Here is a 46,336-nt window from a genome sequence, read left to right on the forward strand (position 1 = left end):
GTGCCGCCCCGCCCAGATAACCATGCACCAGCACCAGCGGCGCACCGCGACCCTTGCGCCGGTAGCTGAGACCGCTGCGCGCGGTCAGCGCATCTGTTCGGGCAGCCACAGGGCGGTCTCCGGGAAGAGGATCAGGATGACGATCAACAGCACCAGCGCGCCGATGAAGGGCAGGCAGCCCATGATCACGTCGCCGATGGTCACCTGCCCGCGCCCGATGCCCTGAATGACATAGAGGTTGAGGCCCACGGGCGGCGTCAGCACCGCGATTTCCATGGTGATCGTGTAGACCACGCCGAACCATATGAGGTCGAACCCGGCGGCGGACATCAGCGGAAAGATCGTCGGCAGGGTGATGAAGGTCATCGAGACCGGCTCAAGAAACATCCCGAGCGCGATGTAGAAGATCAGCACGATGGTCAGCACCACATAAGGTGACAGATCAAAGCTGAGGAACAGCTGGGTGAATTCGTGCGGCACGCGGTAGTAAGTGAGGACAAACCCGAAGAGCACGCCCGCCGAGAGCAGCAGCCCGAGATAGCCCATGGTGCGCATGGTGGCGAAAAGCGCGTCTGTGAAGCCCTGCCATTTGAGGCCGCCGACGCCGAAGGCGAGGATCACGGTGAGCAGGGCCGCGACCGCCGCCGCCTCGGTTGGCGTGGCGATACCGGCATAGATCGCCACGGTGATGACGAGGCCGATGAGGCCGATGGGGGCGATGGTGGCGGCGATCTGGAGGAGGCCCATTTTCACCGACGCCTCGCTGTCGGGGATGTCGCCGGGCTTCAGGATGCCCCAGACCAGCACGACGATGGCGAAGGAGGTGACAAGGATCAGGCCGGGGATGACGCCTGCGATGAACAGATCGCCGATGCTCTGATCGGTGACGATGCCGTAGAACAAGAGGATCAGCGAGGGCGGTAGCAGCACGCTCAATGTGCCGCCTGCCGCCAGAACGCCCGACGAGAGGCGCTTGCCATAGCCAAGGCGCAGCATTTCCGGCAGGGCCACGCCGCCGATGGTGAGCGCGCCGACCATGGACGAGCCGCAGACCGCGCCGAACCCTGCGCAGGCCCCGATCGAGCCATAGGCGGCGGAGCCGCGCACGCGCACGCCTTGGTGCAGAAACTGATAGAGATTGGGGCCGATATTGGATTTGCCGATGAGTTCGCCCAAGAAGACGAAAAGCGGCACCGCCAGCAGGATATAGTCGATCCACACCCCCCAGAGTTTGAGTTCCGCCGAGACGATGGAGGTGTCGAAGGACTGGATCTGCCACAGGAAGGGCAGGGATGCGGCGGCCAATGCAAAGGGGATCGGCAGGCCGATGGCGATGAGGAACATCAGGAGGCCGAGGAGGCCGAGGCCGACTTCATACCATTCCATCGCTCAGACCTCCTGTGCCGGGGTACGGATGAGTTTCACCAGCCGCAGCCCCGCGTAAATCGAGAACAGCACCAGCGCGAGCGCGCCCGGCGCCCAGAAGGCATAGCGCGGCCAGAGCAGGATTTCCGACGAGGCGCCCGAGTTGAACGAGCGGATCGTGGCGCTGACGCCTGCGAGTGAAAAGAAGAGGCCCACGCCCAGCATCACGCACAGGTTGACCAATGCGGCGATCTTGCGCCCCATCGGGGGCAGCGTGTCGGTCAGCATGGTGACCTTGGGATAGGCGTCTTCCTTCATCGCGTAGGCAAGGCCCGCGAAGGCCACCGGAAAGAGCAGGAGCGCGGTCGCCTCTGTCACCATGCGGTCGGGGGCGTTGAGTGCGTAGCGGGTGAAGACGCCGTAGGTGATCCACACCATCTGCACGAGGACCACGATGGCCCCCGCCGCGGCGAGCCAGACGACGGCGCGCTCCACATGGCCGATCAAACGGTCGAGACCGGGTTGCATGGCAAGCCTCCTTTGGCGGAAATCGGGCGGGTGCCGCCGCGCGGGCAGCGGCACCTGTAGGATCAGGGAGCGTGCTGCGCGAAGAGATCGCGGATCTGACCGGCCAGTTCCGGACCGCAGGCCTCGTCCACGGTCTCGTTCCAGGTGCCCTGAACGCTGTTGATCAGTTCCATGCGCTTGTCCTGAGAGATCGAGACGGCCGCGCCGCCGCCCTTCATCACCGCATTGCCGACGCGCTGATCGACCCAGTCCTCGTAGCGGGGTTTCAGCCACTCCTCGGTCTCGTGCGCGGCCTCCATCACGGCGGCCTGTTCATCGGCGGACATGCTGTCGAACTTTTCCTTGTTCATCATGTACTGGATGTTGCCGTAAAAGAGGTTGGCGTTGACCATGTAGGGCATGACGTCCCACAGCTTCCAGCTGGAATAGGTGGCCACACCCATGTTGATGCCGTCCACGACACCACGCTCGGCGGATTGGAACACCTCCTTGGGGGCGACAAAGACCGGCGCGCCGCCCCAGGTCTCGATCATCAGGCTGACCAGCGGGCCGATGGAGCGGACCTGCTTGCCCTGCAGATCGCCGAGATCGTCGATTCCCCCCTCGAACCACCATTCCTGATCGTAGGAGTAGTTGGAGTTGAAGACCGGCACGAGATTGACGCTGGCGGCCTCGTCGCGCACCAGATCGGCATAGGCGGCGTCCATCTCGATCTGGCCTTCCAGATCGACGGCGGTGGGGTAGAGCGAGGTCACCCGGTAGCAGGGCAACCGGTCATCGGCGGGAATCCAGCTCATGTCCGAGACACCGCCCTGCACCGCATCGACGCCTTCCGACCAGCCATGCAGCGTGGCCGAGGGGAAGATCTGCACCTCGACGCTGCCGCCGGTCTTGTCCTCGACCAGCTTGGCGAAATGCACGAAGCCGTCATAGCGGATATCGGCCTCGTTCACGTAGGTCGAGAGGCGGATGGTGGTCTCGGCCAGCGCGGGCGCTGCAATGGTGGTGCTGAGGGCCGTGGCGGCGATCAGTCCTTTGAGGGCAAGTGTCATGTTTCTCTCCGTGTTGGGGTGGGCGAGACCGTTCCTGCGGCCTTCGTCATTCATTGTGGTCCGGGGCGCGGTGCCCGCGTAAGCCAGGACCAATGGAAAAAGGCTAGGCCAGCGATGCGCGAGTCGGCCAATTCAAACATCTCATCAAACTATTCCGATCTTGCATGACGTGGGTTGCTGGCGCAATCTGATCCGACGGAGGGCGGGAATGGACATCAACTGGCTGCGCGATTTCGTCTGTCTCGGGCGGACGCTCAATTTCACCCGCGCGGCGGAAGAGCGCAACATCACCCAATCGGCGTTCAGCCGTCGCATCCGCTCGCTGGAAAACTGGATCGGCGTGCCGCTCATTGACCGGGCCAGTTACCCGGTGCAACTGTCGGAGGCGGGGCGGCAATTCCTGCCGGTGGCGCAGCAGACGGTGGCCGATCTCACCGACACGCGGCAGGCGATCCGCGAACGCGCACGCGGCAATGCCAGCTTTCAGAGGTTCGCGGCGCTGCACGCGATCTCGGTCAATTTCCTGCAACCGCGCATGGCGGAACTGGAGCGGCAGTACCCGGACATGCGCACGCGGGTGATCTCGGACAGCCTGACCGCCTGTTGCCAGTTGTTGAGCGAGGGTGGCTGCGAATTCCTGCTTTATTACCGGCATCAGGACGTCGCCCCGATCCTCGACGAGACCCGGTTCAAGCGCAAGGATATCTGTGAGGAACGGCTGATCCCCGTGGCGCAGCACGAGGCGGCGGCGCGGCATGGCTGGACGCTGCCCGCGCGCATGGGGCGCGAGGTGCCGTATCTGAGCTATGATCCCAACACGTTTCTGGGCACGGTGGTCGATCAGACCATCGGCAACCGCCGCCCGGCGCTCGACCTGCGCTATATGGATGCGCTCGCGGAGGCGCTGAAGCGGCGCACGCTGGCGGGGGCAGGCATGGCCTGGCTGCCGGAATTCTCGATCCGGGAGGAGTTGGAGGACGGCACGCTGGTGCGGCTTGGCGGGAGCGACTGGACGGCGACGATGACGATCTCGCTGTTTTGCTCGCCCGAACGGCTCGACACGCTGGGTCAGACGATCTGGGCACAGTTCTGACGGGGCGGGCGCGCGTGTCGCATGCGAAAAGGTTCCGCGAGCCACGCAAACCGCTGGCCCGTCGGAGGGCGAGCAGCTATGTGACGAGGCATGACGCAGCAGTTTACACCAGACGACCGGGGACGGCCCCAGGCGCAGGGACCGGGGGCCCCGGCCTTCCTGTGGGGTCTCGTCGGCATCATGGCCGCCATCGAATTTGCGCTCAGCCTTTCAGAGGCCGGATATTTGGGGTCGTTCAACTGGCGATGGCCGGCATTCGCGGCGGGCGCGTTCTGGCAGCCGATCTTCACGGGCACCATGACGCCGCTCTATCCGGGCCAGAGGCTGGTCATGCTGGTCACCTATGCGTTCCTGCACGGCGGCATCCTGCACCTTGCGATCAACAGCGTCATCCTGCTGGCATTGGGCAAGTTTGCGGCCAGTCACATCGGGGCCGCGAGAACGCTGTTGCTGTTGTTCCTGTCGGCGGTCGGCGGCGGGCTTGCCTATGGGCTTCTGTCGCAGAGCGCCGGGCCGATGATCGGCGCGTCGGGCGCGGTGTTCGGGCTGATCGGGCTCTGGCAGGGGTGGGATTACCGCATGCGGAAAAATGCAGGGCTTCCGCTTCGCCCGGTGATCACCGGCATTCTGGGCCTGGCCGCGGCGAATCTTGTCCTCTTCGTGATCTTCAGTGGCGGGCTGGCCTGGGAGGCACATCTCGGCGGTTGGTTGGTCGGATGGGTCATGGCGCTGCGTCAGACGGTGCGGAATGCGAAGATCTGAACAGGGCCGTCAATGCGTGTGAGATCGGATCGCCTGCGGGTTCGACGGCCTTCGGACCGCTGTCCTTGAAACAACAAAGGCCCCGTGAGGGGCCTTGTCTCATTGGTCGGAGTGAGAGGATTCGAACCTCCGGCCCCTGCCTCCCGAAGACAGTGCTCTACCAGGCTGAGCTACACTCCGACCGTGAGACAGGCGATTATACGTCGTGGCGGGGCTTTGCAAGGGGGATTTCCGGGGTGTTGAAAACTTGCGGCGCGGACGATGGCCCGCGCCGGTTTTCAGGTGGATCAGAGGCTCGCGTCGAGCGCGGCGACCACGGCGTCGCCCATCTCGCTGGTGGAGACGGGGGTGACCCCCTCCTCGCCGAGAAGGTCGGCAGTGCGCAGGCCGTCGGCCAGAACCTGCTCGACCGCCTTTTCGACGCGCGTCGCGTCCTCGCCCATGTCGAACGAATAGCGCAGCGCCATGGCAAAGCTTAGGATGCAGGCGATCGGGTTGGCCTTGCCCTGGCCCGCGATGTCGGGGGCGGAGCCGTGGACCGGCTCGTAAAGTGCCTTGGGCCGGCCATTGGCCATCGGCGCGCCGAGCGAGGCCGAGGGCAGCATGCCGAGGCTGCCGGTCAGCATCGCGGCGGCGTCCGACAAGAGATCGCCGAAGAGATTGTCGGTCACGATCACGTCGAACTGCTTGGGCCAGCGGCAGAGCTGCATGGCACCAGCATCGGCATACATGTGGCTGAGCTCGACATCCGGGTAATCGGTGTCATGCACGCGCTGCACCACCTCGCGCCAGAGCACGCCGGATTCCATCACATTGGCCTTTTCCATCGAGCAGACCTTGTTGCCGCGCTTGCGCGCCAGCTCGAACGCCGAACGCGCGACGCGGTCGATCTCGCTTTCGGTATAGCGCTGGGTGTTGATGCCGACGCGCTCGTTGCCCTCTTGGATGATGCCGCGCGGTTCTCCGAAATAGATGCCGGAGGTCAACTCGCGCACGATCATGATGTCGAGGCCTGCGACCACGTCCTTTTTCAGCGAGGAGAAATCCGCCAGCGCGTCAAAGCATTGCGCCGGGCGCAGGTTGGCGAAGAGGTCCATTTCCTTGCGCAGGCGCAGCAGGCCGCGCTCGGGTTTCACGCTGAAATCGAGGTCGTCGTATTTGGGCCCGCCGACGGCCCCGAGCAGGACGGCATCGACCTCTTGCGCCTTTGCCATGGTGTCATCGTGCAGCGGCGTGCCATGCGCGTCATAGGCGCAGCCGCCGACGAGGTCCTCGCTCACATCGAAGGTGACCCCGCGTTTGTCGCCGAACCAGCCGATGATCTTGGTGACCTCGGCCATGACTTCGGGGCCGATCCCGTCACCGGGCAGGATGAGAAGCGAAGGGTTGCTCATGGGCGTTGGTCCTTGGTTATGGCTATATGTTGTCAACCGCCTATCGCGAAGCCCCGGGATGGTCAAGAAAGGTAGGGTTTCAGCCCCGCGACCAGAGCCTGCCACACGATCGAGATGCGCGGCGTATGGCGCAGGGCCTGATGCGTCGCGATCCAGATCGGCAGGGTGGGCAGATCAACGTTCAGATCAAGCTGTTCGACCTCGGGGTCGTCGCGGCCAATGCAGATTGGGCCAAAGCCAAGCCCCGCCCCGGCGCGCAAAAGCGCCCAGTTGACCGGGTGGTTATCGCAGCGCACCGCAAACCAGTCGCGGGTGGCAGGCCAGCCGCGCTCTTGCATCTTGCGAATGATCTCTTCGCTGCGGTCATAGCCGATCAGGGGGTGTTCAAACAGCTCTTTGGCCGATTGCGGGCGTCCGGCGCGGTCAAGGTACCCGCGCGCGCCATAAACTCCGATGTGTATATCGCCAAGGTGGCGCGCGACCAGTTCAAGCTGTTCGGGCCGGTACATGCGCAGGGCGATGTCGGCCTCGCGGAAAAGCAGGTTCTCGGAGCTGTCCGTCGAGACCAGATCAATACTGATCCCCGGTTCGGTGGCGCGGAGTTGGGCGATGATCGGGGGCAGCACATAAAGCGAGACCATGTCGCTGGCGGTGATTCTGACGCTGCCTTCGACGCGGCTTTGCTGGCCTGCCGCGGTAAGTTCGATCTCGGCCAGGGCGGCCTGCATGCGGCGGGCGGGTGAAATCAGAAGGCGGCCCTGATCGGTCAGGGCCAGGCCCTTGGGTTGACGTTGAAAGAGCACCTGCTGCAGGTCGGATTCCAACTGCCTGATCTGGCGGCCAAGGGTGGGCTGGCTGGCCCCCAGATGGCGCGCGGCAGCGGACAAAGAGCCGGTTTCTGCCACTGCCAAAAAGGCCCGGATCAGCGACCAGTCGAGAGATGATATGGCGATATCCATTCACATATGAATACCAAATAGCCGAAATTAGGCAACTCTCATTCGTGACGGAATGTGCAAAATGAGCCACAGGTTGATTTTACGCAAGGGCATGATCATGCAAAAGACAGTTCTGATATTGGGCGCTAATGGACGGTTCGGGCGCAATGCCGCCGAGGCGTTCTGGAACGGGGGATGGGCGGTGCGTCTGTTTGACCGGGCGCATGACGATCTGGAGCAGGCGGCACGCGGCGCGGATGTGATCGTGGCGGCCTGGAACCCTTCCTATCGCGATTGGGCCGACAAGTTGCCGGGCCTGCACAACCGGATTCAGGCGGCGGCCAAGGCCAGCGGCGCCACGGTGATCGTGCCGGGCAATGTATACATCTTCGGGGGCCAGACGCCGCTGCCCTGGGGGCCGCAAAGCAGCCATGCCGCAAGCAACCCGCTGGGGCGTTTGCGCATCGAGATGGAACAAAGCTATCGCCGAAGCGGGGTGCGCACGATCATACTTCGCGCCGGGGATTTCATTGACACCGAGGCGTCGGGCAATTGGCTGGACAAGATGATCTTGCCGAAGCTGGGCAAGGGGCGGCTGACCTACCCGGGTGACCTGGATGCGATACATGCCTGGGCCTATCTGCCTGATCTGGCAAGCGCGGCGGTGGCATTGGCCGAAAGGCGCAACGATCTGGCGCCGTTCGAGGATGTGGGTTTTGCAGGTTACACGCTGACGGCGCGGCAGATGGCCGGGATACTGTCGGATGTGGCGGGCTTTGATGTCAGCGCGTGCAAAATGTCGTGGTGGCCGCTGCACCTGGCGCGGCCTTTCTGGCCAATGGCGCGCTGCCTGATCGAGATGCGGTACTTGTGGGACCTGCCGCACAGGTTGGATGGCACCCGGCTGAATGAGCTATGCCCGGGCCTGCCGCAAACACCTGTCGAAGAGGCGCTGAGGGCGGCCGCAGCGCCGTGGCTGCCGGGGGGCAACGCGGCGAAGGTTCAATCCATTACCAGATCGACCCAGACCAGCCGGTGACGGCTGGCGGTGGCGCTGTCCTTGGGCCAGTGGATGCCTGCGCCACTGATGTGCAGATCGCGGGATGGCAGGATGTAGGAGACGCGCAAGGTGCCGGGGCCGGGATCTGGCCAGTCGACCGTGTGCAGGCGCGGATCGCCGGATTTTCCGGGTGTGGGTGCGACCGGGCCGGGGCGCATCGGGCGCGGGTCTTGCAGGCGTGGATCGGCGAGCAGGGCGCGGATCGCGCCGCGCCGCCCGTCGCTGTCATCCGGGTCGAGATTGGCGTCGCCTATCAGCACGAAACGCGCCTGCGGGGGCGGGCCGAAGGCCCCGTCGAGGAACACCTGCCAGAAGCGGAGTTCATCGTGGTTGCGTCGCCCGTTCGCGTCCTCCGGCCCGTCGAAGACCGGCGGTGTGGCGTGAAAGGCGAGGATATGAAGTGGCCCCGAGGGCAGCATCACCGGCACCGCCCAATGCCCGGTATAAGAGAGCCGCTGCACCGCCTGCGTCTTAGGCGAGGGGAAGGGCGTGCCGTCGTCCTGCGTTGGCAGCAGCGCGCCGGGCAGATCCCGCCACAAAAGATCGCTGAAATCGCGCACGCCGTCGCGGTCGATGGGCAGGCGCGACAGGAGCGCCATGCCGCCCTGACCGGTAAATGCGCCATAGCCCTGCGCGTCGCGCGCGTCGCAGCAGCGCCCGTCGCCATCCATGTCGAGCCCGGTATAGAGCCCGCTATTGGGGCGCAGCGCGAGGATGTGCGGATAGTGCGGCCCGTCCTGCGCCAGCCGGTCGCGCAGCGAGCGCAGCGCGTGCAGGTCGCGGTCATGGTCGACGTCCTGCAGGAGCAGGATGTCAGGGGAGATAGCCGCGATCACGGCGGCGATGGCGGTGATCTGCGGGTCGTCGTCGCGCAGGATATCGCGGAGCAGAAGGCCAGGCCCGCGGCGTTCCAGTTCGACATTCCAGGTGGCGAGGCGCAGGCTGTCGGCGATGGCGGGGCAGCCAAGGCACACGAGCGCGAGGCAGAGCGTGATCAGGCGCGCTGTAGTATGTCGCCCCCAAGATCGTCGGCGGCATAGGCGCGGCGGCGCTTGTCCTCGATCATGTCGGCGATGCGGCTCATCGCGATGCCGCGGATCAACATGCTGGCAGGAAGAAAGGCCCATGCTGTCATCGTCCAGATCAGGGTTTGCGGATGGGCGATCGAGATCGGATCGACCAGGCTCGAGGCCGCGCTCATGGCTGCCGGGATCAAGAATGGCAGCAAAGATCCTAACACGACGTTAAGACCGGCATCCCGGCGCAGCCGGTGCAGCACATCGCCGCCGCCCGTGGGATCGAAGAGCGGCAGGTTGATCCAGACGTTGAAGGCCCCCGACCGGGCGGGCCAGCCCAGCAGGCGCACCAGCGTGAGAAAGACCAGGATCATCCCCAGCGACACGGTATAGGACACGCCCGCCGCCATGCGCACCATTTCGATCAGGTCCGCATCGGCATCGGCGGGCATCATCAGTACGACAAGGCGCACCGGGGAGTAGGGGAAATCCACCGCTTGGCCCAATCCTTGAGCGAAATGCGTGATCAGAATGGTCCAGACCGTCGCGTCGTTCTGGCCGCGCAGGATCAGCGACAGGGTGATGAGGATCAGCGCGAGAGAGAAGAACTTGATGCGGTTGAACGGCGGCGCAAAGCGGAACTCGATGATGCTGGGATATTCGCCGTAATATTCGATGAAGGTCATGAAGCCGGCGATGAACGACAGCACGATCACGATCTGCGCCGTGTCCGGTGGCGTGGACGGCATCAGAAGTGCCGGTGTCGCCACCAGCAATGCAATCAATATGGCCCGCGCGAGCGCGCCAGGGATTTGTGAGAACACTGCCCGTTCCCTTTCAACTGGATCGGTCGCGATACGTCGCCGCGTCCTTGGTCCAACTTGATCCCGCACATTATGGCGGGTTGCCTCATTTCCGCCCAATTTTTGCCTACTTTCGCAATTGATCACAAGACTTTGGTGAATCAGACGAAAGATATTGGGCAAATTGAGGGAAGGACTGGTGCAGGATTACATCATAGTTACGTCAACTTTGCGGCATAACCCCATGTAACCACTGCATCTTGTGGCATGGATAGATATAGGCACAAGTGCGGTGACCATGAAAAACGCCGCGAGCGATGCCGCGGCGTTTTTCATGTTTGCGATATCCGGGCTCAGACCCAGGGGCGTTCCTGTGCGGCGCGCGCCTCGAAGCTGTCTATGGCGTCGGCCTTGGCCAGTGTCAGGCCTATATCGTCGAGCCCTTCGAGCAGGCAGTGCTTCTTGAATGCGTCCACCTCGAAGGAGAAGACCTGACCCTCGGAGGTCGAGACGGTCTGCGCCTCGAGATCTACCTCGATGCGGGCATTGGCCCCCTTCTCGGCCTCTTTCATCAGCACGTCGACCTGGTCCTGCGGCAGGGCAATCGGCAGGATGCCGTTCTTGAAGCAGTTGTTGTAGAAGATGTCGGCATAAGACGGCGCGATGACGCAGCGGATGCCGAAATCCTTGATCGCCCAGGGGGCATGCTCGCGGCTTGACCCGCAGCCGAAATTATCGCCCGCGACAAGGATCTGCGCGTCGCGGTATTGCGGCTTGTTGAGCACGAAATCTGGGATTTCGCGGCCGTCATCGTCATAGCGCATCTCATCAAACAGATTGACGCCCAGCCCCGAGCGCTTGATCGTCTTGAGGAATTGCTTGGGGATGATCATGTCGGTATCGACATTGATCAGCGGCAGAGGCGCGGCGATGCCGCTGAGTTTTTCGAACTTTTCCATTACATCATCTCCCGGATATCGGTCAGCCGACCGGTCACGGCCGCCGCCGCCGCCATGGCGGGGCTCATCAGGTGGGTGCGGCCACCGCGGCCCTGGCGGCCTTCGAAGTTGCGGTTGGACGTCGCCGCGCAACGCTCTCCGGGGCTGAGCTGATCGGGGTTCATGGCGAGGCACATGGAACAGCCCGCAAGCCGCCATTCAAAGCCCGCCTCCTTGAAGATATCGGCAAGGCCCTCTTCCTCGGCCTGTGCCCGCACGAGGCCGGAACCCGGCACGATCATCGCACGCTTCACGGCGATCTTCTTGCCTTTCAGGATCTCGGCGGCAGCGCGCAGATCCTCGATGCGGCCATTGGTGCAGGAGCCGATGAAGACGGTGTCGATCTCGACCTCGCTCAGTTTCTGACCCGGCTTGAGACCCATGTAATCGAGCGCGCGACGGACGGCATCGACCTTGCCTCCCGCGAAACTGGACGGATCCGGCACCTCGGCATTGATCGGCAGCACGTCCTCGGGGCTGGTGCCCCAGGTGACGACGGGGGCGATTTCCTCGCCCTTGAGGGTCACCACCTTGTCCCAATGCGCGTCATCGTCGGAATAGAGGGTTTTCCACCAGTTGAGCGCGGCCTCCCATTGCGCGCCCTTGGGGGCGTGGGGGCGGCCCTTAATATACTCATAGGTCACCTCGTCCGGTGCGATGAGGCCGGCGCGCGCGCCGCCTTCGATGGCCATGTTGCAGACCGTCATGCGGCCCTCCATCGACAGTGCGCGAATGGCCTCGCCGCAATACTCGATCACATGGCCAGTGCCGCCCGCGGTGCCGGTGGCGCCGATCACCGAGAGCGTGATATCCTTGGCCGTGACGCCGGGCGCGAGCGTGCCGGTGATCTCGACCTTCATGTTCTTGCCCTTGCGCTGGATCAGCGTCTGGGTGGCGAGCACGTGCTCCACCTCGGAAGTGCCGATGCCATGCGCGAGCGCACCGAAGGCGCCATGCGTGGCGGTATGGCTATCGCCGCAGACCACGGTCATGCCCGGCAGGGTCCAGCCCTGTTCGGGGCCGACGATATGCACGATGCCCTGACGGACATCATTCACCGGATAATAGTGAATGCCGAAATCCTCAGCGTTCTTGTCGAGCGCCTCGACCTGAATGCGGCTTTCGGGGTTCTCGATCCCCTTCACGCGGTCAGGCGTGGTGGGCACGTTGTGATCGGGCACGGCGATGGTCTTGTCGGGCGCGCGCACGGTGCGGTTTGCCATGCGCAGCCCCTCGAAGGCCTGCGGGCTGGTGACCTCGTGCACGAGGTGGCGGTCGATATAAAGAAGGCAGGTGCCGTCCTCGGCCTCGTGGGCGAGATGGGCATCCCAGATCTTGTCATAGAGTGTCTTGGGGGACATGCGTCCTCTCCCGTTTTGCTGGTGGCTACTTCAGATATGACGGTTGCGCGCGCGGCTCACGCCCGCGCGGTTATGCTGCGCATCGCCCCGAAAAACCGCCAGGGCAGGCGGGCGCGATCGTCCATGTCGAAAATCCGTGTCATGCATCGCAGATACAGCGCCGTGGCGGCTCTATCAAGAGGGGGCACCATGCAAAACGGAGGCACAGCGGTGCCCCCGTTTCATCTTGCCCGAAATATTCCGGGGGAGTCGCCCATCGGGCGACGGGGGCAGCGCCCCCATGCCCGGCCCGATCTCAGGGTGCGTCGGCAATCTCGCCGGTCAGGGTGAAGAGCCGCTTTGGCCCGCCCGCCGGTTCGATCTTGAGATGCCCGACACCGCGCAGGCCTGCAAATTGGCCGGTGCCGTTGACCAGTTCCCAGAACCCGTCATCATGCAGTACGGGTTTCTCCTCGCCCTTCATGAAGACGGCGCGGACGGTGAACTTGATAATTGCGACGTCGCCGTTTTCGGCAGTAAAGCGCAGATAGCCCTGCGGGTCACCGGCATGGGGCGGGTTGATGTCATGCCAGCCGAATTCGGTGACATTGGCCCCGGCAAGCACGCCGTCGCCTTCCGACACACCCTCACGGCGCACGGCGAGCACGAAATGTTTCGATCCGTCGCCCATCTCGAAGCGCATCTGTTCCTGCGGGTCCAGAACCGTGGTGACCGCGACCGGGGCGGCGAGGGCGGGGCCCGACATCATCAGGGCGGTGGCACATGTGGCAAGGTGTTTGGTGAAAGTCATTTTGCATCTCTCCTGCAACTCATCCAGTACCGGACCACAGCGGGTGGCCTCGGCTGGCGGGAAAGTCACATGCCGACCCTGTCCGCTCAACGAGTCTTTGGTTTCAGATGGTCAAATATACGTGCACATATCGTGATCTGCGCATGTGTGCGGATCAGGGTTTTGCGACCCTCAGCAATAGCAACTTGGGGTCGACGCCGGATACCGGGGTCAGGCCCGGGGCGTCAGCGCCCTGCGCCAGGGTCGTTGCAAAGGAAGTGGGAGGGCCATAACTGGCGTCCCGGCACAGAAGAAGGTAATCCGCGTCCGTGCGGGCGAGGGTTTCACGCAAGACGGCTTCACCGCGTTCAAATGCGCGCAGCCCATCAATGATGGCGTCCTCGCTTCGGTGATAGGGGCCGGTCAGCACCTCGTGGTCCGTTAGCAAGAGGATCGGAGCGCTGATGTTGGACGAGGCCAGCACAAGGCCGGGCGCGACATGTGTCAGGCTGCGCAATATCTCCGGGTCCCGGCATGTTTTTAAGGCGACGGCAGTCATCGCTCCACCGTTGGCGAGTGGGGTGGGGGCAAGATATCTCTTGGCCTGCGCGAAGACGGTCGGGGACAGGAGCGTGAGCGCGAAGGCTGCCAGAAAGGCAAGCGTCGGTACGGTGGCATTGCCCGATGCTTTGCGCGCGGCGAGCAAGCTGGCCAGAACATAGCCTGTCAAAAGCGGGATTGCGGCGGCCCCCATCAGGATAAGCCGTACCTGAAACAGACTTGCGATCACGCCGAGCCAGCCGAAGATCAAGAGCGTGCCGAGGGCGCGGTTCTGCGCGGAGGTCGCGGTGCCGCGCCAGACGGCCAGCCCCCACAGGCCCGAACCAAAAAGGACACTCGACAGTGCAGGCACCAGAATGTTCAAGACGGAGACTTCGCCAGCGAGCACTTGTGGAAGCGCCGGCCGGGCCTCGAGGATGCGGCGTGTTATCAGATCATTCACTTCGGGCGACAGGCTGCCATAGGGCCCGGAGAAGCACGGCGCGATCAGCGGGTAAAGCATGGCGAGACCGCCGACTGACATGGCGATCAAGAGTCCGGCGCGGCTGACCCACCCGGGCAGGCGTGGTGCAAGCCACACCAGCACAACGCAAATCAGCGCCCCGAGGGATGTAACGGCGATATAGGGTGCCGACAGTTCATCACAGCGCAGCAGCGCCCATTCATGTGCCGGGGTCTGACCGGCAAAGAGCAGCGGCGCGCCCAGGGCAAGCGCCAGTGCGAAGCTAGTAAGATGTTCATCGCTGTTGGACCGGCGCGTCACGACGCGCGCGGCTAGGATCATGCCGGCAATCGCAATGGTGAGTAGCATCTCAAGCCCGACCGCCAGCGACAAGGCTGCGGCGAACCCGCCGATTGCCCCCATAAGCCGCGGACGGGACGGGTGCAGCAGGGTGGCAATGATCAATGTCGTGAGCAGGATCTGCACGTTGTGGTGGTCAATGCGCGCGGGATGAAAGTAGTTCGCGCCGGTCGGCGGCCAGATCATCACGGCAACGATCGCGATCATCGCGGCAAGCGGCCCGAACGCCCGTCGCCCCCCCCAGCCGGTGACGGACAGCAGGCCGATCAGCAGCAGGCTTGGCCAGATGACGAGTGCGGCGGCCTCGGCTTGTGTTTGCGTGAAAATGAATGTCAGCGGCCAGATCAACGCGGCGATGCCGAGATCGACATAGCGTGACCAGTGCAGATCGAGCCCCTCGGGCGGCAACATGCGATATTGCGTCATGTCGTACCAGCCTTGCCCCGCAAGCCAGTCGCGCACCGCCATCAGTCGCATGATGTCATCGTTATCCGATACCGCAAGTCGGTCCAGCGGTGTGACACCGAGGGACAGCGCCTGGACAATCGTAAGCGCTATGGCAATCGCCAGCGTCGCCAGGAACAGGCGGTTGCGGCTTTGGCTCTGGTCACTGATTCTGCTCATCCGGCTTGTCCTCGTTTCGCATGACGGGGTGTGCGTTTGGTTTTAATAGTCCGAACCCGGCACCAGAAGGGCAGTCTGCGGGCCGAATTATGACTGTGCGCCGCGCACGGCAATACCCCGAAGACGCCTAATTTCTGCCCGGATTGGGCGCATGATGACAGCCATCAGAGTTTTGCGATGTCCGGCGACCCATGCGGCATCCAGGGACATCCGCGAGCAGGAGTGGAGCCATGTCAGTCATTTTCCCAAACGCCTTTGTTGCCGCCGGGGGCGAGCCACGTTTCGGGGGCCTGTCCATCGCCGTGCTGATCCCCTGCTACAATGAGGCCACTGCGATCGACAAGGTTGTTCGGGATTTTGCCAAGGCGCTGCCGCAGGCGGATATCTATGTCTATGACAACAACTCGACCGATGGCACTGCCGAGGTCGCCACTGCCGCCGGTGCGATCGTCCGGCGCGAGCCGCGACAGGGCAAGGGCCATGTGGTGCGCCGCATGTTCGCCGATGTCGAGGCGGATATCTATCTGATGGTCGATGGTGATGATACGTATGACGCCAGTGCCGCCCCAGAAATGGTGGCGCGCATGGTGGATGAAGGTCTGGATCTGGTGAACGGTGTGCGCATCGCGGGCACGCAGACCGCCTATCGTCCGGGCCACAAGCTGGGCAACCGGGTGCTGTCGGGGCTGGTGCAGTCGATTTTCGGCCGTGGCACCACCGATATGCTCTCGGGCTACCGGGTTTTTTCGCGTCGCTTCGTCAAGACCTTTCCGATGATGTCGCGCGGATTCGAGATCGAAACCGAACTGACCGTGCACTCGCTCGAGCTTGACATGCCGACCGGCGAGGTGCCGGGGGCGTTCAAGGATCGCGCGGAAGGCTCTGAAAGCAAGCTCAACAGCATTCGTGACGGGGTCCGCATCCTGTCGACCATCACCAAGCTGCTGAAGCAGGAGCGACCGCTGGCGGTCTTTGCGGGGCTGGCGGTCGTGTTCGCGGCGCTGTCCGTGACGCTGGCCTGGCCGCTGCTGACCGAATACCTTGCCACTGGCCTTGTGCCGCGCCTGCCGACGGCGGTTCTGTCGGCAAGCATCATGATCCTGTCATTCCTGATGGGCGCGGTCGGACTGATCCTCGACACGGTGACGCGCGGGCGGCAGGAAACCAAGCGTATGCGCTATCTGTCGGTGCCCGGTGTCCTGAGCGCAGCCGCGCCGCATGCGCATGCACCCGATGGTGCGATGGTGCGCGCATCGGGCAGTGCCTGATGGCGGTGAGCCGAGAGTTTTCACGCTATTTCGCCGTCGGCGCGCTTGGCTTTGCGGTCGATGCGGGTGTTATTTACGCCCTCGTGCTGGCCGGTGGTGATCCGTACCTGATGCGCCTCGGCAGCTTTGCCCTCGCAGTCAGCGTGACGTGGTGGTGCAACCGGAGATGGACGTTTCGTCGCGCTGACCAAACCGGCGCGGGGCATCAGTATCTGACGTATTTCGGGGTGCAGACGGTCGGAGCCGGGGTCAATTACGCAGTTTTCGCGGCTGTGCTTTCGGTCACCGGGTCCAGCGCGGGAGAGGCGGTTTTGGCATCGGCTTGCGGTTCGGCTGTGGCACTCGGGCTGAATTTTGCAGGTGCGCGGCTGGTGGTGTTCCGGAGCCATGCCGCGTGATCATCTGCTTCAATCCGGGGCGAGCATGTAGCCCTCGCCGCGCACGGTCTGCAGGTAGCGCGGCTGCTTCGGGTCGGCTTCGATCTTGCGGCGCAGGCGGGTGATCTGCACGTCGACGGCGCGTTCCTGCGCCTGACCGCCGCCGCGGCCCAGATCCTCGACCAGCCGCGCGCGGCTGACCGCCTGACGCAGGTTCTCGGCGAATATCCGCATCAGCTGCACCTCGGTCGCCGTCAGGCGGATGGGCGCGCCTGCGCGGCTGAGTTCGGCGCGCTCGATATCGTAGCGCACCGGCCCCATCTGCACGATCTTGGGCTGGGTCGGCTCGGGTTCCGGTTCGGGCATGCGGCGCAGGATGGCGTTGATCCGCAGCAGCAGTTCCTTGGGCTCGAACGGTTTCGGCAGGTAGTCGTCCGCCCCGGCCTCCAGCCCCTCGATGCGGTCGGGGGTTTCGCCGCGGGCGGTCAGCAGCAGGATCGGGGTATCGTGGGTCTCGCGGATCGCGCGGGTCAGTTCGACGCCGCTTTCGCCGGGCATCATCACGTCCATCACCAGCAGGTCGAAGTCGAGCCCGACGAGAAGGCGGCGCGCATGGGCCGCGTCGCGGGCGACCGACACGAGGAACCCGTTGCGGATGAGGAATTTGCGCAAGAGGTCGCGAATGCGCTCGTCATCATCGATGATCAGGAGGTGCGGCGCTGGTTCGCTCATGTGTCACTCTCCCGTATGGCGTGATATCGACGGCGCATGTCCGGGTCCATCATCGCCTCGAGGACGCGACGAAAGCCCGCAACCGATTGCGGACCGGCAGCGCGATAGGCGGCGCGCATGCGCGCGCGCTGCGCATCCGACAGCTTGCGTTCGAGCGCGGCCCCGTCCTCGGTCAGGTAGAGGTGACGCTCGCGCTTGTCGGTGGTGCCGACGCGGCTCTCGACCAGACCGTCCTCGATCAGGGTGCGCAGCACGCGATTGAGCGATTGCTTGGTGACGCCAAGGATGGCCAGCAGGTTGTTGACTGTGGTGCCGGGGCTGCGGGCGATGAAATGGACCGCGCGGTGATGCGCCCGGCCATAGGCCATGGTGGCGAGAATGCGATCCGGGTCGGCGGTAAAGCCCTGATAGGCAAAGAACATCGCCTCGATCCCCTGACGCAGTTGCTCGTCGGTCAGGAAAAGCAGGTTCTCGCCGCCCTGTAATTCGGCCATGCCACCGCTCCGTTCACAAATCACGCGCCTCGATTTCATATTAAGTCAGCTTTATTGACATTCCAAGGGCAAACTGGTAGCGAATCGCAGATTTCGCGCAATTTTATGTCCGAAGTGGACGTATTGGGCGCAACAAATGCAAAAGATGCGTAAAGGAGACGGAAGATGTCTGGCTATGGTGATCGCGATGGCAAGATCTGGATGGATGGCAAGCTGGTCGAGTGGCGCGATGCCAATGTGCATATCCTGACCCATGCGCTGCATTACGCAAGCTCGGTCTTCGAGGGCGAACGGTGCTATGACGGCAAGGTGTTCAAGAGCCGCGCCCATTCAGAGCGCCTGCTGAAGTCAGGCGAGCTGATGGATATGCCGATCCCCTACACCGTGGACGAGATCGAGGCGGCCAAGGCTGCCGTGCTGGAGGCCAACGGGCTGAGCAACGCCTATGTGCGGGTGCTGGCGTTTCGCGGCGCGGGCGAGGACATGGGCGTCGCGGCTGCGCGCAACCCGATCCGCATGGCGGTGACCGCCTGGGAATGGGGGAATTACTACGGCGATGCCAAGATGAAGGGCGCGAAGCTCGATATCGCCAAGTGGAAGCGCCCGAGCCCCGAGACGATCCCGGTCGCGGCCAAGGCGGCGGGGCTCTACATGATCTGCACCATGTCCAAGCACGCCGCCGAGGCCAAGGGCTGTTCGGACGCGATGTTCCTCGATTATCGCGGATATGTGGCCGAGGCGACGGGGGCCAACATCTTTTTCGTCAAGGATGGCGAGGTGCACACGCCGCTGGCCGACGCGATCCTGAACGGGCTGACCCGGCAAACAGTGATCGGCATGCTGAAAGACCGTCAGGTCAAGGTGCATGAGCGGCATATCATGCCCGAGGAATTGGAAGGGTTCGAGCAGTGCTGGCTGACCGGCTCTGCCGCCGAGGTCACGCCGGTGGGACAGATCGGCGATTACAGTTTCGAGGTGGGCGCGATGACGCGCGACATCTCGGAAGCGTACGAGGCGCTGGTGCGCGCCTGATCTATTGCAATGAGACCAGAGCAGGGCCGTCCGGCGATTTGCCGGGCGGTTTTCGCGTTTCTTGCGGCCGCGATTCGGGGGTGTCCGGGGCGTTCCGGGCCGTGAGGGGCAAAGTGACCCTCTGGTGGCGCTTTACTTAAACGTGTCGGAATTGTGGCGCATTGCGGGTCAGTGCGTCTGGCGTTTGCGCGGAGCGTTTGCGGCGCGACCGGTTCGACACGGGTGTTCTCGGATGCGCAACAATCGGCGTATGCGGTACGGTCGTTCCAAGGGCGGTCGATCACTTTTCCAACTTTAGCCCACGTCAATCACACGGTTTCGTGAAATTTGTTTCCAGCGGGGAAACGATGCGGCGCATTTTCTGTGCGGGTCCATGACAAGCGCGCAGAGATGCGAGCGGCGGTTGCGGCGAGAATACGGCGAAACTTTGATCCGATGTCGCGAGAACCACGGCTCGAAATATGGTGATTTCCGGGCGCGGCGCGCTTGGGTAAAAGGCCGGATTAATCTGGATCTGGAGGGGCGATGCAACCACAGGGTGCAAATTCTTCCTCTCCTTGACTTGGCTCACAGCAGGCGTCATTCTGGCTAAGTATCTTCGGAGCCTTAAAAAAGTGTATTTGTCGGGATGTGGGGGCATCAATGCGGCAAGGGCATTTGGCGAAGGAGTGACGTTACGTCATGTGCGCTCGGATGCGGAATACGTGTGTTCATGCATCGCCCGAATGTAGCGCGGTTATTGCCACAATTCGGGCTTGATTGAGACGGGTGCGCCGGGATCTCCGGCGTATCGGGAGACGGGGGGCTAAGCCTTCCAGATCCGGTGAGTAACGGTTCGGGGACGTGACGAGTGCGTAAATCGAGTGTTTCTGGGGAGTGCTGCCATGCCTTTCGATATTTTATGGGCGACTACGCGCCCTGATGCCGGAAATTTCAGTGATCGTATCCCGGTCCCGCCCAAGGGCCGCTTGCTCTACGCGGATCGCCTGAAGCGGATTCTGGACATCGCCATCGTGCTTCTTGCGGCACCGCCGGTCTTGCTGACAGTGGGTGTGCTGTGCTTGCTTATCATGCGCGACGGCAAGTCGCCGTTTTTCCTACAGCAGCGCGTCGGGCGGCATGGCCGCATCTTTCGCATGATCAAGCTGCGCAGCATGGTGGTGGATGCCGAGGCACGTTTGCAGGCATATCTCGATGCCAACCCCGCGCGGCGGTTGGAATGGGAAGTGAACCAAAAACTGCGCCATGATCCGCGGATCACCCGGATCGGGCGGATCATCCGCAAGACCTCTCTTGATGAGTTGCCGCAGCTTTGGAATGTGCTGGTCGGGGATATGTCGATTGTCGGCCCGCGGCCGATGATGCCCTCGCAGAAAGCGCTCTATCCCGGTGTGGCCTATTACGCCATGCGCCCGGGGATCACAGGGTTCTGGCAGATTTCCGTGCGCAACGAGAGCAGCTTTGCCGAGCGTGCGCAGTTCGACGCGCGCTACTTCCGTGACCTGTCATTCATGACGGACCTGCGGGTCATGATGCGGACCTTTGGCGTGGTGCTGCGCGGCACCGGCAACTGAGGCGCGCGCCGCGAGAAGCTGCGCGCGCACCGTTTCCCCCCAGGATGCCCAGTTGAGGCGGGTGGCGTATTCACGTCGGCTGCTCTGGCGCAGTCTCGCGTAGCTGTCCGGGTCATCGACATAGCGCGCGATGCGGGCGGCGAACTCTGCCGCCGTGGCCCCCAGGGACAGGGCGTGACCGTTGATGCCATCGCGCACCGGAACCCCGCCCACGCGCAGGCAGAGCGATGGCAGCCCATGGGCCGAAGCCTCGCAGAAGGCGAAACCGTAGGATTCGTAGGACGCCATGACCATGAAATGCGCCGTGTTGAGATGGTGCAGGAGGGTCCGGCGCTCGTCCGGCTTGCCCTTGTCGAGATGCGCATGCACCGTGACATGGGCGTTGCGGTGGTGATCGGGCGGGGTGCATCCGATGACCGTCAGGCGCGCATCGAGACCGCGTTCGCGCAGGGCCTGCATGGTGTCAAACGCAATCGGGCCGCCCTTGGCCTGCCAGTCGCGCCCGAGCAACAACAGGCGCAGTGGCGCGCCCGCGTCAATCCGCACCGGGGCGGCTGTGCCCGGATCGTCGATATTGGCACCCCATGGCACCAGATGCGAGGCCGTTGGAGAGAGGCCATAGAGCGCGTCCGCCTCTGATTTCAGCCATGCGCTGGGCCAGAACAAAAGATCGCAGCGGCGAAACACCCGCCGTTCGGCGCGCAGGATCAACGGGTCGAGCACGCGCGCGAGACGCAGGTAAGAGCCGAATTCCTGCCCCACCTCGGAGCGTTTGTAGGCCGTCGGAGTGGCGTCGGAACTGAAGACGCGGAGCATCGGGTAAGGCAGGGTCAGCCCCATGAGCGACTGAAAGCTGTAGGCGCAGAACAGCACGTCATACCGGTCCTTGGCCAATTCGCGCCGCACCCCGCGTGCGATGATCCGCGCGAGCGCCAGATGCGCCCGCCAATCGGCCCGCATGGTGATCCGGTCGGGCATTGCCTCGATAATGGCCCGAACCGGCTGTGCCGCGTGCCAGCCGGAACTGAGCACCGTGACCTCGCCGACGTGATCGCGCAATGCCCCACAGATCCGTTGATTGCCGCCGGAATAGCTGAACCGATCCTCGGGGGGCTGGTCGCAGAGATAGGCGATTTTCAGGGGGCGGTCCTGGCCCATATGTCGAGCGATCCTCTTGCTGTGGGAACAATCGTTGCTGTGGGGCGGCATTGATGCATCGCACCTGCGAAATCGGTCTTTAGAGTGTTGAATTTGTTGATATCAGGCGTCTTCGGAGCATAGACTGACCCTCAAATCAACCCTGCCGGGGGCGGGCCTCAATCCCATGGGTCGCGCAGGGACGGCTCAACGACGTAAGATCACAGGGGTGCCCGGCGCGTCATGCCCAATGCCTTGGCCTATCTGATGCTGGCGGTCTGGCCGCTTGTGACGCTGGCGATGTTTCGCCGCTGGCCAATCGAGCGTGCGCTGATCTGGTCGCTGCTGGGGGCGTACCTGTTCCTGCCGCCGCCTCCCGCCGCATTCGATTTTCCGTTGATGCCACCGCTGACCAAGGAGTCGCTGCCGAGCGTCGCGACCTTTCTGATCTGTCTTGTCGTGTGCGGGCGGCGGGCGCCGCTCTTGCCCGAGGGGTGGCTGGCACGGGGGCTGGTGCTGATCTTCGTGTTCTGCCCGGTGGCTACCGTGCTCACCAACATGGAGCCGGTGTTCTTCGGCTCTGTCGGTCTTCCGGGGCTGGGGCTCAAGGATATGGTGGCGCAGGTGTTGTTGCAGTTCATCCTGCTGTTGCCGTTCCTGATGGCGCGGCAGCATCTGGCAAGCCCGCAGGGCCTGCGCGAACTGGTCACGGCGGTCGCGCTGGGCGGGCTGATCTATTCGCTGCCGATGCTGCTGGAGGTGCGGCTGTCGCCGCAGCTCAACACCTGGGTCTATGGCTATTTCCAGCATGATTTCGGGCAGATGATGCGGCAGGGCGGGTTCCGGCCCATCGTGTTCATGTATCACGGGCTGTGGGTGGCGTTCTTTGCCATGATGGCGATGACCTGTGCCATTGCGCTGGCGCGCGAGGGGGATGCGCGGCGCAGGCTGTGGTTGCTCGTGGCGGCGGGGTACATGGGCGTGGTTCTGGTGCTGTGCAAATCGCTGGGCTCTTTGATCTACGGGATTTACCTTGCGCCGCTGGCCCTGTTCCTGCCGACGCGCACGCAGATCCGCATCGCGGGTATCATGGCCGTGGTTGCGGTGGCCTATCCGGTGCTGAAGGGGGCCGGGTTCATCCCTGTGGACTGGATGATGGAACAGGCCGCCAAGGTCAGCGGCGAGCGGGCCGGGTCGCTTGGCTTTCGCTTCGAGAACGAGGATATCCTGATGGAGCGGGCGCTGGAAAAGCCGCTTTTCGGCTGGGGCAGTTGGGGGCGCAACCATATCCTCGATCCGGTCAGCGGGGTGATGCAGACCGTGGCCGATGGCCGCTGGATCATCGTGATCGGCAGTCTCGGCTGGGTCGGCTACCTGGCCGAATTCGGGCTGATCGCGCTGCCGGTGCTGCTGTTGTGGGTGAACGCCCGGAACCTGCCCGATGAAGGCTATGTGCGCCTGATCGGGCCGGTGGCACTGTTGCTGGCGGTGAACATGATCGACATGCTGCCCAATGCGACGCTGACGCCGATCACCTGGCTGTTTGCCGGGGCAGTGCTGGGGCTGGCCGAGGCGGCGCGGCGCGGGGCGCTGGCGCCCGGTGAGCAGACAGCGCCTGCGGCGGAGGCGCGCAGCCTTGGCTGGCGGCCGATCATGTGAGGAGAGGCCGCGCATGAGCAAACCCCGCGTTCTGGCCATTGCCGAGGCGGCCAATCCCGAATGGGTGAGCGTGCCGCTGGTCGGCTGGTCGCTGGCCACCGCCCTGCGCGAGGTGGCCGATGTGCATATCGTCACGCAGGTGCGCAACCGCGATGCGTTCCTGCGCGCCGGGCTCATTGAGGGCCGCGATTTCACCGCTATCGATTCCGAGGCTTTGGCGCGCCCGATGTGGAAGCTGGGCGAGCGGCTTCGGATGGGGCAGGGCAAGGGCTGGACGATGGTGCAGGCGATCAATGCGCTGAGCTATCCGTGGTTCGAGCATCTGGTCTGGCGGCAGTTTGGGGCGCAGATCCGGGCCGGGGCCTATGACATCGTGCATCGCATCACGCCACTCAGCCCGACGATTTCCTCGTCATTGGCGGGGAAATGTTCGCGGGCGGGGGTGCCGTTCATCCTCGGGCCGCTCAATGGCGGGGTGCCCTGGCCCAAGGGGTTCGATGCAGAGCGGCGGCAGGAGCGCGAATTCCTGAGCTACCTGCGCGGGGCCTACAAGGCGCTGCCGGGGCGTGGGGCGACGTTGCGCCATGCGGCGGCGATATTGGCCGGGTCGCGGCACACGCTGGGGGAAATGCCGGGATGGGCGCAGGAGAAGGCCGTTTACCTGCCCGAGAATGCGATTGATCCGACGCGGTTCGGGGGCGTGATCGCGCCTGCATCGGGTGGCCCGTTGCGCGCCGGGTTTGTCGGGCGGCTGGTGCCCTACAAGGGGCCGGACATGCTGATCGAGGCGGCGGCGGGGCTGATGCGCGCGGGGCGGCTGCATCTCGATATCGTCGGCGACGGGCCGATGATGGGGGCGTTGCGCGCGCAGGCCGAGGGGTTGGGCGTGGCCGGGGCCGTGACGTTTCACGGCTGGCTGGGGCATCAGCGCGTAAGGGACGTGCTGGGGGCCTGTCACCTCTTCGCCTTCCCGTCGATCCGTGAATTCGGTGGCGGCGTCGTGCTGGAGGCGATGGCGCTGGGCGTGCCGCCGCTTATCGTCGATTATGCCGGGCCGGGGGAATTGGTGGACGCGGCACGCGGGACCAAGGTGCCGATTGGCACGCGGCCCGAGATCATCGCGGGTTTCGCCGCGGCGCTTGACCGGCTGACGCAGGACCGCGCCGCGCTGGCCGCCACCGGGCAGGCGGGGCGCGCCTGGGTGATGGAGCATGCCACATGGGCCGCCAAGGCGCAGCAGGTGCGCGCGGTCTATGATGCAGTGCTGTCGGGCGGGCCCTTGCCGGAGGTGTTCCCGTCGTGAGCGCCGCAATCGCCTACCGCCCCGAGATCGACGGCCTGCGCGCCATCGCGGTGCTGTCGGTTGTGCTCTATCATTTCGGGCTGCCGGGGATTTCGGGCGGCTTTGCTGGCGTCGATGTGTTCTTCGTGATCTCGGGCTTCCTGATCGGCGGCATCCTCTGGGACGATATCCGCGAGACCGGACGCATCCGCCTTGCGCGGTTCTACCTGAGGCGCATCCGGCGGCTGGCCCCGGCCTATTTCGCGATGGCGGGGCTGACACTGGTGATGGGCTGGCTGATCCTGTTGCCGTTCGAGTTTCGGGAATTCGGCAAGTCGCTGATTGCCGCGACGGTGTACCTCTCGAACATCCATTTCCACCGCGAGGCGGGGTATTTCGACGGGCTGTCCGAGGAAAAGCCGCTGCTGCACACCTGGTCGCTGGCGGTGGAGGAGCAGTTTTATATCGTGCTGCCCTTCCTGATGCTGGCGCTGTTGCGCTGGCGGGCGTCGGTGCCGATGATCGTTGCCGGGATCGCGCTGCTGTCGCTGGTGGCCTGCATCTGGCTGACACGGTCGATGCCCTCGGCGGCGTTCTACCTCTTTCCGTTCCGCGCGTGGGAATTGCTGGCGGGTGTGCTGCTGGCCATGGCGGGGCGCGAGGGCGGCTGGCGCTATGCGCTGCATCCGGCGCTGTCATGGGGAGGGCTGGCGCTCATCCTCGGCTCGGTCCTGTTCATCCGCGCCGAGGGCTTTCCCGGCTGGCAGGCTCTGGGGCCGGTCCTTGGCACGGTGCTGATCCTGTTGAACGGGCGCGAGGCGAACCCGGTCAACCGCGCGCTGGCGCATCCGGGGCCGGTGTTCATCGGGCTGATTTCCTATTCGCTCTATCTCTGGCACTGGCCGGTTTTCGTGCTGTCGTCCTATTGGCGCGGTGGCTATGGCGGGCCGGTCGAGACGGCGGGCTGGCTGGTGCTTGCGTTGGTGCTGTCGGTGCTGTCGTGGCGCTATGTGGAGCGGCCCGTGCGCAGGATGCGGGGCGGCAATCGCGTGCTGGTGGGCGGCACGGGTCTGGCCTCGGCCGGGCTGCTGGTCTTGGGCGCGGTGCTGTGGCGCGGTGATGGCTTGCCCGCGCGCTTCCCGCCTGAGCATGCCACGCATATCGCGGCCTCGGGCGATTTCAATCAGGACTGGTCGCGCTGCACCGTGCCGGGCAGCGGCCCGCTTGCGGGGGTGGAAACCTGCCCCATCGGCCCCGAGGGCGCGCCGCAGGTGCTGATCTGGGGTGACAGCCATTTGCGCGCCATGAAAGAGGGGCTGGAGGTGGCGGCGTGGCTGGCCGAGCGCCCGGCGCTGATCCTCTGGCATGCCGGGTGCCCGCCGCTCTTTGGAGTGTCCAAGACCGAGACTGCGGCGACGCCCGCGCAGGATGCGGCCTGCACCGAGGCCAACCGCGTGATCCGAGACGGGGTGGCGCGGATCGAGAGCCTTGAGACGCTGCTGCTGGTGGGGCGCTGGAATTACTATGCAGAAGGGCAGGGCGTCGGGCGGGACGCGCATAACCGGATCACGCTCGCGCCGCTGCCTGATAGTCTGCTGCCACAGGGCCCGCAGCATACGCTGTTCAACGCGGCGCTGACCCGGACGCTGGCCGAACTCGCGCCGCAGTTTGCCCGCATCTATGTCCTGCGCCAACCGCCCGAACTGCCGGATTACGACTCGCGCACAGTGGCGCGGGCGCTGGTGCATGGGCGTGACGTGGCCGAGGCGGTGCTGCGTGTCCCGCGCACCGAGGCGGAGGCGCGGGCGGCGCGGGCCGAGGCACCGCTTCGGGCGCTTGATACTGCCGGGGTGATCAAGGTGATCGACCCCTGGCCGAGGCTCTGCGATGACGCATCCTGTTCCGTCATGCAGGGCGGCGCGGCGCTCTATTTCGACAACAACCACCTGACCAATCGCGGGGCCATCGCGCTCAGCGATCTGTTCGCGCCGGTGTTCGAGGGGGCGGAATGAGCAGCGATATCCGCGACAACCTGTGGGATGTGATCGTGATCGGCGCCGGTATGGGCGGCGGGATCATCGGGCGCAGGCTGGCCGAGCGCGGCCTCAAGGTGCTGTTCGTCGAGAAGGGTCCGCAGGGGTATCGCGCCGAGCGGCAGGGGCTGAACCCCGAGATGGGCGACCCGGTGGCGCGGCAGCTGCGCGGCTATTGGCCGGGACCGGTCCGGACGCGGATCGACGGGCGCGCGTCGGAGTTTTTCGGCCCCATCGGCGCGGGGGTGGGCGGATCGTCGGTCTTCTACGCCGCCACGCTGGAGCGGCCCGAGCGGCATGATCTGGAGCCTGTCGAGGGCCGCCCGCACCCCACCGGCGGCTGGCCGGTGGGCTTTGATGCGATGCGCGATTGGTACGCTGAGGCCGAGCAATTGCTGCATGTCTGCGGCGAGGCCGATCCGCTCTCGCCCGAACCCGCCGATCCGCTGGCAGCACCGCCGCCCTTGTCCGGCGTGGACCGGGCCTTGATGCACTCCCTGCGCGGGGCGGGGCTGCATCCTTACCGGCTGCATTCCGCGATCCGCTATCTGGAGGGCTGCGAGGATTGTCTGGGGCGCAAATGCCCGCGCGCCTGCAAGATGGACGGACGCTCGGCCGGGGTGGAGCCGGCGCTGGCCACCGGGCGCGCGGCGCTGCTGGCGGACTGTGGAGTGCGCAGGCTGTGCGGCACTGCGGATCACGTCAGCCATATCGAGGTTGCGCGGGGCGGCGAGACATTTGAGCTGCGCGCGCGACAATTCGTGCTGGCGGGCGGCGCGCTCGGCTCGCCGCGCCTGCTGCTGGCCTCGGCATCCGAGGCGTGGCCCGAGGGCTGCGCCAATGGCAGCGGGCTGGTCGGGCGCAACCTGATGTTCCACCTCAACGAGATTTTCGCGCTCTGGCCGCCACGCGGCACGCCGCAAGACGGCCCCGGCAAGGCGATCTCCTTGCGCGATTTCTATCACTGGCAGGGGCAGCGGTTCGGCACCGTGCAGGCGCTGGGGATCGCGGCGGGCTATGGCGAGATCGTGCATGCGCTGAACGGTATGTTCGACCGCTCGGCGCTGCGCAACCTGCGCGCGCTGCGGCATCTGACGCGCCTGCCTGCGGCGGTGGCGGCGCGGCTCTTGGGGCGGGCGCAGGTGTTTGTCGGGCTGATGGAGGATATGGGCTATCCCGAAAACCGGGTGACATGGGACGCGCGCGCGCCCGAAGCGATTGATATCGACTATACGCTCAACCCAGAGCTTTTGGCCCGCCGCCGCGCCTTTCGTCGGGCGATCAAGGCAGGGCTGCGCGGGCATCGCGCGTTCTTCCTGACCCACGCGCCGGAGTTGAATTTCGGCCATCCCTGCGGCACGCTGCGCATGGGCGACGATCCGGCGACAAGCGTTCTGGATGCGGCGTGCCGGGCGCATGGCATCGGCAATCTCTACGCGGCGGATGCGTCCTTCATGCCCTCCTCGATGGGGGTGAACCCGAGCCTGACCATCGCCGCCAACGCGCTGCGGGTGGCCGAGGGGATGGTGCGGCGACGGGAGGGGCAGGAATGACGCTGACGGACGAGATTGCGGTCGTAACCGGGGCAGGCGGCGGCCTGGGCCGCGCGCTGGCGCTGGAACTGGCGGCGCGGGGGATGCGCGTGGCCGCCCTCGGGCGCAGCGCGGATGGCGTGGAGGAAACCGCCGCGATAGGGCCCGAGAAGCAGATCCTGCCGGTGGTGGCGGATGTGGCAGACGCAGCGGCCGTGCGAGAGGCGTTCGCGCAGCTGGCGGAGGTGGGGCCGGTCACGGTGCTGATCAACAACGCCGCCGTCTATCCGCGCCGCGATTTCCTCGACGAGAGCGGCGAGAGTTTTGCCGAGACGGTCGCGATCAACCTTGGCGGCATGGTCAATTGCACCCGCGCCGCGCTTGACGGGATGGTCGAGGTCGGGCGGGGCCGGATCGTCAACGTCTCGACCTTTGCCGATATCGCGCCGCTGCCCGCCTCTTCGGCCTATGCGGTGTCCAAGGGCGCGGGACGCATTTTCAGCCGCGCGCTGGTGGCCGATCTGGCGGACCGGTTTCCGGGGATCGTGATCAATGATTGGATGCCGGGGATGCTGGCCACGCGGATGGGGATCGCACAGGGGCTCGATCCGGCGCAGGCGGCGCGGTGGGGGGCGGCGCTGGCGCTTTGGGACGATCCGGCGCTCAACGGGGCGGTGTTCGAGATGGATCGTGAGATCCTGCCGCCGCGCGGTTTGAAAGGCCGGATCAAGGATGCGGTGTTGATGCGCAGGCGGCGGGCGCGGGTGATCGAGGTTTAGCCCGGGCCCCACTTAGTTGGGGTTTATCCCCTCTGCATACGTTATTTCTGGACTCGCATCAGGAGTCGTGAAATGATTAGTGTATGGAATTTAAGCACAAGCAATCTTGGCTCCATAGGTCATGGATCGACACTCTTTCCTTCTGGGGCGGGGCTAGAAATATCATTCTCAGCTTCATTGCGCTACCGTTCGTCGGCTTCTTGCTACATGCGCGGCGCGATGGGGGCGCGGCTATGAGCGAAGAGTTCAGTGTTTGGCTTGTCTATGGCCTTCAAGCGGGCGGTTTGATATTTTTTTCAGTTCTTTTTTGGAATACTGTAACTTGCCCTTTTAGACAGCGGGATGAAGCTCGATCCGCACTAAGGCACTTAGCAGACCTTCCACCCTTGGCCGACCGTCTTGACGAATTAGCGAAGGAAATCGGCGGGTTTTCAAGAGATTTCCAGCTTTCACGGCCCTCTGCCAATGACCACCTGAACTATGTTTCCCCCAGCATGAGAGACAAGGTAGACATGGGTGGTCAATCAAACATGGTGATCGGGTCAGATGCAGACGAATTTCAAGTCAGAATGATCCGAAATGCTCAAAATGAAAGAATGAACCACGAGATAGCGCACTTAGACAAATTCCATACCAAACATGGCGGGATGGCCCTATCTCGACTGCGAAAAGCAGCGGAAATCGGAGCGATATCTAAAGACACCTTTGCCAAGTTTGAAAGCGCAATGCAGCAGAACTATCTAGGGAACGCTGATGCGCTTTTCAAAATGGCGCAGGGGCTATGTGAAGAAGCTGCGGTAAGCCTGCGAGAAATGGAGAATTCATGACTACCTTACGCGATGCCCGTGAGGGCAAACTTGACAAGTTCATCAAGGAACACGAGGCCGATCCAGATGGCGACCTCGACAAGCTGGATGATGTGATCAAACGTCCAACTCAGGAAAGCGGGAAAGAAGCTCCTCCAACATCGTCTCAGGACGCATCCGACGATTGAAGCGATACTCAAATTCCTTGGCGTAGTTCTCAAGGTATTTGGGCGAAACGCTGATATGCGTGCCCTGAATTGAGCATTTCAGGTGCCGCCAAAAGTTCTCGACCGCGTTCACGGTTTCGCCATTCTTGCCAACATACTTGCCGGACGCTTTCTTGTTGATCCGGTGCAGATCGTAGCCGCTCTGGCCAATAAAATCGTAGCTGGTGAGCATGTCAGCGTGAACCTCGCTGCCCTTTTGGATTGATTGTTCAATCACCGGCAAGATGTATTCGCGCTTCATGTTGGGAACGACCTTCACCAGAGCGTCACCGCCCCGCTCGACCATGCCCATGATAATCGTCTTGTTGCTCGTGCCACGTCCAACGCTCTTGCCGGTTTGACTGCCACCAACATAGGTTTCGTCAATCTCAACAATCTTGCCTTCGCCGCCCAAGGGCGTCTCACCGTCCACAGCGGCCATATGCTCACGAATGAGCCGCGCCATGCGCCATGCGGTCTTGTAGGTAACACCAAGCTGGCGCTGCAATTCCTTGCCGCTCACGCCGTGCTTGGACGTGGTGAACAGGAAGATCGCATAGAACCAGAGTTGCAGCGGCGTGCGGCTCTTTTCAAAGATGCTGCCAACCATCGGGTGAACGTGGTGGCCGCACCACTGGCACGAATAGGCTTGCTCTGATTGCAGGCGGTACCACTTGGCGGCGCGCTCGCACTTGGGGCAGACATGGCCCTGACCGAAACGCACGTTGAACAAATGTTCAAGGCACGCATCATCGGTGGGGAACTGCTGGAAGAATTGGCGAACGTTTGTCTGTTTCATGCACTTTAGATAGGTTTTCGCCTACCGTATGTCAAGGGGATACACCCCACTTAGTTTGAGAATGATTTGCAATCTCCTTGACTATTTTGCGAGTCAGTCTCATATTCAATTGCAGTTTCAGCCAATGGAGGAGCCGAATGTCGTTGCATCGTCGTCATGTTCTGGGCCTTGCTGCCGGGGCCTTGGTCTGGGCCGGGGGCGCGCAGGCGCAGGCGGGCAAGGTATCGGTCGTGGCGACCACTGGCATGATTGCCGATGCCGCGCGTATCGTGGGCGGTGATCTGGTTGAGGTGCGCGGGCTGATGGGGCCGGGGATCGATCCGCATTCCTACCGGCAGACGCGCAGCGATATCGTGGCGCTCACCCGCGCTGACGTGGTGCTGTGGCACGGGCTCTATCTCGAGGCGCAGATGGAGGAGTTCCTGCTCAAGCTGGCAAAGCGGCAACCGGTCGTCGCCGTGGGCGAGGCGGTGCCGCAAGAGGCCCGCATCGGCCACGAGGATTACGAGGGCCGCTTTGACCCGCATGTCTGGATGGTGCCCGATCTGTGGCTGCCGGTGGTGGACCGGGTGGCACAGGCGCTGAGCGATCTGCGCCCCGAAGACAGCGCCCTCTTCGAGGCCAACGCGCAGGCCTACAAGGATGAAATCACGGCGCTTGGGTCTTACGCCGAGGGGGTTCTTGCCTCGGTGCCTGACCCCGCCCGCGTGCTGGTCACCGCGCATGACGCGTTCGGTTATTTCGGGCGCGCCTATGGGTACGAGGTCGAGGGCATTCAGGGCATTTCCACCGAGAGCGAGGCCGGTCTGGCGCGTATCCGCGATCTTGTCGATCTGCTGGTCGCGCGCGACATCAAGGCGGTGTTCGTTGAAAGCACCGTGTCGGATCGCAACGTGCGCGCCCTGATCGAAGGGGCAGCGGCGCAGGGCCACGAGGTGCGCGTCGGCGGTGAGCTTTTCTCGGACGCGATGGGTGTGCCGGGCAGCTACGAGGGCACCTATCTGGGCATGATCGACCACAACATGACCACCATCGCGCGCGCCCTTGGCGGCAGCGCGCCCGAGCGGGGCCGTCTGGGCCGTCTGGCGGCGGGGAGTTGAGCATGGCACTGGAACTTGTCGGGTCTGCCCCGCAGAAACACGATGATCTGCCGCTCTCGATCCGGGGACTGACGGTTTCCTATGGTGAGAAACCGGCGGTGTTTTCCGTCGATGTCGGTTTTCAGCCCGGTCAGATGACGGCGATTGTCGGCCCCAACGGGGCGGGCAAATCGACGCTGCTAAAGGCCGCGCTTGGTATCGTTACGCCGCTGTCGGGGCAGGTGCGCTGTCATGGTCGCCCGCTCGCGGAGATGCGCGCGCGCATCGCCTATGTGCCGCAGCGCGCCAGCGTGGACTGGGATTTCCCGGCGCGGGTGCTCGATGTGGTGCTGATGGGGCTCTACCGCGATCTCGGGCTCTTGGGCCGCATCCGGGGCCAGCACCGCGCACGCGCGATGGAGTGTCTGGAGCGCGTTGGGATGGAAGGCTTTGCCGCCCGCCAGATCGGCCAGCTTTCGGGTGGTCAGCAACAGCGGGTGTTTCTTGCCCGCGCGCTGGCGCAGGGGGCCGATCTCTACCTGCTGGATGAGCCCTTTGCCGGGGTCGATGCCGCCACCGAAAAGGCGATCATCACCGTGCTCAAGGATCTCAAGGCCGAGGGCGCGACCGTGGTTGCCGTGCATCACGATCTGGCCACGGTGCCCGACTATTTCGACCGGGTCTTCCTGATCAACACCACGGCGATTGCCGAAGGGCCGGTGGCCGAGGTCTTTACGCCCGAGAACCTGCAAACCGCCTATGGCGGGCGCTTGGCGCTTGCCCAGATGGGCGGCGCGGCGGCGGGGTGAGGGCATGCTCTGGCAGGCGCTGACGCTGCAACTTGGTTATAACGCCACGCTGGTCACCCTTGGGGCCGCGATGCTGGGCATGGCGGCGGGGGCCACGGGCACGTTCCTTTACCTGTCGAAACGCGCGCTGGTCAGCGACGCGATCAGCCATGCCACCTTGCCTGGCGTCGTCCTGGGCTTCATGGCGATGGTGGCCATGGGAAGCGACGGGCGCTTTCTGCCGGGGCTGATGCTGGGATCGGCGCTGTCGGCGGGCCTCGGGTTGCTGGTTGTGACATGGCTCACCACCCGCACGCGTCTGGCCGAGGATGCGGCCATCGGCGCGGTATTGTCGGTGTTTTTCGGCTTTGGTGTCGTGCTGCTGACGGTGGTGCAGGTGATGGATGCGGGCCGTCAGGCAGGGCTGGAGACCTTTCTGCTGGGGGCCACGGCGGGGATGCTGTGGAACGAGGCGATGCTGATCGCGGGCGGCGGCGCGCTGGTGCTGGCGCTTGTGGTGCTGTTGCGCCGCCCGATGACCCTCGTGGCGTTTGATCCGGGTTATGCCATGGGGCAGGGGATCAGCCTGCGCGCGGTGGAACTGGTGATGATGGGGCTGGCGCTGGGCATCACGGTGGTGGGGCTCAAGGTGGTGGGGCTGGTGCTGATCGTGGCGCTGCTGATCATTCCGCCCGTCGCCGCGCGCTTCTGGTCCGAGCGCGTGGGCGCGGTGGTGGCCATCGCCGGGCTGATCGGCGGGCTGTCGGGCTATGCCGGTGCGGCGATTTCGGCCACCGCCCCGGCGCTGCCCACCGGGCCGATCATCGTGCTGACGGGGTTCGTGCTTTTCGTGCTGTCGCTGCTGCTGGCGCCGGGGCGCGGTGTGCTGGCGGCGGCGCTGCGGCACTTGCGGTTTCAACGGCGGGTCCATCTGCGGCAGGGGCTCTTGGCGCTGGCCACCGGGCAGCCGGTCTACGAGCCGCTGACCCTGCGCCTGATGCGCCGCGCCGGGCTGGTGCGCGCCGATGGGGTCGCCACCGAGGCGGGCCGGGCGATGGCGGCGCGCGCGCGGCTGGATGAGCGCCGCTGGCAGATCCTGCGCAGTGATCCGCAATTCGAGGCGGCGGCGGCGCGCTACGACGGCCTGACCCCGCTGGAAGAGGTGCTGACCGCCGATCAGATCGCGGCGGTCGATCAGGGGCTGCGGCCCGAGGGGGCGGTGTGATGGGGGCGGATTTCGTCATGCTCTCGCTGACCCCGCTGCTGATCGGGGTCGCGGCGGCGGTGGCCTGCGCGCTGCCGGGCAATTTTCTGTTGCTGCGCCGTCAGGCCCTGATCGGTGACGCGATCAGCCATGTCGTGCTGCCGGGCATCGTCGTGGCCTTTTTGCTGACCGGTGTCGTGGCGGCGCTGCCGATGATGCTGGGTGCGGGTGCTGCGGCGCTGGTCGCGGTGGTGCTGATCGAACTGATCCGCCGTCTGGGCCGGATCGAGCCGGGCGCGGCGATGGGCGTGGTCTTTACCGCGATGTTCGCGGGCGGCGTGCTGCTGCTGGAACAAAGCGCCACCTCGGGCGTGCATCTGGACGTGCAGCATGCGCTTTACGGCAACCTCGAAAGCCTGATCTGGCTTGACGGCTATGGCTGGGCGGCGCTCCTCGACCCGGCCGCCCTGCGCGCGCTGCCGCCGGAACTGCCGCGCATGGCGGCGGTGATGCTGGGCGTGGTGGTCTTTGCCGCCGTAATGTGGCGCGCGCTGGTTATCGCCACCTTCGACGAGGGATTCGCACGCAGCATGGGGCTGCCGGTGCAGGCGCTTAGCCTGTCGCTGATCGTGGTGGCGGCGATTGCGGCGGTGGCGGCGTTCGATGCGGTTGGTTCGATCATCGTGATCGCGATGTTCATCTGCCCGCCCGCAGCGGCGCGGATGAAGACCAACCGGATGGGCGCGCAGGTGGCGTGGAGCGTGGGCTTTGCCGTGATCTCGGCGGTGCTGGGCTATGTGTTGGCGGGTTATGGCCCGTTGTGGCTGGGCTACGATAACGCGGTGAGTGCCGCGGGCATGATCGCGACGGTATCGGGCGTGATCCTGGGGCTTGCGGCATTGGCCGGACCGTGCCGGACCGGCGGCAATGCGCAGGCGAGCGTGCTCAGGTAAAGCGGTTGTCGCGGGGGAAGCCGCGTGGTGCCATGCGACCGGAGCTGGCGCGTTTGGCCCGCCATTCGGTCAGGTCGGTCTCGGTGCGCGTGCGCCCCGCCGGATCGCGCCAGCTGAGGCCCTCGGAGAGGGTGAAGGTGGTGGCATCCGACAGCCCGCCATCCTTGTATTTCTGCAGCCGAACGCCCTTGCCGCGCGTCAGTTCCGGCAATTCGTCGAGCGGGAAGACCAGCACCTTGCGGTTTTCGCCGACGCAGGCGACGTGATCGCCGGTCACCGGGCGGCAGACCTGTGCCTGCGCGGGCGCGCGCAGGTTTAGCACCTGCTTGCCGCTGCGGGTCTGGGCGACGATCTCGTCCTCGGGCACGACAAAGCCGTCTCCGGCAGAGGAGGCCACCAGAAGCTTGCGCCCCGGCTTGTGAATGAGCAGATCGACGATCCCGGCCTCGTTGGGCAGATCGACGATCAGGCGCAGCGGTTCGCCCATGCCGCGCCCGCCGGGCAGGTTGGCCGCCGAGAGCGTGTAGAACCGGCCATTGCTGCCGAAGACGAGGATACGGTCCGTCGTTTCGGCGTGGAACATGAAGCGCGGGGCGTCGCCGTCCTTGAACTTCAACTCGCGGTTCAGGTCGATATGTCCGGTGAGGGCGCGAATCCAGCCCATCTGGCTGCAGACCACGGTGATCGGCTCGCGGTCGATCATCGCCTCGAGCGGCACCTCTTCGATCTTGCCCGCCTCGGCGAATTGCGTGCGGCGGGCGCCGATCGGGTGATCCTTGCCGAAGGTCTTTTTCACCTCGCGCAGTTGGTCCGCAACCGCCGCCCATTGCAGGGACACGTCGTCGAGCAGGTCTTCGAGCCCGGCACGTTCCTCCATCAGCGCGTCGCGCTCGCGTTTGAGCTCCATTTCCTCAAGCCGGCGCAAGGAGCGCAGGCGCATGTTGAGAATGGCCTCGGTCTGCACCTCCGACAGCCCCTCCTCATCGCTGGGGGCTGGGGGTACGTAATCGGCCTCGGAGGTGGCGCGCACGAATGTGCGGCCCCAATCCTCGCGCATCAGCGCCGCTTTGGGGTCGTCATCATAGCGGATGATGTCGATTACCCGGTCGAGGTTGAGGAAGGCGACGATCAGCCCTTCGAGCACCTCGAGCCGATGGTCGATCTTGTCCATCCGGTGCTGCGAACGGCGCAGCAGCACCTCCTGCCGGAAATCGAGGAAGGCGCGCAGCACCTCCTTGAGCGAGCAGACGCGCGGCGTCACCCCGTCGACCAGCACGTTCATGTTGAGCGAAAAGCGCAGTTCCAGGTCGGAATTGCGGTACATCAGCCCCATCAGAACCTCTGGATCGACATTCTTCGAGCGCGGCTCGAGAATTAGGCGCACGTCGTCGGTGCTTTCGTCGCGGACATCGGCGAGCACGGGGATCTTGCGGGTCTGGATCAGTTCGGCGATGCGCTCGATCAGCTTGGATTTCTGCACCTGATAGGGAATTTCGGTGACCACGATCTGCCATTGGCCGCGGCCAAGATCCTCGACCTCCCATTTGCAGCGCAGGCGGAACGCGCCGCGCCCGGTGCGGTAGGCCTGCGCGATGCTCTCGGGCGGCTCCACGATAACGCCGCCGGTGGGGAAATCGGGGCCGGGAATGTAGTTCAGCAGCGTGTCGTCGCGCGCATCGGGCGTTTTGATCAAATGGATGCAGGCGTCGATCAGTTCGGCGATGTTATGCGGCGGGATGTTGGTGGCCATGCCGACGGCAATCCCCGACGATCCATTGGCCAGCAAGTTCGGAAAGGCGGCGGGCAGCACCACCGGTTCGCGCAGGGTGCCGTCATAGTTGTCGCGGTAATCGACCGCATCCTCGGCAAGGCCGTCGAGCAGCGCCTCGGCAAAGGGGGTCATCCGCGCCTCGGTGTAGCGCGAGGCGGCGGGGTTGTCGCCGTCGATATTGCCGAAATTGCCCTGCCCGTCGACGAGCGGATAGCGCACCGCGAAATCCTGCGCGAGGCGGGCCATGGCGTCATAGATCGCGGCATCGCCATGCGGGTGATAGTTGCCCATCACGTCGCCCGAGATCTTGGCGGATTTGCGGAACCCGCCGGAGCTGGAGAGTCTGAGTTCGCGCATCGCGTAGAGGATGCGGCGGTGCACCGGCTTCAACCCGTCGCGCGCATCGGGCAAGGCGCGGTGCATGATCGTCGAGAGCGCATAGGTCAGGTAGCGGTCGCCGATGGCGCGGCGCAGCGGCTCTGACGTCGCTTCGGGCATCATGTTGGGGTCGTCGATCAAATCACTCATGGATGTGGTGATATCGCCGCCGCGATGCACCGTAAAGCGGGGATCGGGGCAGGAGGCGCAAACTTTCCTGATTTTCCCCGTCGCGGCAACGCGCGAATCGGCTATTATGACTTAGCTGCCAAGCTTTTTGACATGTGTGTGTAATTCGGGGGATGCGCGATGTGGCGCTTTATTTTGCTGAGCTTTGTTTTCCTGGGGTGGGGATTTTACGAGATGAGTGGCGGGGCGGACTATCGTCCCTCGGCCAACTCCATTCAGATGCGGGCGAAGCTCGACAATCAACGACCGAAACCGCGCCCGCTGCGGGTGAACGTGATCGAGATCGCGCAGGACGGCTTGCCGCGCCCCGACACGCGGGTGACGCGCACGGTCACCTCGCTGCATGATCTGGGCCTGACCATGGGACAGCGGGTGGAAGTGACACTCGCCTCGGCGGCGGAGGGCGATGTGTCCCGGCCCTCCGCCGCCGTCGAAAATGCCGAACCTGATCTTGCCGGGCCCGAGGCCCCCGAGATCACGGTGCCGACCGTGACCGTTGTGCGCAGCGAAGCGCCCATCGGCGTGGCAGAGCCCGATGACACTGTGTCGTCATTCGCGCCGGTGGCCGAGACGCGCCGTGTTGCGGGCACATCCGTCAACCTGCGCACCGGGCCGGGCACCGCCTTTGGCGCGATCACCAGCCTTGCACGCGGGACCGAGGTGATCGTGCTGCGTGATCCGGGCAATGGCTGGACCAAGCTGCGGGTGGCCGGTACGGGGCGCATCGGCTGGATGGCGGACCGGCTGTTGACGGTGGCCTCTGACTAGGCTTGCGTTGCGGGCGGGGACCGGTCACAAACCCCGCCATGAGCGAGAAAACGATCCTGATCACCGGATGCTCGTCGGGCATCGGATATGACGCGGCGCATGGGTTGCGGGCGCGGGGCTGGCGGGTGTTTGCCGCCTGCCGCGCCGAGGCCGATTGCGACCGGCTGCGCGGCGAGGGGTTCGAGGCCCCGCGCATCGACTATGAGGACGAGGCCAGCATCGCGGAGGGTCTCGCCGAGGTGCTCGAGGCCACGGGCGGGCGGCTTGATGCGCTGTTCAACAACGGAGCATATGCCGTGCCCGGCCCGGTCGAGGATGTGCCGACAGAGGCGTTACGCACGATTTTTCAGGCTAACTTGATCGGCTGGCATGATCTGACGCGGCAAGTTATTCCGGTGATGCGCGCTCAGGGACATGGCCGGATCGTGCAATGCTCGTCGGTGCTGGGTCTCGTGGCGATGAAATGGCGCGGTGCCTATGTTGCGACCAAGTTTGCCCTGGAGGGGCTGAGCGATTCGATGCGGATGGAGCTGTCGGGGACCGGGATAGAGGTGTCGATCCTTGATCCAGGGCCGATCGAGACGGCCTTTCGCCAGAATGCGATCAAGCAGTTCGAGAAGTGGATCGACTGGGAAAACTCGGTTCGCGTGGAGGAATATCGCGCCGATCTTTTGACTCAGCTTTACGAGGGCAGCAGCAAGGGGCCGCAATGGCCCGCCGGGGCGGTTACGAAGAAACTTGTGCATGCGCTCGAGGCCGCGCGCCCGAAGCCGCGCTATTATGTGACCACGCCGACCTATGTGATGGGCGTGCTGCGTCGCGTTCTGCCTGCGCGCGCGCTTGACTGGGTGTTGTCGAAGGGCTGAGCCGTGCGGCTGTTCGGGCGGCCCGCGTCACATTTTCTCTTTCGCTTTTGGCCGCGCCCCGCCTAGATGTGCCCCACGTGACCGACTCGGAAAGGACGCCTTATGTGGAAAGACCCGTTATTCCTGCTTGTGGCTGCGGGCTGTGCCGTCGTGGCGATCATCCTTATTCGCGGCATCTCCACCTTCGGCAAGGAGGGTGTGGAGAATGCCAAGCGGTCCAACAAGTACATGCGGTGGCGGCTGATCGCGCAGTTCGTGGCCATCGTTCTCATTCTGATTTTCGTCTATTTCCGCAGGCAGGGAGGCTGAGCCGATGGTGGTTCTCAACAAGATTTACACGCGCACCGGGGACGCGGGCGAGACCGCGCTGGGCAATGGCACACGGGTGGCCAAGCATTCGGCGCGGGTGACGGCCTATGGTACGGTCGATGAGCTGAACGCGACGCTGGGCCTCGCGCGGTTGCATGCCTCTGGCGAGACCGACGCGGCGCTGGCGCGGATTCAGAACGATCTGTTCGATCTGGGGGCCGATCTGTGCCGCCCGGACATGGAAAAGGACGAAGAGGCCGAATATCCGGTCCTGCGCATGGTGCCCGCGCAGGTCGACCGGCTCGAGGCCGAGATCGACGCGATGAACAAGCATCTGGAGCCGCTGCGCAGTTTCATCCTGCCCGGCGGCAGTGCGCTCTCGGCGCATCTGCATCTCTGCCGCACCGTGTCGCGCCGGGCTGAGCGGCTGACGGTCGAACTGTCGGCGCTGGAACACGTCAATGATGCGGCCGTGCGCTATCTCAATCGGCTGAGCGACTGGTTCTTTGTCGCCGCCCGGATGGCCAATGACGGCGGCAAGGAGGATGTGCTGTGGGTTCCGGGCGCGAACCGCTGACAGCGGCGGGGCGTCCTGTGGACGGCCCGGCGACCGGAAGGGCGGAGCCCCGGAGTGTCGCTCGGGCGCGAACCGCTGAAACACTCCTGCAACGATCCTGTCGTGAAAAGCCCAAAACGCGACGTCGCCGGGCTCTGACGTGACGATTTTACCCTGTTTTGTCGCGTCCTGACCCGGTATCAACGCGCGAGACGAATGAGACGAAGAGTCGGACCGGCTCTTCACCACTTTAAGGGAGACCATGCCAATGAAGGTTCTAGTGCCTGTCAAACGCGTGATCGACTATAACGTGAAGGTTCGCGTCAAGGCGGACGGAAGCGGTGTCGATCTTGCCAATGTGAAGATGTCGATGAACCCGTTCGACGAGATCGCCGTCGAAGAGGCGATTCGCCTGAAAGAGGCGGGCAAGGCCGACGAGGTGATCGCCGTCTCCATCGGCGTGAAGCAGGCGCAGGAAACGCTGCGCACCGCGTTGGCCATGGGCGCGGATCGCGCGATCCTCGTGGTCGCTGCCGACGATGTGCATCAGGATATCGAGCCCCTGTCGGTGGCGAAAATTCTGGCGAAGATCGTCGAAGAAGAGCAGCCCGGCCTCGTGCTCTGCGGCAAGCAGGCGATCGACAATGACATGAACGCCACCGGGCAGATGCTCTCGGCGCTGCTGGGCTGGAGCCAGGCGACGTTTGCCTCGAAGCTGGAGATCGAGGGCGACAGCGCGCTGGTCACCCGCGAGGTCGATGGCGGGTTGCAGACGATCAAGGTGGGCATGCCCGCAATCGTCACGGTCGATCTGCGTCTCAACGAGCCGCGCTATGCAAGCCTTCCCAACATCATGAAGGCGAAGAAAAAGCCGCTCGATGAGAAAACCGCCGCCGATTACGGCGTGGACGTGACACCGCGTCTGGAAGTCACCGGCACGGCAGAGCCCGAGGCCCGCAAGGCCGGCGAAATCGTGGGCTCGGTCGATGAGCTTGTTGCGAAACTCAAGGAAGCGGGGGCCGTCTGATGTCTGTACTTCTTCTTGCCGAAGTCACCGATGGTGAACTCAATCTCGACGCGACCTCGAAGGCCGTGGCGGCCTCTGCAAAGCTGGGTGATGTGACGGTGCTCTGCGCCGGGGCCTCTGCTGCGGCGGCGGGCGAGGCGGCGGCCAAGATCGCCGGTGTCGCCAAGGTGCTGGTGGCCGAGGATGCCTCGCTCGGGCATCGCTTGGCCGAGCCGACGGCGGCGCTGCTGGTCAGCCTCGCGGGGGATTACGAGCATATCGTCGCCCCGGCTACGACAGATGCCAAGAACGTGCTGCCGCGCGTCGCCGCACTTCTCGATGTGATGGTGATCTCCGACGCCTCGGGCGTGGTGGATTCCGATACGTTCGAGCGGCCGATCTATGCCGGCAATGCGATCCAGACAGTGAAATCGCGCGATGCCAAGAAGGTCATCAGCTTCCGCACCTCGACGTTTGACGCGGCGGGCGAACAGGCGGCGGCCCCGGTCGAGACCATCTCGGCGGCGGACAATCCCGGCCTGAGCGAATGGGTCGAGGACAAGGTGGCTGCAAGCGATCGCCCCGAACTGACCTCGGCGGGCGTCGTGGTCTCGGGCGGTCGCGGCGTCGGCAGCCAGGACGATTTCGCGCTGATCGAGAAGCTGGCCGACAAGCTGGGTGCTGCCGTGGGCGCAAGCCGTGCCGCGGTCGATTCGGGCTATGCGCCGAATGACTGGCAGGTTGGCCAGACCGGCAAGGTGGTCGCCCCCGATCTCTATGTCGCCGTCGGCATTTCGGGTGCGATCCAGCATCTGGCGGGGATGAAAGACAGCAAGATCATTGTCGCGATCAACAAGGACGAAGAGGCGCCGATCTTTCAGGTGGCCGATTACGGCCTCGTCGCGGATCTCTTCACTGCCCTGCCGGAACTGACCGAAAAACTGTGATCCGGTCAGGTGATTGACATACGAAACCCGCGCCAGGCTCTGGCGCGGGTTTTTTCATGCCTCGGTCAGCGCGCGCAGGGCGGGCAGCAAGGCCTGCGCCGCCTCGGCATGGGCAAGGGGACCGGGCAGGTCGGCGGCGGCACTTTCCTCCATCGGTGAGAATCGCATGCCGCGCGTGCCCAGCTCGCGCGCGGTCTTGCTGATCACCACCTGCGTCAGATGGGCGGCGCGCGGGCGGATGGCGCGCATCATCGCGAGGCTCACGAAGGCCGGATCGTCGCAGATCTCCGTGGAATTCGGATTCGCCCCGGGGGCGTGATTGGCCAACCACAACAGGATGACGGGCCGGTCGATCCGGGCCATCAGGCGCTGCATCCGGTCGATCCAGATATCCTGCAGGCTGTCGCGCAACAGCGTGAAACGCTCCGGCGCAAGCGAGGCAAGCCGCCGCATCATGTGGCGGGTGAAGTGGAACTCGGTAAAGTCCACCTCTGGATAGAGACGGCGGAGCCGGGTGTGGGCGCTGACAAAGCGGTCGTTGCGGCGCGGATGCACGTCGTAATAGGGGTTCGACAGGTTCATCGCGCAGGGCACCTGCAGAACCACGGCCGAGGCCCCGCGTGCGAAATCCAGAAATTCCGCGTTGCGCAGAAAAACGTCAGGCCCGGCATTGGGCAGGCCGAAATTGACGCAAGGCAGGCCGAGATCCTCCTCAAGCCGTGCAGGCCACGGCCGGTCAAGGAACTTGCCATGCGTTTCGGTGCCGCCCAGACAGGCGACATAATCGCCCGAAAGATCACGCGCCGGTCCGCGAAATGTAAGTTTCGATGTGCCGTATCGCACAGGCTTGTAGTCAAGGGGCGTGCGCCCCAAGCGTTCGAAGACCATCGGTCCCACCCCTTATATCAAGTCACCCGGACGCAGGATTTTCCGATTCCCGTTTCCATTCCCTTAAACGTCGAATTCGCGGATAAGTTTAGGCACCTGCGGCCCTTGCGGCCCGGCCCTGCTGGGGCCTATGCTGGCGCGGCAAAACCACGAGGATCGGGCGATGGAAATCAGGACAATCGGCGTTGTCGGCGCGGGGCAGATGGGCAACGGGATCGCGCATGTCATGGCGCTGGCGGGCTATGACGTGGCGCTGAACGACATCAGCCGCGAGGCGCTCGACAAGGCGATGGCGACGATCCGCAAGAACCTTGATCGGCAGGTGAGCCGGGAAAAGATCACCCAAGAGGAACTCGAGGCGGCGCTGGCACGGATCACCACCACGCAGACCCTGACCGATCTGGGTCCGAGCGACCTGATCATCGAGGCCGCGACCGAGCGCGAGGCCGTGAAACAGGCGATCTTCGACGAGTTGCTGCCGCATCTGGCGCCGCAGACGATCCTGACGTCGAACACCTCGTCGATCTCGATCACCCGGCTGGCGAGCCGCACCGACCGGCCCGAGAAATTCATGGGATTTCATTTCATGAACCCGGTGCCGGTGATGCAACTGGTGGAACTGATCCGTGGCATCGCCACCGACAAGGACACGTTCGAGGCCTGCCGCGCGGTGGTGGACAAACTGGGCAAGACGGCGGCCAGCGCCGAGGATTTCCCGGCCTACATCGTCAACCGCATCCTGATGCCGATGATCAATGAGGCGGTCTATACGCTTTACGAGGGGGTGGGCAATGTGCAGTCCATCGACCAGTCGCTGAAGCTGGGGGCCAACCATCCGATGGGACCGCTGGAACTGGCGGATTTCATCGGGCTCGATACCTGTCTGGCGATCATGAACGTGCTGCATGACGGGCTGGCGGATACCAAGTACCGGCCCTGTCCGCTGTTGACCAAGTATGTCGAGGCGGGCTGGCTGGGCCGCAAGGCCGGGCGCGGGTTCTACGACTATCGCGGCGAGGAGCCGGTGCCGACGCGGTGAGGGCAGGGGTGGTCTGGAGCGGACATTCGATTGAAGTACCCTGCGCGAAACGCGGCCGAAGGCCGCCGCGCATCGTCATGCCAGAGGCATGCCTTCGGCATGACGCCGCCCCCCGGCGCGGCGATTTGGCTGCAACCTGCTCTGTGCTCTGATGTTTTTCGGGCTTGGCTGATATAAAGCGCTACAAAACTGACGTTGGATCGCCACACCGCGGCACGACGATGCGCGGCTCACAGCAACGTCAGCTTCATGCCATCCCTGCAGCCACTCACACCGCCTCGGCCATCAGCCAGACGCCGCCTTCGGGGCGCAGCGTGAGGATCATCACCGGGGCCGGATCGCGCCTGGGCACGGGGGTGAAGCGAAAGCGTGACAGCAGCGTGGCAAGGACGATCACCGCCTCTTGCAGCGCGAAGCTGGCCCCGATGCAGATGCGCGGCCCGTCGCCGAAGGGCAGGTAGCTGTAGCGCGGGGTGTTTTTGCGGTCGGCAAAGCGATCGGGATTGAAGGCATCGGGGGCCTTCCAGAGCAGGTGATTGCGGTGCAGAGCATAGATCGGGATCATCACCGTATCGCCGGGCCTGATCTCGCGCCCGCAGAGCCTATCCGCCGCCAGCGCGGTGCGCGAGATCAGGCCAGCAGGCGGATAAAGCCGCAGCGCCTCGTCGATGATCTGGCGGATGAAGGGCAGGCGGGCCACGTCCGCGCCGGTGGCGGCGCGGCCCTCTAGCACCGCTTGCGCCTCGGCGCGGGCGCGGTCCTGCACGCCCTGATCATAGGCACAGAGGTAGAGTGACCAGCCGAGCGCGAGGGCGGTCGTCTCATGGCCCGCCACGATGAAGGTCAGCAGGTTGTCGCGCAGTTCCGGCGTGCTCATCCGGCGTTTGGTCTCGGGGTCCTCGCCGTCGAGCAGCAGGTCGAGCAGGTCGGGCATCTCGCCGGGCCCGCGCGCGCGGCGCGCCTCGACCGCCTCATCGGCCACGTGTTTCATCTCGGCCACGGCGCTGCCCGACATCACCCGCGCCGGGCGCGGCACCCAGTCGGGCAGGCCGAGGATGTCGAACAGCGAGAGCCGCCCCGCCTCGGCGATATAGGCGTCGATGCCGCGATGCACCGCGTCGACATCGAACATGCCATCGCCCGAAAAGGTCACGTCGGCGATCACGTCGAAGGTGGTGCGCACCATGTCGGCGGCCATGTCGATGGCGCGCGGCCCGGCCCCGGCGACACGCTCGGCGCTGCGTTCAGCCGCCGCCGTCATCACCGGTGCGAGGTTCATCACGTTGCGATGCGAGAATGCCGGTGCTGCGGTGCGCCGCTGCCAGCGCCAATGCGCGCCCTCGGCGATGAAGAGCGACTCGCCGATGGCCGGGCGCAACAGGTTCTTGGTGACCAGCGATTTGGGGTAATTGTCGAGGTTTTCCAGCAGCATGCTCCGGATCGCATCCGGGTCCATCACCATGTGCCAGCGCTTGGCGGTGCGCCCCGAGACCATCGGCTGACGGGTCGCGATCTCGGGGATGATCGACAGCACGTTGCGCCGCGCCGCGCGCAATGATCCCAGCACGCCCAGGGGTTCGGTGACAAGCGGGACGCGGACGGGCGGGCGGGTGATCTGGCTCTGTGGCATGGGGCACCTTTGCGCGAGTGCTTCAGATATAGGGTGACGGCCCGATCCGGGCGAATGATTGCGTGCCGCCCCGCTCTGGGGTATTGCGGCGCGAGTTTGCCTAGTCCGGGATGATACGGAATGACGCGTTTGCTTGCCCTACTGGGGCTTATCTTCATCACCGCCTGCACCAATCCGAATGATCTGGATGAGGCGCCTGCCTATCTTGGCAATTTCCAGCTGGGGCACAATGTTGTCGTCGCTCCGAACCTGACCAAGGGCCCGGCATCGCGTGAGGCCTCGCAAGAAGAGTGGATCGCCGCCGTGACCGAGGCGATGACCGACCGGTTCACCCGCTATCAGGGCTCGAAACTCTATCATCTGGGTGTCAGCATCGAGGGATATGTGCTGGCCGTGCCGGGGGTGCCGGTCGTGGCCTCGCCGAAATCGGCGCTGATCCTGCATGTCACGGCATGGGACGATGCCGCTGGAAAGAAGCTCAACCCCGAGCCGCACATGGTCACCGTGCTAGAGAGCATCTCTGGCGCGACCTTCCTCGGGTCCGGTTTGACCCAGAGCAAGGAGGTCCAGCTCGAAAACCTGAGCCGCAATGCCGCCAAGCAGATCGAGACCTGGCTGGTGCGTCAGAACCAGAAATTCGGCTGGTTCGAGGATGACGGTGTGCCCGCGTCGGAAAAGAGCGATGACGAGTTGACCCGCACGGCGCCCGCCGCCGATGAGCCACCCGCCGCAGGTGAGGCCGCAGCGCTTGTCGAGAGCGGCGACGCGCCGCTTACCCCGGCAGAGCAGGCCACTGCCGCGGTCGAGATCATCGAAGAGCCCGATGTCGCACCGCGCGTGATCGAATGATCCGCAGCCGCCGCTCAGGCCGCCCGTGCCGCGCGCGGGCAGGCGTGGGCGAGGTTGGGCTTGATTTTCTCGTTCAGACTCAATAAACGGCGCGCGGAGCAACAATCGGGCCGCGACGGCCCCCCAACTGACAAGGCGCCCACGACCATGGCAAAGGAAAAGTTTGACCGTTCGAAACCGCATGTGAACATCGGCACGATCGGGCATGTGGACCACGGCAAGACGACGCTGACGGCGGCGATCACGAAGTATTTCGGGGATTTCCGGGCCTATGACCAGA

Annotated in this window: 45 protein-coding genes and 1 tRNA gene (1 of these 46 running past the window's edge); 26 read left to right on the forward strand and 20 right to left on the reverse strand. The window is 64.5% G+C overall.

Annotated features, from left to right (window positions below):
* From RID11_RS19585 to RID11_RS19600, 4 genes are all read right to left on the reverse strand, one after another.
* On the reverse strand, positions 1 to 109 hold the 5' end (the start) of the coding sequence (locus RID11_RS19585) for an alpha/beta fold hydrolase (RefSeq protein ID WP_350141973.1). It extends 686 nt beyond the left edge of the window; only the first 109 of its 795 coding nucleotides appear in the window; the start codon lies at positions 107 to 109; the stop codon falls past the left edge of the window.
* Positions 85 to 1,386 carry a TRAP transporter large permease gene (locus RID11_RS19590; RefSeq protein WP_050663000.1) on the reverse strand — a complete coding sequence of 434 codons (1,302 nt, stop codon included), beginning with the start codon at positions 1,384 to 1,386 and terminating at the stop codon, positions 85 to 87. The genes RID11_RS19585 and RID11_RS19590 overlap by 25 nt, the downstream gene beginning before the upstream one ends.
* Positions 1,387 to 1,389: 3 nt before the next feature.
* Positions 1,390 to 1,893 carry a TRAP transporter small permease gene (locus tag RID11_RS19595; protein ID WP_350141974.1) on the reverse strand — a complete coding sequence of 168 codons (504 nt, stop codon included), beginning with the start codon at positions 1,891 to 1,893 and terminating at the stop codon, positions 1,390 to 1,392.
* Positions 1,894 to 1,955: 62 nt separating this feature from the next.
* The gene (locus RID11_RS19600) at positions 1,956 to 2,945 is read right to left on the reverse strand and encodes a type 2 periplasmic-binding domain-containing protein (protein WP_350141975.1); all 990 of its coding nucleotides are present in this window, start codon (positions 2,943 to 2,945) and stop codon (positions 1,956 to 1,958) included.
* Positions 2,946 to 3,153: 208 nt separating this feature from the next.
* Here RID11_RS19600 and RID11_RS19605 point away from each other — a divergent pair, with 208 nt between their 5' ends.
* Together RID11_RS19605 and RID11_RS19610 are read left to right on the forward strand one after the other, a co-directional pair.
* Positions 3,154 to 4,038, forward strand: coding sequence for a LysR family transcriptional regulator (locus tag RID11_RS19605; protein ID WP_350141976.1), 885 nt, complete (start codon positions 3,154 to 3,156; stop codon positions 4,036 to 4,038).
* Between the two features lie 90 nt (positions 4,039 to 4,128).
* Positions 4,129 to 4,800 (forward strand): rhomboid family intramembrane serine protease, encoded by a 672-nt coding sequence (locus RID11_RS19610; RefSeq protein WP_350141977.1) that lies wholly within the window; start codon positions 4,129 to 4,131, stop codon positions 4,798 to 4,800.
* A gap of 103 nt (positions 4,801 to 4,903) precedes the next feature.
* On the opposite strand, the gene RID11_RS19615 is transcribed toward RID11_RS19610, so the two are convergent.
* The 3 genes from RID11_RS19615 to RID11_RS19625 all read right to left on the reverse strand — a co-directional run bounded on the left by RID11_RS19615 (position 4,904) and on the right by RID11_RS19625 (position 7,153).
* Positions 4,904 to 4,980: transfer RNA gene (locus tag RID11_RS19615), tRNA-Pro, on the reverse strand.
* 107 nt (positions 4,981 to 5,087) lie between these two features.
* On the reverse strand, positions 5,088 to 6,194 hold the full coding sequence (gene leuB / locus RID11_RS19620; protein ID WP_350141978.1) for a 3-isopropylmalate dehydrogenase: 1,107 nt from the start codon (positions 6,192 to 6,194) through the stop codon (positions 5,088 to 5,090).
* Between the two features lie 62 nt (positions 6,195 to 6,256).
* On the reverse strand, positions 6,257 to 7,153 hold the full coding sequence (locus tag RID11_RS19625; RefSeq protein WP_350141979.1) for a LysR family transcriptional regulator: 897 nt from the start codon (positions 7,151 to 7,153) through the stop codon (positions 6,257 to 6,259).
* Between the two features lie 97 nt (positions 7,154 to 7,250).
* On the opposite strand from RID11_RS19625, the gene RID11_RS19630 reads away from it, so the two are divergent.
* Complete coding sequence (locus RID11_RS19630) at positions 7,251 to 8,171, forward strand: Rossmann-fold NAD(P)-binding domain-containing protein (protein ID WP_350141980.1); 921 nt, start codon at positions 7,251 to 7,253, stop codon at positions 8,169 to 8,171.
* Here the strand turns inward: RID11_RS19630 and RID11_RS19635 are convergent.
* The 6 genes from RID11_RS19635 to RID11_RS19660 form a co-directional block, all read right to left on the reverse strand.
* A complete protein-coding gene (locus RID11_RS19635; RefSeq protein WP_350141981.1) occupies positions 8,135 to 9,166 on the reverse strand; it encodes an endonuclease/exonuclease/phosphatase family protein in 1,032 nt (343 codons plus the stop codon). The genes RID11_RS19630 and RID11_RS19635 overlap by 37 nt on opposite strands.
* A 20-nt stretch (positions 9,167 to 9,186) precedes the next feature.
* Complete coding sequence (locus tag RID11_RS19640; protein ID WP_350141982.1) at positions 9,187 to 9,957, reverse strand: hypothetical protein; 771 nt, start codon at positions 9,955 to 9,957, stop codon at positions 9,187 to 9,189.
* 407 nt (positions 9,958 to 10,364) lie between these two features.
* On the reverse strand, positions 10,365 to 10,970 hold the full coding sequence (gene leuD, locus RID11_RS19645) for a 3-isopropylmalate dehydratase small subunit (protein WP_350141983.1): 606 nt from the start codon (positions 10,968 to 10,970) through the stop codon (positions 10,365 to 10,367).
* Positions 10,970 to 12,370 (reverse strand): 3-isopropylmalate dehydratase large subunit, encoded by a 1,401-nt coding sequence (gene leuC, locus RID11_RS19650; RefSeq protein ID WP_350141984.1) that lies wholly within the window; start codon positions 12,368 to 12,370, stop codon positions 10,970 to 10,972. The genes leuD and leuC overlap by 1 nt, the downstream gene beginning before the upstream one ends.
* Before the next feature lie 295 nt (positions 12,371 to 12,665).
* On the reverse strand, positions 12,666 to 13,160 hold the full coding sequence (locus tag RID11_RS19655) for a hypothetical protein (protein WP_350141985.1): 495 nt from the start codon (positions 13,158 to 13,160) through the stop codon (positions 12,666 to 12,668).
* A 154-nt stretch (positions 13,161 to 13,314) separates the two neighbouring features.
* Positions 13,315 to 14,970, reverse strand: coding sequence for a hypothetical protein (locus tag RID11_RS19660; RefSeq protein ID WP_350141986.1), 1,656 nt, complete (start codon positions 14,968 to 14,970; stop codon positions 13,315 to 13,317).
* Between the two features lie 386 nt (positions 14,971 to 15,356).
* On the opposite strand from RID11_RS19660, the gene RID11_RS19665 reads away from it, so the two are divergent.
* Both RID11_RS19665 and RID11_RS19670 read left to right on the forward strand, forming a co-directional pair.
* Positions 15,357 to 16,394 (forward strand): glycosyltransferase family 2 protein, encoded by a 1,038-nt coding sequence (locus RID11_RS19665; RefSeq protein WP_350141987.1) that lies wholly within the window; start codon positions 15,357 to 15,359, stop codon positions 16,392 to 16,394.
* On the forward strand, positions 16,394 to 16,792 hold the full coding sequence (locus RID11_RS19670) for a GtrA family protein (RefSeq protein WP_350141988.1): 399 nt from the start codon (positions 16,394 to 16,396) through the stop codon (positions 16,790 to 16,792). Before RID11_RS19665 ends, RID11_RS19670 begins: the two co-directional genes overlap by 1 nt.
* 9 nt (positions 16,793 to 16,801) lie before the next feature.
* On the opposite strand, the gene RID11_RS19675 is transcribed toward RID11_RS19670, so the two are convergent.
* Positions 16,802 to 17,503 carry a response regulator gene (locus tag RID11_RS19675; RefSeq protein WP_350141989.1) on the reverse strand — a complete coding sequence of 234 codons (702 nt, stop codon included), beginning with the start codon at positions 17,501 to 17,503 and terminating at the stop codon, positions 16,802 to 16,804.
* The gene (locus tag RID11_RS19680; protein ID WP_350141990.1) at positions 17,500 to 17,997 is read right to left on the reverse strand and encodes a MarR family winged helix-turn-helix transcriptional regulator; all 498 of its coding nucleotides are present in this window, start codon (positions 17,995 to 17,997) and stop codon (positions 17,500 to 17,502) included. Before RID11_RS19680 ends, RID11_RS19675 begins: the two co-directional genes overlap by 4 nt.
* Before the next feature lie 165 nt (positions 17,998 to 18,162).
* Between RID11_RS19680 and RID11_RS19685 the strand changes: the two genes are divergently transcribed.
* Together RID11_RS19685 and RID11_RS19690 are read left to right on the forward strand one after the other, a co-directional pair.
* Complete coding sequence (locus RID11_RS19685) at positions 18,163 to 19,029, forward strand: branched-chain amino acid aminotransferase (RefSeq protein ID WP_350141991.1); 867 nt, start codon at positions 18,163 to 18,165, stop codon at positions 19,027 to 19,029.
* An 884-nt stretch (positions 19,030 to 19,913) separates the two neighbouring features.
* On the forward strand, positions 19,914 to 20,603 hold the full coding sequence (locus RID11_RS19690; protein WP_350141992.1) for a sugar transferase: 690 nt from the start codon (positions 19,914 to 19,916) through the stop codon (positions 20,601 to 20,603).
* Here the strand turns inward: RID11_RS19690 and RID11_RS19695 are convergent.
* A complete protein-coding gene (locus RID11_RS19695; protein ID WP_350141993.1) occupies positions 20,535 to 21,761 on the reverse strand; it encodes a glycosyltransferase family 4 protein in 1,227 nt (408 codons plus the stop codon). The two genes, RID11_RS19690 and RID11_RS19695, sit on opposite strands and share 69 nt — an antisense overlap.
* 222 nt (positions 21,762 to 21,983) lie before the next feature.
* On the opposite strand from RID11_RS19695, the gene RID11_RS19700 reads away from it, so the two are divergent.
* From RID11_RS19700 to RID11_RS19725, 6 genes are all read left to right on the forward strand, one after another.
* Positions 21,984 to 23,399, forward strand: coding sequence for an O-antigen ligase family protein (locus tag RID11_RS19700; RefSeq protein ID WP_350141994.1), 1,416 nt, complete (start codon positions 21,984 to 21,986; stop codon positions 23,397 to 23,399).
* Positions 23,400 to 23,412: 13 nt separating this feature from the next.
* Entirely contained in the window at positions 23,413 to 24,702 is a 1,290-nt protein-coding gene (locus RID11_RS19705; RefSeq protein ID WP_350141995.1) for a glycosyltransferase family 4 protein, read from the forward strand.
* Positions 24,699 to 26,693 (forward strand): acyltransferase family protein, encoded by a 1,995-nt coding sequence (locus RID11_RS19710; RefSeq protein ID WP_350141996.1) that lies wholly within the window; start codon positions 24,699 to 24,701, stop codon positions 26,691 to 26,693. The genes RID11_RS19705 and RID11_RS19710 overlap by 4 nt, the downstream gene beginning before the upstream one ends.
* The gene (locus RID11_RS19715; RefSeq protein ID WP_350141997.1) at positions 26,690 to 28,267 is read left to right on the forward strand and encodes a GMC oxidoreductase; all 1,578 of its coding nucleotides are present in this window, start codon (positions 26,690 to 26,692) and stop codon (positions 28,265 to 28,267) included. Before RID11_RS19710 ends, RID11_RS19715 begins: the two co-directional genes overlap by 4 nt.
* Positions 28,264 to 29,025: an SDR family oxidoreductase gene (locus tag RID11_RS19720; RefSeq protein WP_350141998.1), complete on the forward strand. Its 762-nt coding sequence runs from the start codon at positions 28,264 to 28,266 to the stop codon at positions 29,023 to 29,025. The genes RID11_RS19715 and RID11_RS19720 overlap by 4 nt, the downstream gene beginning before the upstream one ends.
* A gap of 233 nt (positions 29,026 to 29,258) precedes the next feature.
* Positions 29,259 to 29,852: a hypothetical protein gene (locus tag RID11_RS19725; RefSeq protein ID WP_350141999.1), complete on the forward strand. Its 594-nt coding sequence runs from the start codon at positions 29,259 to 29,261 to the stop codon at positions 29,850 to 29,852.
* Positions 29,853 to 29,948: 96 nt separating this feature from the next.
* Here the strand turns inward: RID11_RS19725 and RID11_RS19730 are convergent, their stop codons facing one another.
* Entirely contained in the window at positions 29,949 to 30,836 is an 888-nt protein-coding gene (locus tag RID11_RS19730) for an IS1595 family transposase (protein ID WP_350142000.1), read from the reverse strand.
* Positions 30,837 to 30,973: 137 nt separating this feature from the next.
* Here RID11_RS19730 and RID11_RS19735 point away from each other — a divergent pair, with 137 nt between their 5' ends.
* Genes RID11_RS19735 through RID11_RS19750 form a run of 4 tightly spaced genes read left to right on the forward strand, consistent with a single transcriptional unit; the run spans position 30,974 to position 34,860 of the window.
* Positions 30,974 to 31,936, forward strand: coding sequence for a metal ABC transporter solute-binding protein, Zn/Mn family (locus RID11_RS19735; RefSeq protein ID WP_350142001.1), 963 nt, complete (start codon positions 30,974 to 30,976; stop codon positions 31,934 to 31,936).
* Positions 31,937 to 31,938: 2 nt separating this feature from the next.
* Positions 31,939 to 32,724 (forward strand): metal ABC transporter ATP-binding protein, encoded by a 786-nt coding sequence (locus RID11_RS19740; protein WP_350142002.1) that lies wholly within the window; start codon positions 31,939 to 31,941, stop codon positions 32,722 to 32,724.
* Positions 32,725 to 32,728: 4 nt separating this feature from the next.
* Positions 32,729 to 33,928, forward strand: a complete 1,200-nt coding sequence (locus tag RID11_RS19745; RefSeq protein WP_350142003.1) for a metal ABC transporter permease — start codon at positions 32,729 to 32,731, stop codon at positions 33,926 to 33,928.
* Positions 33,928 to 34,860 (forward strand): metal ABC transporter permease, encoded by a 933-nt coding sequence (locus RID11_RS19750; protein ID WP_350142004.1) that lies wholly within the window; start codon positions 33,928 to 33,930, stop codon positions 34,858 to 34,860. Before RID11_RS19745 ends, RID11_RS19750 begins: the two co-directional genes overlap by 1 nt.
* Here the strand turns inward: RID11_RS19750 and RID11_RS19755 are convergent.
* Positions 34,853 to 37,159, reverse strand: coding sequence for a DNA topoisomerase IV subunit A (locus tag RID11_RS19755; RefSeq protein WP_350142005.1), 2,307 nt, complete (start codon positions 37,157 to 37,159; stop codon positions 34,853 to 34,855). The genes RID11_RS19750 and RID11_RS19755 overlap by 8 nt on opposite strands.
* Before the next feature lie 159 nt (positions 37,160 to 37,318).
* Between RID11_RS19755 and RID11_RS19760 the strand changes: the two genes are divergently transcribed.
* From RID11_RS19760 to RID11_RS19785, 6 genes are all read left to right on the forward strand, one after another.
* Positions 37,319 to 37,966, forward strand: coding sequence for an SH3 domain-containing protein (locus tag RID11_RS19760; RefSeq protein ID WP_350142006.1), 648 nt, complete (start codon positions 37,319 to 37,321; stop codon positions 37,964 to 37,966).
* A 38-nt stretch (positions 37,967 to 38,004) separates the two neighbouring features.
* Positions 38,005 to 38,832: an SDR family oxidoreductase gene (locus tag RID11_RS19765; protein WP_350142007.1), complete on the forward strand. Its 828-nt coding sequence runs from the start codon at positions 38,005 to 38,007 to the stop codon at positions 38,830 to 38,832.
* A gap of 102 nt (positions 38,833 to 38,934) precedes the next feature.
* Complete coding sequence (locus RID11_RS19770; RefSeq protein ID WP_350142008.1) at positions 38,935 to 39,141, forward strand: twin transmembrane helix small protein; 207 nt, start codon at positions 38,935 to 38,937, stop codon at positions 39,139 to 39,141.
* Between the two features lie 4 nt (positions 39,142 to 39,145).
* Positions 39,146 to 39,718 carry a cob(I)yrinic acid a,c-diamide adenosyltransferase gene (locus RID11_RS19775; protein ID WP_350142009.1) on the forward strand — a complete coding sequence of 191 codons (573 nt, stop codon included), beginning with the start codon at positions 39,146 to 39,148 and terminating at the stop codon, positions 39,716 to 39,718.
* A 247-nt stretch (positions 39,719 to 39,965) separates the two neighbouring features.
* Entirely contained in the window at positions 39,966 to 40,724 is a 759-nt protein-coding gene (locus RID11_RS19780) for an electron transfer flavoprotein subunit beta/FixA family protein (protein ID WP_350142010.1), read from the forward strand.
* Positions 40,724 to 41,650 (forward strand): electron transfer flavoprotein subunit alpha/FixB family protein, encoded by a 927-nt coding sequence (locus RID11_RS19785; protein WP_350142012.1) that lies wholly within the window; start codon positions 40,724 to 40,726, stop codon positions 41,648 to 41,650. The genes RID11_RS19780 and RID11_RS19785 overlap by 1 nt, the downstream gene beginning before the upstream one ends.
* Before the next feature lie 54 nt (positions 41,651 to 41,704).
* On the opposite strand, the gene RID11_RS19790 is transcribed toward RID11_RS19785, so the two are convergent.
* Complete coding sequence (locus tag RID11_RS19790) at positions 41,705 to 42,538, reverse strand: DUF6473 family protein (protein WP_350142014.1); 834 nt, start codon at positions 42,536 to 42,538, stop codon at positions 41,705 to 41,707.
* A gap of 163 nt (positions 42,539 to 42,701) precedes the next feature.
* Between RID11_RS19790 and RID11_RS19795 the strand changes: the two genes are divergently transcribed.
* Positions 42,702 to 43,577, forward strand: a complete 876-nt coding sequence (locus tag RID11_RS19795; protein ID WP_350142016.1) for a 3-hydroxybutyryl-CoA dehydrogenase — start codon at positions 42,702 to 42,704, stop codon at positions 43,575 to 43,577.
* A 268-nt stretch (positions 43,578 to 43,845) separates the two neighbouring features.
* Here the strand turns inward: RID11_RS19795 and RID11_RS19800 are convergent, their stop codons facing one another.
* Positions 43,846 to 45,207, reverse strand: a complete 1,362-nt coding sequence (locus tag RID11_RS19800; RefSeq protein WP_350142018.1) for a cytochrome P450 — start codon at positions 45,205 to 45,207, stop codon at positions 43,846 to 43,848.
* Between the two features lie 120 nt (positions 45,208 to 45,327).
* Here RID11_RS19800 and RID11_RS19805 point away from each other — a divergent pair, with 120 nt between their 5' ends.
* A complete protein-coding gene (locus tag RID11_RS19805) occupies positions 45,328 to 46,056 on the forward strand; it encodes a hypothetical protein (protein ID WP_350142020.1) in 729 nt (242 codons plus the stop codon).
* A gap of 147 nt (positions 46,057 to 46,203) precedes the next feature.
* The coding region (locus RID11_RS19810; RefSeq protein ID WP_350141012.1) for a GTP-binding protein at positions 46,204 to 46,336 on the forward strand (133 nt) is incomplete at its 3' end.

This window comes from Roseovarius sp. (assembly GCF_040219995.1).
Lineage (GTDB): Bacteria > Pseudomonadota > Alphaproteobacteria > Rhodobacterales > Rhodobacteraceae > Roseovarius.

Excerpts from the sequence above, each read along its gene's own strand:
- RID11_RS19610 (WP_350141977.1), top strand. The coding sequence starts at position 4,129 with ATGACGCAGCAGTTTACACCAGACGACCGGGGACGGCCCCAGGCGCAG.
- RID11_RS19785 (WP_350142012.1), top strand. The coding sequence starts at position 40,724 with ATGTCTGTACTTCTTCTTGCCGAAGTCACCGATGGTGAACTCAATCTC.
- RID11_RS19795 (WP_350142016.1), top strand. The coding sequence starts at position 42,702 with ATGGAAATCAGGACAATCGGCGTTGTCGGCGCGGGGCAGATGGGCAAC.
- RID11_RS19755 (WP_350142005.1), bottom strand. The coding sequence starts at position 37,159 with ATGAGTGATTTGATCGACGACCCCAACATGATGCCCGAAGCGACGTCA.
- leuD (WP_350141983.1), bottom strand. The coding sequence starts at position 10,970 with ATGGAAAAGTTCGAAAAACTCAGCGGCATCGCCGCGCCTCTGCCGCTG.
- RID11_RS19750 (WP_350142004.1), top strand. The coding sequence starts at position 33,928 with ATGGGGGCGGATTTCGTCATGCTCTCGCTGACCCCGCTGCTGATCGGG.
- RID11_RS19790 (WP_350142014.1), bottom strand. The coding sequence starts at position 42,538 with ATGGTCTTCGAACGCTTGGGGCGCACGCCCCTTGACTACAAGCCTGTG.
- RID11_RS19660 (WP_350141986.1), bottom strand. The coding sequence starts at position 14,970 with ATGGCGGTGCGCGACTGGCTTGCGGGGCAAGGCTGGTACGACATGACG.
- RID11_RS19640 (WP_350141982.1), bottom strand. The coding sequence starts at position 9,957 with ATGCCGTCCACGCCACCGGACACGGCGCAGATCGTGATCGTGCTGTCG.
- RID11_RS19700 (WP_350141994.1), top strand. The coding sequence starts at position 21,984 with ATGCCCAATGCCTTGGCCTATCTGATGCTGGCGGTCTGGCCGCTTGTG.
- RID11_RS19670 (WP_350141988.1), top strand. The coding sequence starts at position 16,394 with ATGGCGGTGAGCCGAGAGTTTTCACGCTATTTCGCCGTCGGCGCGCTT.
- RID11_RS19715 (WP_350141997.1), top strand. The coding sequence starts at position 26,690 with ATGAGCAGCGATATCCGCGACAACCTGTGGGATGTGATCGTGATCGGC.
- RID11_RS19780 (WP_350142010.1), top strand. The coding sequence starts at position 39,966 with ATGAAGGTTCTAGTGCCTGTCAAACGCGTGATCGACTATAACGTGAAG.
- RID11_RS19695 (WP_350141993.1), bottom strand. The coding sequence starts at position 21,761 with ATGGGCCAGGACCGCCCCCTGAAAATCGCCTATCTCTGCGACCAGCCC.
- RID11_RS19690 (WP_350141992.1), top strand. The coding sequence starts at position 19,914 with ATGCCTTTCGATATTTTATGGGCGACTACGCGCCCTGATGCCGGAAAT.
- RID11_RS19725 (WP_350141999.1), top strand. The coding sequence starts at position 29,259 with ATGAGCGAAGAGTTCAGTGTTTGGCTTGTCTATGGCCTTCAAGCGGGC.
- RID11_RS19590 (WP_050663000.1), bottom strand. The coding sequence starts at position 1,386 with ATGGAATGGTATGAAGTCGGCCTCGGCCTCCTCGGCCTCCTGATGTTC.
- RID11_RS19625 (WP_350141979.1), bottom strand. The coding sequence starts at position 7,153 with ATGGATATCGCCATATCATCTCTCGACTGGTCGCTGATCCGGGCCTTT.
- RID11_RS19675 (WP_350141989.1), bottom strand. The coding sequence starts at position 17,503 with ATGAGCGAACCAGCGCCGCACCTCCTGATCATCGATGATGACGAGCGC.
- RID11_RS19595 (WP_350141974.1), bottom strand. The coding sequence starts at position 1,893 with ATGCAACCCGGTCTCGACCGTTTGATCGGCCATGTGGAGCGCGCCGTC.
- RID11_RS19665 (WP_350141987.1), top strand. The coding sequence starts at position 15,357 with ATGTCAGTCATTTTCCCAAACGCCTTTGTTGCCGCCGGGGGCGAGCCA.
- RID11_RS19730 (WP_350142000.1), bottom strand. The coding sequence starts at position 30,836 with ATGAAACAGACAAACGTTCGCCAATTCTTCCAGCAGTTCCCCACCGAT.
- RID11_RS19630 (WP_350141980.1), top strand. The coding sequence starts at position 7,251 with ATGCAAAAGACAGTTCTGATATTGGGCGCTAATGGACGGTTCGGGCGC.
- RID11_RS19720 (WP_350141998.1), top strand. The coding sequence starts at position 28,264 with ATGACGCTGACGGACGAGATTGCGGTCGTAACCGGGGCAGGCGGCGGC.
- RID11_RS19765 (WP_350142007.1), top strand. The coding sequence starts at position 38,005 with ATGAGCGAGAAAACGATCCTGATCACCGGATGCTCGTCGGGCATCGGA.
- RID11_RS19680 (WP_350141990.1), bottom strand. The coding sequence starts at position 17,997 with ATGGCCGAATTACAGGGCGGCGAGAACCTGCTTTTCCTGACCGACGAG.
- RID11_RS19705 (WP_350141995.1), top strand. The coding sequence starts at position 23,413 with ATGAGCAAACCCCGCGTTCTGGCCATTGCCGAGGCGGCCAATCCCGAA.
- RID11_RS19775 (WP_350142009.1), top strand. The coding sequence starts at position 39,146 with ATGGTGGTTCTCAACAAGATTTACACGCGCACCGGGGACGCGGGCGAG.
- RID11_RS19760 (WP_350142006.1), top strand. The coding sequence starts at position 37,319 with ATGTGGCGCTTTATTTTGCTGAGCTTTGTTTTCCTGGGGTGGGGATTT.
- RID11_RS19735 (WP_350142001.1), top strand. The coding sequence starts at position 30,974 with ATGTCGTTGCATCGTCGTCATGTTCTGGGCCTTGCTGCCGGGGCCTTG.
- RID11_RS19770 (WP_350142008.1), top strand. The coding sequence starts at position 38,935 with ATGTGGAAAGACCCGTTATTCCTGCTTGTGGCTGCGGGCTGTGCCGTC.
- RID11_RS19745 (WP_350142003.1), top strand. The coding sequence starts at position 32,729 with ATGCTCTGGCAGGCGCTGACGCTGCAACTTGGTTATAACGCCACGCTG.
- leuB (WP_350141978.1), bottom strand. The coding sequence starts at position 6,194 with ATGAGCAACCCTTCGCTTCTCATCCTGCCCGGTGACGGGATCGGCCCC.
- RID11_RS19685 (WP_350141991.1), top strand. The coding sequence starts at position 18,163 with ATGTCTGGCTATGGTGATCGCGATGGCAAGATCTGGATGGATGGCAAG.
- RID11_RS19805 (WP_350142020.1), top strand. The coding sequence starts at position 45,328 with ATGACGCGTTTGCTTGCCCTACTGGGGCTTATCTTCATCACCGCCTGC.
- RID11_RS19605 (WP_350141976.1), top strand. The coding sequence starts at position 3,154 with ATGGACATCAACTGGCTGCGCGATTTCGTCTGTCTCGGGCGGACGCTC.
- leuC (WP_350141984.1), bottom strand. The coding sequence starts at position 12,370 with ATGTCCCCCAAGACACTCTATGACAAGATCTGGGATGCCCATCTCGCC.
- RID11_RS19600 (WP_350141975.1), bottom strand. The coding sequence starts at position 2,945 with ATGACACTTGCCCTCAAAGGACTGATCGCCGCCACGGCCCTCAGCACC.
- RID11_RS19655 (WP_350141985.1), bottom strand. The coding sequence starts at position 13,160 with ATGACTTTCACCAAACACCTTGCCACATGTGCCACCGCCCTGATGATG.
- RID11_RS19800 (WP_350142018.1), bottom strand. The coding sequence starts at position 45,207 with ATGCCACAGAGCCAGATCACCCGCCCGCCCGTCCGCGTCCCGCTTGTC.
- RID11_RS19740 (WP_350142002.1), top strand. The coding sequence starts at position 31,939 with ATGGCACTGGAACTTGTCGGGTCTGCCCCGCAGAAACACGATGATCTG.